Source organism: Castellaniella ginsengisoli (assembly GCF_040955415.1).
GTDB classification, from domain to species: Bacteria; Pseudomonadota; Gammaproteobacteria; order Burkholderiales; family Burkholderiaceae_B; genus Castellaniella; species Castellaniella ginsengisoli.
This window is the reverse complement of sequence record NZ_CP158257.1, coordinates 1,959,863-2,015,482: the sequence shown is the minus strand read 5'-3', so window position 1 is coordinate 2,015,482 and position 55,620 is coordinate 1,959,863. Positions and strand designations below refer to the sequence as shown.

The 55,620-nt window shown below is 67.1% G+C and carries 53 protein-coding genes, 2 tRNA genes and 1 pseudogene (2 of these 56 only partly in view); 30 read left to right on the top strand and 26 right to left on the bottom strand.

Annotated features, from left to right (window positions below; all coding sequences use genetic code 11):
- Positions 1–766: the end of a type VI secretion system protein TssA gene (gene tssA, locus ABRZ00_RS09615; protein WP_368642173.1), read on the top strand. It extends 872 nt beyond the left edge of the window; only the last 766 of its 1,638 coding nucleotides appear in the window; the start codon falls outside the window, past its left edge; the stop codon is at positions 764–766.
- A 101-nt stretch (positions 767–867) separates the two neighbouring features.
- Here tssA and ABRZ00_RS09610 read toward each other — a convergent pair whose 3' ends face one another.
- The 7 genes from ABRZ00_RS09610 to ABRZ00_RS09580 form a co-directional block, all read right to left on the bottom strand.
- Positions 868–2,163 (bottom strand): citrate synthase, encoded by a 1,296-nt coding sequence (locus tag ABRZ00_RS09610; protein ID WP_343838737.1) that lies wholly within the window; start codon positions 2,161–2,163, stop codon positions 868–870.
- Positions 2,164–2,182: 19 nt separating this feature from the next.
- A complete protein-coding gene (locus tag ABRZ00_RS09605) occupies positions 2,183–2,446 on the bottom strand; it encodes a succinate dehydrogenase assembly factor 2 (protein WP_343838735.1) in 264 nt (87 codons plus the stop codon).
- A gap of 9 nt (positions 2,447–2,455) precedes the next feature.
- On the bottom strand, positions 2,456–3,172 hold the full coding sequence (locus ABRZ00_RS09600; RefSeq protein ID WP_368642174.1) for a succinate dehydrogenase iron-sulfur subunit: 717 nt from the start codon (positions 3,170–3,172) through the stop codon (positions 2,456–2,458).
- Between the two features lie 13 nt (positions 3,173–3,185).
- Positions 3,186–4,958 carry a succinate dehydrogenase flavoprotein subunit gene (gene sdhA, locus ABRZ00_RS09595; protein WP_343838731.1) on the bottom strand — a complete coding sequence of 591 codons (1,773 nt, stop codon included), beginning with the start codon at positions 4,956–4,958 and terminating at the stop codon, positions 3,186–3,188.
- A gap of 1 nt (position 4,959) precedes the next feature.
- Positions 4,960–5,337: a succinate dehydrogenase, hydrophobic membrane anchor protein gene (gene sdhD, locus ABRZ00_RS09590; RefSeq protein WP_368642175.1), complete on the bottom strand. Its 378-nt coding sequence runs from the start codon at positions 5,335–5,337 to the stop codon at positions 4,960–4,962.
- Positions 5,337–5,750, bottom strand: a complete 414-nt coding sequence (gene sdhC / locus ABRZ00_RS09585) for a succinate dehydrogenase, cytochrome b556 subunit (RefSeq protein ID WP_343838726.1) — start codon at positions 5,748–5,750, stop codon at positions 5,337–5,339. The genes sdhD and sdhC overlap by 1 nt, the downstream gene beginning before the upstream one ends.
- 66 nt (positions 5,751–5,816) lie before the next feature.
- On the bottom strand, positions 5,817–6,587 hold the full coding sequence (locus ABRZ00_RS09580) for a GntR family transcriptional regulator (protein ID WP_368642176.1): 771 nt from the start codon (positions 6,585–6,587) through the stop codon (positions 5,817–5,819).
- 359 nt (positions 6,588–6,946) lie between these two features.
- Here ABRZ00_RS09580 and ABRZ00_RS09575 point away from each other — a divergent pair, with 359 nt between their 5' ends.
- The 10 genes from ABRZ00_RS09575 to efp all read left to right on the top strand — a co-directional run bounded on the left by ABRZ00_RS09575 (position 6,947) and on the right by efp (position 18,671).
- Complete coding sequence (locus ABRZ00_RS09575) at positions 6,947–7,936, top strand: malate dehydrogenase (protein WP_343838722.1); 990 nt, start codon at positions 6,947–6,949, stop codon at positions 7,934–7,936.
- 190 nt (positions 7,937–8,126) lie between these two features.
- Positions 8,127–9,026 carry a methylisocitrate lyase gene (gene prpB / locus ABRZ00_RS09570; RefSeq protein ID WP_368642177.1) on the top strand — a complete coding sequence of 300 codons (900 nt, stop codon included), beginning with the start codon at positions 8,127–8,129 and terminating at the stop codon, positions 9,024–9,026.
- A gap of 48 nt (positions 9,027–9,074) precedes the next feature.
- Positions 9,075–10,310 (top strand): 2-methylcitrate synthase, encoded by a 1,236-nt coding sequence (prpC, locus tag ABRZ00_RS09565; RefSeq protein WP_368642178.1) that lies wholly within the window; start codon positions 9,075–9,077, stop codon positions 10,308–10,310.
- Between the two features lie 25 nt (positions 10,311–10,335).
- Complete coding sequence (locus ABRZ00_RS09560) at positions 10,336–11,787, top strand: bifunctional 2-methylcitrate dehydratase/aconitate hydratase (RefSeq protein ID WP_368642179.1); 1,452 nt, start codon at positions 10,336–10,338, stop codon at positions 11,785–11,787.
- On the top strand, positions 11,777–12,070 hold the full coding sequence (locus ABRZ00_RS09555) for a GNAT family N-acetyltransferase (RefSeq protein ID WP_343838713.1): 294 nt from the start codon (positions 11,777–11,779) through the stop codon (positions 12,068–12,070). The genes ABRZ00_RS09560 and ABRZ00_RS09555 overlap by 11 nt, the downstream gene beginning before the upstream one ends.
- Positions 12,071–12,161: 91 nt before the next feature.
- Positions 12,162–12,794, top strand: a complete 633-nt coding sequence (locus ABRZ00_RS09550; protein ID WP_368642180.1) for an OmpW family protein — start codon at positions 12,162–12,164, stop codon at positions 12,792–12,794.
- A 167-nt stretch (positions 12,795–12,961) separates the two neighbouring features.
- Positions 12,962–15,547, top strand: a complete 2,586-nt coding sequence (gene acnB, locus ABRZ00_RS09545) for a bifunctional aconitate hydratase 2/2-methylisocitrate dehydratase (RefSeq protein ID WP_368642181.1) — start codon at positions 12,962–12,964, stop codon at positions 15,545–15,547.
- Positions 15,548–15,686: 139 nt separating this feature from the next.
- Entirely contained in the window at positions 15,687–16,889 is a 1,203-nt protein-coding gene (locus ABRZ00_RS09540; protein ID WP_343838707.1) for a DUF2863 family protein, read from the top strand.
- A gap of 63 nt (positions 16,890–16,952) precedes the next feature.
- Entirely contained in the window at positions 16,953–18,038 is a 1,086-nt protein-coding gene (earP, locus tag ABRZ00_RS09535) for an elongation factor P maturation arginine rhamnosyltransferase EarP (RefSeq protein ID WP_368642758.1), read from the top strand.
- A 75-nt stretch (positions 18,039–18,113) separates the two neighbouring features.
- Entirely contained in the window at positions 18,114–18,671 is a 558-nt protein-coding gene (efp, locus tag ABRZ00_RS09530; protein ID WP_343838705.1) for an elongation factor P, read from the top strand.
- A 75-nt stretch (positions 18,672–18,746) separates the two neighbouring features.
- Here the strand turns inward: efp and mdtI are convergent, their stop codons facing one another.
- Positions 18,747–19,076, bottom strand: a complete 330-nt coding sequence (gene mdtI, locus ABRZ00_RS09525) for a multidrug/spermidine efflux SMR transporter subunit MdtI (protein WP_368642182.1) — start codon at positions 19,074–19,076, stop codon at positions 18,747–18,749.
- A gap of 4 nt (positions 19,077–19,080) precedes the next feature.
- Entirely contained in the window at positions 19,081–19,422 is a 342-nt protein-coding gene (locus tag ABRZ00_RS09520) for a multidrug efflux SMR transporter (protein ID WP_368642183.1), read from the bottom strand.
- A gap of 116 nt (positions 19,423–19,538) precedes the next feature.
- Here ABRZ00_RS09520 and ABRZ00_RS09515 point away from each other — a divergent pair, with 116 nt between their 5' ends.
- Positions 19,539–20,414 (top strand): LysR family transcriptional regulator, encoded by an 876-nt coding sequence (locus ABRZ00_RS09515; protein ID WP_368642184.1) that lies wholly within the window; start codon positions 19,539–19,541, stop codon positions 20,412–20,414.
- Between the two features lie 15 nt (positions 20,415–20,429).
- Here ABRZ00_RS09515 and ABRZ00_RS09510 read toward each other — a convergent pair whose 3' ends face one another.
- Genes ABRZ00_RS09510 through ABRZ00_RS09500 form a run of 3 tightly spaced genes read right to left on the bottom strand, consistent with a single transcriptional unit; the run spans position 20,430 to position 23,194 of the window.
- The gene (locus ABRZ00_RS09510) at positions 20,430–20,927 is read right to left on the bottom strand and encodes a DUF1178 family protein (RefSeq protein WP_343838699.1); all 498 of its coding nucleotides are present in this window, start codon (positions 20,925–20,927) and stop codon (positions 20,430–20,432) included.
- Positions 20,928–20,929: 2 nt separating this feature from the next.
- Positions 20,930–21,535 carry a thermonuclease family protein gene (locus ABRZ00_RS09505; protein ID WP_368642185.1) on the bottom strand — a complete coding sequence of 202 codons (606 nt, stop codon included), beginning with the start codon at positions 21,533–21,535 and terminating at the stop codon, positions 20,930–20,932.
- A gap of 15 nt (positions 21,536–21,550) precedes the next feature.
- The gene (locus tag ABRZ00_RS09500) at positions 21,551–23,194 is read right to left on the bottom strand and encodes an acyl-CoA dehydrogenase family protein (RefSeq protein ID WP_368642186.1); all 1,644 of its coding nucleotides are present in this window, start codon (positions 23,192–23,194) and stop codon (positions 21,551–21,553) included.
- Between the two features lie 124 nt (positions 23,195–23,318).
- On the opposite strand from ABRZ00_RS09500, the gene ABRZ00_RS09495 reads away from it, so the two are divergent.
- From ABRZ00_RS09495 to ABRZ00_RS09445, 11 genes are all read left to right on the top strand, one after another.
- Entirely contained in the window at positions 23,319–23,699 is a 381-nt protein-coding gene (locus ABRZ00_RS09495; protein ID WP_368642187.1) for a DUF423 domain-containing protein, read from the top strand.
- A gap of 187 nt (positions 23,700–23,886) precedes the next feature.
- Positions 23,887–24,927, top strand: coding sequence for an adenosine deaminase (locus ABRZ00_RS09490; RefSeq protein WP_368642188.1), 1,041 nt, complete (start codon positions 23,887–23,889; stop codon positions 24,925–24,927).
- Positions 24,928–24,933: 6 nt separating this feature from the next.
- Positions 24,934–25,584, top strand: coding sequence for a DNA-3-methyladenine glycosylase (locus ABRZ00_RS09485; protein ID WP_343838691.1), 651 nt, complete (start codon positions 24,934–24,936; stop codon positions 25,582–25,584).
- Between the two features lie 187 nt (positions 25,585–25,771).
- Positions 25,772–28,084 carry a 4Fe-4S binding protein gene (locus ABRZ00_RS09480; protein ID WP_343838688.1) on the top strand — a complete coding sequence of 771 codons (2,313 nt, stop codon included), beginning with the start codon at positions 25,772–25,774 and terminating at the stop codon, positions 28,082–28,084.
- A 56-nt stretch (positions 28,085–28,140) separates the two neighbouring features.
- On the top strand, positions 28,141–30,045 hold the full coding sequence (nosZ, locus tag ABRZ00_RS09475; protein ID WP_343838686.1) for a TAT-dependent nitrous-oxide reductase: 1,905 nt from the start codon (positions 28,141–28,143) through the stop codon (positions 30,043–30,045).
- A gap of 4 nt (positions 30,046–30,049) precedes the next feature.
- Complete coding sequence (locus tag ABRZ00_RS09470) at positions 30,050–31,330, top strand: nitrous oxide reductase family maturation protein NosD (protein ID WP_368639379.1); 1,281 nt, start codon at positions 30,050–30,052, stop codon at positions 31,328–31,330.
- The gene (locus ABRZ00_RS09465; RefSeq protein ID WP_343838680.1) at positions 31,327–32,232 is read left to right on the top strand and encodes an ABC transporter ATP-binding protein; all 906 of its coding nucleotides are present in this window, start codon (positions 31,327–31,329) and stop codon (positions 32,230–32,232) included. Before ABRZ00_RS09470 ends, ABRZ00_RS09465 begins: the two co-directional genes overlap by 4 nt.
- Positions 32,229–33,059, top strand: coding sequence for an ABC transporter permease (locus ABRZ00_RS09460; protein ID WP_343838678.1), 831 nt, complete (start codon positions 32,229–32,231; stop codon positions 33,057–33,059). The genes ABRZ00_RS09465 and ABRZ00_RS09460 overlap by 4 nt, the downstream gene beginning before the upstream one ends.
- Complete coding sequence (locus ABRZ00_RS09455; RefSeq protein WP_343838675.1) at positions 33,056–33,637, top strand: nitrous oxide reductase accessory protein NosL; 582 nt, start codon at positions 33,056–33,058, stop codon at positions 33,635–33,637. The genes ABRZ00_RS09460 and ABRZ00_RS09455 overlap by 4 nt, the downstream gene beginning before the upstream one ends.
- Complete coding sequence (locus ABRZ00_RS09450; RefSeq protein ID WP_368647682.1) at positions 33,634–34,638, top strand: FAD:protein FMN transferase; 1,005 nt, start codon at positions 33,634–33,636, stop codon at positions 34,636–34,638. Before ABRZ00_RS09455 ends, ABRZ00_RS09450 begins: the two co-directional genes overlap by 4 nt.
- Positions 34,639–34,716: 78 nt before the next feature.
- Positions 34,717–34,793: transfer RNA gene (locus ABRZ00_RS09445), tRNA-Arg, on the top strand.
- Between the two features lie 91 nt (positions 34,794–34,884).
- On the opposite strand, the gene ABRZ00_RS09440 is transcribed toward ABRZ00_RS09445, so the two are convergent.
- The 6 genes from ABRZ00_RS09440 to ABRZ00_RS09415 all read right to left on the bottom strand — a co-directional run bounded on the left by ABRZ00_RS09440 (position 34,885) and on the right by ABRZ00_RS09415 (position 41,006).
- The gene (locus ABRZ00_RS09440) at positions 34,885–35,007 is read right to left on the bottom strand and encodes a DUF2474 family protein (protein WP_368643207.1); all 123 of its coding nucleotides are present in this window, start codon (positions 35,005–35,007) and stop codon (positions 34,885–34,887) included.
- Positions 35,004–36,008, bottom strand: a complete 1,005-nt coding sequence (locus ABRZ00_RS09435; protein ID WP_368647681.1) for a cytochrome d ubiquinol oxidase subunit II — start codon at positions 36,006–36,008, stop codon at positions 35,004–35,006. The genes ABRZ00_RS09440 and ABRZ00_RS09435 overlap by 4 nt, the downstream gene beginning before the upstream one ends.
- Complete coding sequence (locus ABRZ00_RS09430; protein ID WP_368647680.1) at positions 35,998–37,401, bottom strand: cytochrome ubiquinol oxidase subunit I; 1,404 nt, start codon at positions 37,399–37,401, stop codon at positions 35,998–36,000. Before ABRZ00_RS09430 ends, ABRZ00_RS09435 begins: the two co-directional genes overlap by 11 nt.
- Before the next feature lie 178 nt (positions 37,402–37,579).
- Positions 37,580–38,260, bottom strand: coding sequence for a dethiobiotin synthase (gene bioD / locus ABRZ00_RS09425; RefSeq protein ID WP_368647679.1), 681 nt, complete (start codon positions 38,258–38,260; stop codon positions 37,580–37,582).
- The gene (locus ABRZ00_RS09420) at positions 38,257–39,825 is read right to left on the bottom strand and encodes an alpha/beta fold hydrolase (protein WP_368647678.1); all 1,569 of its coding nucleotides are present in this window, start codon (positions 39,823–39,825) and stop codon (positions 38,257–38,259) included. Before ABRZ00_RS09420 ends, bioD begins: the two co-directional genes overlap by 4 nt.
- Entirely contained in the window at positions 39,822–41,006 is a 1,185-nt protein-coding gene (locus tag ABRZ00_RS09415; protein ID WP_343838669.1) for an 8-amino-7-oxononanoate synthase, read from the bottom strand. Before ABRZ00_RS09415 ends, ABRZ00_RS09420 begins: the two co-directional genes overlap by 4 nt.
- Before the next feature lie 199 nt (positions 41,007–41,205).
- On the opposite strand from ABRZ00_RS09415, the gene ABRZ00_RS09410 reads away from it, so the two are divergent.
- Entirely contained in the window at positions 41,206–42,492 is a 1,287-nt protein-coding gene (locus ABRZ00_RS09410) for an adenosylmethionine--8-amino-7-oxononanoate transaminase (RefSeq protein WP_368647677.1), read from the top strand.
- A 37-nt stretch (positions 42,493–42,529) separates the two neighbouring features.
- Here ABRZ00_RS09410 and ABRZ00_RS09405 read toward each other — a convergent pair whose 3' ends face one another.
- From ABRZ00_RS09405 to ABRZ00_RS09390, 4 genes are all read right to left on the bottom strand, one after another.
- Positions 42,530–43,000, bottom strand: a complete 471-nt coding sequence (locus ABRZ00_RS09405; RefSeq protein ID WP_368646873.1) for a hypothetical protein — start codon at positions 42,998–43,000, stop codon at positions 42,530–42,532.
- Positions 43,001–43,128: 128 nt separating this feature from the next.
- Positions 43,129–44,889 (bottom strand): biotin carboxylase N-terminal domain-containing protein, encoded by a 1,761-nt coding sequence (locus ABRZ00_RS09400; RefSeq protein WP_368647898.1) that lies wholly within the window; start codon positions 44,887–44,889, stop codon positions 43,129–43,131.
- Positions 44,889–46,553 carry a 5-oxoprolinase/urea amidolyase family protein gene (locus ABRZ00_RS09395; RefSeq protein WP_368647676.1) on the bottom strand — a complete coding sequence of 555 codons (1,665 nt, stop codon included), beginning with the start codon at positions 46,551–46,553 and terminating at the stop codon, positions 44,889–44,891. The genes ABRZ00_RS09400 and ABRZ00_RS09395 overlap by 1 nt, the downstream gene beginning before the upstream one ends.
- The gene (locus tag ABRZ00_RS09390; RefSeq protein WP_343838665.1) at positions 46,550–47,314 is read right to left on the bottom strand and encodes a 5-oxoprolinase subunit PxpA; all 765 of its coding nucleotides are present in this window, start codon (positions 47,312–47,314) and stop codon (positions 46,550–46,552) included. Before ABRZ00_RS09390 ends, ABRZ00_RS09395 begins: the two co-directional genes overlap by 4 nt.
- A gap of 71 nt (positions 47,315–47,385) precedes the next feature.
- Between ABRZ00_RS09390 and ABRZ00_RS09385 the strand changes: the two genes are divergently transcribed.
- The 6 genes and pseudogenes from ABRZ00_RS09385 to ABRZ00_RS09360 all read left to right on the top strand — a co-directional run.
- A complete protein-coding gene (locus ABRZ00_RS09385) occupies positions 47,386–48,057 on the top strand; it encodes a GntR family transcriptional regulator (protein ID WP_343838664.1) in 672 nt (223 codons plus the stop codon).
- A gap of 276 nt (positions 48,058–48,333) precedes the next feature.
- Positions 48,334–49,368: a TRAP transporter substrate-binding protein gene (locus ABRZ00_RS09380; protein WP_368647675.1), complete on the top strand. Its 1,035-nt coding sequence runs from the start codon at positions 48,334–48,336 to the stop codon at positions 49,366–49,368.
- Between the two features lie 16 nt (positions 49,369–49,384).
- A complete protein-coding gene (locus ABRZ00_RS09375) occupies positions 49,385–49,894 on the top strand; it encodes a TRAP transporter small permease (RefSeq protein WP_368647674.1) in 510 nt (169 codons plus the stop codon).
- Positions 49,887–51,185 carry a TRAP transporter large permease gene (locus tag ABRZ00_RS09370; protein ID WP_368647673.1) on the top strand — a complete coding sequence of 433 codons (1,299 nt, stop codon included), beginning with the start codon at positions 49,887–49,889 and terminating at the stop codon, positions 51,183–51,185. Before ABRZ00_RS09375 ends, ABRZ00_RS09370 begins: the two co-directional genes overlap by 8 nt.
- A gap of 120 nt (positions 51,186–51,305) precedes the next feature.
- A complete protein-coding gene (locus ABRZ00_RS09365) occupies positions 51,306–52,178 on the top strand; it encodes a pirin family protein (protein ID WP_343838660.1) in 873 nt (290 codons plus the stop codon).
- Position 52,179: 1 nt separating this feature from the next.
- Positions 52,180–52,290: pseudogene (locus ABRZ00_RS09360) on the top strand (hypothetical protein); the annotation flags it as partial.
- Positions 52,291–52,301: 11 nt separating this feature from the next.
- On the opposite strand, the gene ABRZ00_RS09355 reads toward ABRZ00_RS09360, so the two are convergent.
- The 4 genes from ABRZ00_RS09355 to tpiA all read right to left on the bottom strand — a co-directional run.
- Complete coding sequence (locus ABRZ00_RS09355) at positions 52,302–54,605, bottom strand: putative bifunctional diguanylate cyclase/phosphodiesterase (RefSeq protein ID WP_368647672.1); 2,304 nt, start codon at positions 54,603–54,605, stop codon at positions 52,302–52,304.
- A 185-nt stretch (positions 54,606–54,790) separates the two neighbouring features.
- Positions 54,791–54,875: transfer RNA gene (locus ABRZ00_RS09350), tRNA-Leu, on the bottom strand.
- A 91-nt stretch (positions 54,876–54,966) separates the two neighbouring features.
- Entirely contained in the window at positions 54,967–55,443 is a 477-nt protein-coding gene (gene secG / locus ABRZ00_RS09345; RefSeq protein WP_368642212.1) for a preprotein translocase subunit SecG, read from the bottom strand.
- Between the two features lie 36 nt (positions 55,444–55,479).
- On the bottom strand, positions 55,480–55,620 hold the end of the coding sequence (gene tpiA / locus ABRZ00_RS09340; protein ID WP_343838583.1) for a triose-phosphate isomerase. The gene runs 618 nt beyond the window's last position; only the last 141 of its 759 coding nucleotides appear in the window; its start codon lies beyond the right edge, outside the window — the gene reads right to left on this strand; it ends in the stop codon at positions 55,480–55,482.

Here is a 55,620-nt window from a genome sequence, read left to right as displayed (position 1 = left end):
CCCGTCCCGGCAAGGGATCACGGCCCTTGCCGCACCGCCGGTGGCCATCCAGGACGCCTTCGCCACCATCATGCAGAACGGGAATGCCGAAGGACTGGTCGAGTTCTGCGAATCCCGACTGGCCACCTTTCCCTACTGGCTGGATCTGGATCGTGAATCGGCCCGCGGCTTCAGCCTGATGGGCGGCGCCGGCGCCCCGCTGCGGCAAACCGTCATCGACCATGCCCTGTTCTTCACCCAACGGGCGCCGGAAATCGAACACCTGGCGTTCTCAGACGGCACCCCCTTTGCCGACGAGGCCACCCGGCAATGGCTGGCCGATTGCCGGGCCGCCCGACAGTCCTCAGGCGAGGAACCTGCCGACCGGACCAGCCTGGCCCTGACACAGGCGCGCACCGCGCTGGCGGACGGCCAGATCGAACAAGCGCTGCAGAGCTATCAGACGCTGATCGAAACCACCTGGGCCGGACGCGACCAGTTCCTGGCTCGCCTGGCCATGCTGGAAGCGTTGCCGCAACTGGCGCCTCAGGCCTCGCCTCAGGCGCTGGCCCGGCAGTTGGCCGAGGAGTGCCTGAAGCACGATCTGGGCTCCTGGGAGCCGGACCTGGCCCGCCGGAGCTGGCAAACCATTCTGCGCGCCCTGAACCGTGTGCATCCTCGGCCGGATCCCGCGGAAGACGCGGGCCAGGCCGCCGCCGGGCAGGCGCTGATCGAACAGGCCCGCCAAGCCCTGGCGCGATTGGACCCGGGCACGCTGCTGAAATGATCCCCTGATCTCGAAACGCAAGAGCGGGCCCTCAGGCCCGCTCTTGCATTGCGAGATACCGTCACGGCCGCCGGGAAATTCTGACGGCGGCAATGCGGTGTTTACTTCACGTCGCGCACGGCGGCGCCGGTGTACAACTGGCGCGGACGGCCGATCTTGTAGTTGGGATCGGACAGCATCTCGTTCCACTGGGCGATCCAGCCCACCGTGCGGGCCAGCGCGAAGATCGCGGTGAACAGCGAGGTGGGAATGCCGATGGCGCGCTGCACGATGCCCGAGTAGAAGTCCACGTTCGGGTAGAGCTTGCGCTCGACGAAGTACGGGTCTTCCAGGGCGATGCGCTCGACTTCCATGGCCAGCTTGAACAGCGGATCGTTGTGCAGGCCCAGGGAATCCAGGACTTCGCGGCAGGTTTCCTGCATCAGCTTGGCGCGCGGGTCGTAGTTCTTGTAGACCCGGTGGCCGAAGCCCATGAGGCGCACGCCCGAGTTCTTGTCCTTGACCTGCTCCATGAATTCGCCGACCTTGGCCACGCCGCCCTGGGCCTGGATGTGTTCGAGCATGTTGAGGCAGGCTTCGTTGGCGCCGCCGTGCGCCGGACCCCACAGGCAGGCCACGCCGGCCGCAATGGCGGCGAACGGATTGGTGCCCGAGGAACCGCACAGGCGCACGGTGGAGGTGGAGGCGTTCTGCTCGTGGTCGGCGTGCAGGATGAAGATGCGGTCCAGCGCGCGTTCGACCACGTCGTTGACCTTGTAGTCGTCGCAAGGCGTGGCGAACATCATGCGCAGGAAGTTGCCCGTGTACGACAGGTCGTTCTGCGGATAGATGATGGGCTGGCCCAGGGAATGCTTGTAGGCCATGGCGACCAGGGTCGGCATCTTGGCGATCAGCCGGATCGCGGAAACCTCGCGGTGGTGCGGGTTGGTGATGTCCGTGGAGTCGTGGTAGAACGCCGACAGCGCGCCCACCAGCCCCGTCAGCACCGCCATCGGGTGCGCGTCGCGGCGGAAGCCCTGCAGGAAGGTGTGCATCTGCTCATGCACCAGCGTGTGATGCGTGACGACGTTGTCGAATTCCTTTTTCTGGTCGGCCGACGGCAGCTCGCCGTTCATGATCAGGTAGGCCACCGACAGGAAATCGCAGTTCGTCGCCAGTTGGTCGATCGGGTAGCCGCGATACAGCAGTTGCCCCTTGTCGCCATCGATGTAGGTGATGGCGGATTCGCAAGAAGCCGTCGCCATGAAGCCGGGGTCGTAGGTGAACATCCCGGTCTGGCCGTAGAGCTTGCGGATATCGATCACATCCGGGCCCACCGTGCCTTGGTAGACAGGGAATTCGACTGAAGGGCTGCCGTCGGAGAACGATAGCGTGGCTTTTTTATCGGATAGCTGCATGTGAATCTTCCTTTAAGTATTACAGCGCTTTCATCTGCTCGACGAGCCGGCGGATGTCGGGGTCGTCGTAGGGACCGGTCAGATCCACGCGCCCCAGCAGGACATCGAGCAATTCGTTGTCGCCCATTTCGAAAAGCTGCGTCAGGGCCCGCACGTCGGTTTCGGTCAGTTGCGCTTCATGGGCATCCAGGAAGCGCGTGATGATGAGATCGTTTTCGAGCAGGCCGCGCCGCGCCCGCCAGCGCAGGCGGGCACGATCCAGAACGGACAGGTCGCCGGACATGGCCAGGCCTCAGACCGTGCGGCGCACGAGCATTTCCTTGATCTTGCCGATCGCGGCCGACGGATTCAGCCCCTTGGGACAGACGTCCGTGCAGTTCATGATCGTGTGGCAGCGGAACAGGCGGTAGGGGTCTTCCAGGTCGTCCAGGCGCTCGCCCGTCGCTTCGTCGCGCGAATCGGCGATGAAACGGTAGGCCTGGAGCAGCCCGGCGGGACCGACGAACTTGTCCGGATTCCACCAGAAGGACGGACAGGCGGTCGAGCAGCAGCCGCACAGGATGCACTCGTACAAGCCGTTCAGTTCCTCGCGCTCCTCGGGGGTCTGGAGGCGCTCTTTTTCGGGAGGCGGCGTGTCGTTGATCAGGTAGGGCTTGATCGAATGGTACTGGTCGAAGAAGAAGGTCATGTCCACGATCAGGTCGCGCACCACGGGCAGGCCCGGCAGCGGCTTGAGGACGATGGGCTCCTTCAGCGTGAGCAGGTTGGTCGTGCATGCCAGGCCGTTCTTGCCATTGATGTTCATGGCGTCGGAACCGCACACGCCCTCGCGGCAGGACCGGCGCAGGGCCAGGCTGTCGTCGAGTTCGTCCTTGATGCGCAGGATCGCGTCCAGCAGCATCTTGTCGGTCGGCCGCAGCTCGACTTCGAACTTCTGCATGTAGGGCCGCTCGTCCTTGTCCGGATCGTAGCGGTAGATCTCGAATTTCACGATACGTTTTTGACTCATGACGATGTCCAGATTAGAAGGTGCGCGGCTTGGGCGGGATGCTTTCGGCGGTCAGGGGCTGCATGCGCACCGGCTTGTATTCGAGCCGGTTGTCCGCGAACCACAGCGTATGCTTGAGCCAGTTTTCATCGTCGCGCTCGGGGTATTCATCCAGCGCGTGCGCCCCCCGGGATTCGAGCCGGTTGACGGCGGACTTGACCGTCGCGCGCGCGACTTCGATCATGTTGGCGGCTTCCAGGGCTTCGATGCGCGCGGTGTTGAAGACCTTGGACTTGTCCGCATAGTAGATGTTGTCGAACTGCGGCACCAGATCGGCGACCATGCGCTCGCCTTCTTGCAGGATGTCCATCTTGCGGAACACGCCGCAATGGCTTTGCATGGTGTCGCGCATGCGGTTGATCACATCGTGGGTCTTTTCGCCGCTGGTGCGGCTCTCGAGCCGGTTGACGCGATCCAGGGAAGCCTCGATATCGGTATCGGGCAGTTCCTGGTGCGCATGCTCGCGCTCGGGATGCTGGGACACGATGAAGTTGCCCGCCGAACGGCCGAACACGATCAGATCCAGCAGCGAGTTGGTGCCCAGGCGATTGGCGCCATGCACCGAGGTGGCGGCGCATTCGCCGATTGCGTACAGGCCGTTGACGATCTTTTCCACGCCGTTCACCTGGGTGACGACCTGGCCGTGGTAGTTGGCCGGAATGCCGCCCATCTGGTAGTGCAGCGTCGGCACGACCGGAATCGGATCCTTGATGGGATCGATGTTGGCGAACTTGATGGCGATCTCGCGGATGGAAGGCAGGCGCTTCATGATGGTCTCGGCGCCCAGATGATCGAGCTTGAGCTGGACGTAGCTGCCATCGCCGCAGCCGCGGCCTTCCTTGATTTCCTGGTCCATCGAGCGCGACACGAAATCGCGCGGCGCCAGATCCTTGAGCTGGGGGGCGTAGCGCTCCATGAAGCGCTCGCCATCCTTGTTCAGCAGATAGCCGCCCTCGCCACGCACCCCTTCGGTGATCAGCACGCCCGCGCCGGCCACGCCGGTGGGATGGAACTGCCAGAACTCCATGTCCTGCAGCGGGATGCCGGCGCGCGCCGCCATGCCCAGGCCATCGCCGGTGTTGATGAAGGCATTGGTGGTGGCCGCGAAAATACGGCCGGCCCCGCCCGTGGCCAGCACGGTGTGCTTGGCTTCCAGGACGAAGATTTCGCCGGTTTCCATTTCCATCGCGGTCACGCCCAGGACGTCGCCGGCATTGTTGCGCAGCAGATCGAGCGCCATCCATTCGACGAAGAACTGGGTGCGGGCGGCGACATTGCGCTGATAGAGCGTGTGCAGCATCGCGTGCCCGGTGCGGTCGGCGGCGGCACAGGCGCGCTGGACGGGTTTTTCACCGAAATGGGACGTGTGGCCGCCAAACGGGCGCTGGTAGATGGTGCCGTCCGGATTGCGGTCGAAGGGCATGCCGAAGTGCTCGAGCTCGTACACGGCATTGGGGGCTTCGCGGACCATGAACTCGATCGCGTCCTGGTCGCCGAGCCAGTCGGAGCCCTTGACGGTATCGTACATATGCCATTGCCAGTGGTCTTCGCTCATGTTGCCCAGCGAGGCGCTGACGCCGCCCTGGGCGGCCACGGTATGCGAACGCGTGGGAAAGACCTTGGACAGCACGGCCACGGACAAGCCGGCCTGGGCCAGTTGCAGCGAACAACGCAGACCGGCTCCGCCGGCGCCGACGACCACCACATCGAACTGGCGGCGCGGAAGGGATTTCTTGACAGCAGCCACGTTAGAGACTCCAGAGAATTTGACCGAAGAAGACCACTGCGGCCACCAGCCACAGGATGGTCAGGACCTGCAGGAACAGGCGCAGGCCGTCGGAATGGGCGTAATCCATCCAGATGTCGCGCACGCCGATCCAGGCGTGCCAGGCAAGCGACAGGAAGGCCAGCGTGGCCAGCAACTGCCCGACCGGCAAGGTGCCGACGGTGAAGACGAAGAAAGCGCGCCAGGATTCGAAATCCATGGGGACCAGGACGGCGTACAGGACCAAGGCCAGGGTGTAGACCGCCATGATGACGGCGGTGGCGCGCTGGACGATGAAGTCGCGGGTGCCGTAGTGCGCGCCCACGACCAGGCGCTTGCGACCGATGCGTTCTTGAGCCATTACCATGCTCCAAAGAGTTTCAGACCGAAGACGACGGTCAGGGCCAAGGCCACGCCGGTCACCAGGGCGCCGGAGCGCTGCGAGGGTTCGCGCGCATTGCCGACATGCAGGTCCAGCGTCAGGTAGCGGATGCCGGCGCAGAAGTGATGGAAGTAGCCCCACATCAGGACCAGCAGCACGATCTTACAGGCCGGGGAGGAGGCCCATTCCTTCATGGCGGCAAAGGTTTCGGGCGACTGGACGCTTTGCGCGAACAGCGGCACGAGCACCAGCGGCAGCGCCAGGAACAACAGGGCGCCGCTGACCCGATGCAGGATGGATGCTTTGGCCGCCGGAGGCAGCCGGTAACTCATGAGGTCGGTCAACCCCAGGTTACGGAACTGCGGGCGCGGCTTTGTGGCTGATTCAGACATGATGGCCTCGTAGTTGGAAGATGGAAGGAATTCTGGACTCAATCGGCATTTTCACCTATCCGGGAGTCAATTCAAACTGTTGCGGTAGTGATGGCGTTCGGTGACGTAGTGGCCGCGACGCAATTCCATGGGGCGGTCGCCGTAGGTATAGGCGATGCGCTCGACCTGCAGCAGCGGGCCGCCGGGTGCGATCCGCAGCAATTCGGCCTGGATCCCGGTGGCGGCCACGGCGCGGATTTTTTCTTCGGCACGCACCATGCTGACCCCGAATTCGGTTTCGAACAATGCATAGACCGGGCCCCGATAGCGCAGCAGCGATTCCAGGGTCAGGCCCTTGAAGACGCTGCCCGGCAGCCAGATGTCGTCCAGGATGGTGGGCACGTCGTCGAACGACAGCACGCGGCGCATGTTCACGACGGCATCCCCCGCGCGCAGATCCAGGGCGGCGGCGACCTCGGCCGAGGCCTTGGCGCGCCGGCAGTCCAGGATCTGGCTGCTGGAGACTGCGGGCCGGGTTTCGTCGGGCGTCAACCTCAGGAAACGATAGCGAACCCGGGCTTCGTTGTGGGTGGCCACGAACGTGCCCTTGCCTTGGCGCCGGATCAATAGGTTGTCGGCGGCCAGCTCGTCGATGGCCTTGCGCACGGTGCCCTGGCTGACCTGGAACCGGGCGGCCAGTTCGAGCTCGCTGGGGATCGCTTCGCCGGGCTTCCATTCGCCTCGGTCCAGCCCCTGCAGGATCAGCCCCTTGATCTGCTGGTACAGAGGGCTGAACGCGGCGCTGTGGGGCGCGCGGCTCGGCGTCTGCGGGCGATCGATGGGGGGGGAATCGGACATGTCGGTCGGAGGTGCTGCAATGCGGCCATGCTACAAGATGAGACGCCGCATTTTCGCACTTCCGGCGCCGGATGTCTAATACTCTTCTGTCTTATATAAGATATAAGACCCTTGACGCTGGCCGATGAAATAAACTACTCTTTTCGGCGATTTCGTACACCCAGGGAACCTCTGAATAAGTCGAGCGGAAAGCGGGCGCTGCGGATCGGGATGGGATGCAAGGCGCGAACCGCAGCCATAGCCGGCGCTATGGCGAGGATGCGCAACGCTGCAGACCGTCCGGGTCCGCAGAGGCGCGCGACGCGAGGACTTGTTCAGAGGCTCCCGAAAATATCCTCTCACCCTATCGGAGAATCACCATGTCCAAACCCGCCATGCGCGTCGCGGTCACCGGCGCGGCCGGCCAGATCGGCTATGCCCTGCTGTTTCGCATCGCCTCGGGCGAAATGCTCGGCAAGGATCAGCCCGTCATCCTGCAACTGCTTGAGATCCCCGACGAAAAGGCCCAGAAAGCCTTGCAGGGCGTGATGATGGAACTGGACGACTGCGCATTCCCGCTGCTGGCCGGCATGAGCGCCCACAGCGACCCGCGCACCGCCTTCAAGGACGCCGACGTCGCCCTGCTGGTGGGCGCCCGCCCGCGCAGCAAGGGCATGGAGCGCAAGGATCTTCTGCAGGTCAACGCCCAGATCTTCACCGCCCAGGGCAAGGCCCTGAACGAAGTCGCCAGCCGCGACGTCAAGGTGCTGGTGGTGGGCAACCCGGCCAACACCAATGCCTACATCGCCATGAAGTCCGCGCCGGACCTGCCGGCCAAGAACTTCACCGCCATGCTGCGCCTGGACCACAACCGCGCCCTGTCGCAGATCGCCGCCAAGACGGGCAAAGCGGTGGCCGACATCGAGAAGCTGGTCGTGTGGGGCAACCACTCGCCCACCATGTATCCGGACACGCGCTTCGCCACCATCGGCGGCCAGTCCGTCCAGTCGCTGATCAATGATCAGGCCTGGATCGCCGACACCTTCATCCCCACCGTGGGCAAGCGCGGCGCCGCCATCATCGAGGCCCGCGGCCTGTCCTCGGCCGCCTCGGCCGCCAACGCCGCCATCGACCACATCCATGACTGGGTGCTGGGCTCCAACGGCAAGTGGGTCACCATGGGCGTCCCGTCCGACGGCTCCTACGGCATTCCCGAAGGCATCGTCTACGGCGTGCCGGTCACCACGGCCAACGGCGAATACACTCGCGTCACCGGCCTGGAAATCGACGCTTTCTCGCGCGAACGCATGGACTTCACCCTGAAGGAACTGCTCGAAGAGCGCGACGGCATCGCCGATCTGCTGAAATAAGTCCCGAAAACGGCGGGCGCGCGCTCACGAGGCGGCTGCGCCCGCCGCCGAATGTCCGGCCGATGACAGACAGCACGGCCCTGCGCGGCCAGAATGCCCCAACCGTCGACTGGAACCACGCCCCCATCCGGGGCGAAGCTGCCGAGACTCCGGGAATGCCTGGCGCCGGCGGCACACCGGAGCGTCCATCATGACCCGTCCCGCCTCCCCCGGCGCCCTGCTGCGCCAGGCGCTGATCGAAGAATCCCCGCTGCAGATCATCGGGGCCATCAATGCCAATCACGCCCTGCTGGCCCAACGCGCCGGCTACCGGGCCATCTATCTGTCGGGCGGCGGCGTGGCCGCCGGTTCGCTCGGCCTGCCCGATCTGGGCATCAACACGCTCGACGACGTCCTGACCGACGTGCGCCGCATCACCGACGTCTGCGGTCTGCCCCTGCTGGTGGACATCGACACCGGCTTCGGTCCCTCGGCCTTCAACATCGCCCGCACCGTCAAGTCCCTGATCAAGTTCGGCGCCGCCGGCTGCCACATCGAGGACCAGGTCGGCGCCAAGCGCTGCGGCCACCGCCCCGGCAAGGAAATCGTCGGCACCGAAGAAATGGCCGACCGCGTGAAAGCCGCCGTCGACGCCCGCACCGACAGCGATTTCTACATCATCGCGCGCACCGACGCGATCGCCGTCAGCGGCGTGGATGCCGCCCTGGAGCGCGCGCACGCCTGCGTCGAGGCCGGCGCCGATGCGATCTTCGCCGAAGCCTCCTACGACCTCGACACCTACCAGAAATTCACACGCAGCCTGGGCGTGCCCGTGCTGGCCAACATCACCGAGTTCGGCAAGACGCCGCTGTTCACCGTCGAAGAACTCGCGAGCGTCGGCGTGGGCATCGTGCTCTATCCCCTGTCGGCCTTCCGCGCCATGAACAAGGCGGCCGAGGCCGTCTACGAGGCGATCCGCCGCGACGGCCACCAGCATCAGGTGCTCGATCTGATGCAGACGCGCGAAGAACTCTATGACCGGATCGGCTACCACCGCTACGAAGAACAACTCGACGCTCTGTTTCAGCAGGGCAAGCACAAGACGTCCTGACGCCGGGTCGCGCCCGCGAACCGCACACTTCATCCAAGGAGACCGTTGATGGCGACCAAGAACACTTCCACTGCCAAGAAGCCCCCCGCCCGCAAAGCCGCCGCGCCCAAGGCGCCCGCCGTTCAGACTGCACCCGCCGCCGCGCCGGCGGGCCCCAAGCCCAAAAAATCCGTCGCCCTGTCGGGGATCGTGGCCGGCAATACCGCGCTCTGCACGGTCGGCCGCAGCGGCAACGACCTGCACTACCGCGGCTACGACATCCTGGACATCGCCGACACCTGCGAATTCGAGGAAGTCGCGCACCTGCTGATCCACGGCAAACTGCCGACTCCCGCCGAACTGCGAGCCTACAAGGAAAAGCTGCGCCGTCTGCGCGGCCTGCCCGCTCAGGTCCAGATGGCCCTCGAAGCCCTGCCGGCCGCCAGCCACCCCATGGACGTGATGCGCACGGCCGCCTCCGTGCTGGGCTGCGTGCTGCCCGAGAAAGACGATCACAACCTACCTGACGCGCGCGACATCGCCGACCGCCTGATGGCCAGCCTGGGCTCGGCGCTGCTGTACTGGTACCACTACAGCCACAACGGCCGCGTGATCAGCGTAGAAACCGACGACGACAGCATCGGCGGCCATTTCCTGCACCTGCTGCACGGAGAAACTCCGTCCGACGAATGGGTCCGCGCGATGCACACCTCGCTGATCCTGTACGCCGAGCATGAATTCAACGCCTCGACCTTCACCGGCCGCGTGATCGCCGGCACGGGTTCGGACATGTACTCGGCCATCACCGGCGCCATCGGCGCGCTGCGCGGCCCCAAGCACGGCGGCGCCAACGAAGTCGCCTTCGAGATCCAGAAGCGCTACGACAGCCCCGACGAAGCCGAGGCCGACATCCGCCGCCGCGTCGAGGCCAAGGAAGTCGTGATCGGCTTCGGCCACCCGGTCTACACCGTGTCCGACCCGCGCAACCAAGTCATCAAGGCCGTGGCCCGCCGCCTGTCGAAAGCCTCGGGCTCGACCAAGATGTACGACATCGCCGAGCGCCTGGAGTCCGTCATGTGGGACGCCAAGAAGATGTTCCCCAACCTGGACTGGTTCTCGGCCGTGTCCTACCACATGATGGGCGTGCCCACCGCCATGTTCACCCCCCTGTTCGTGATCGCGCGCACGGCCGGCTGGGCGGCGCACATCATTGAGCAGCGCATCGACAACAAGATCATCCGCCCGACGGCAAACTATGTCGGTCCGGAAGACCGCAAGTTCGTCCCCCTGGCCAAGCGCAAGTAAGCCGCACTTCTCTTCAGGAATCTCCATGTCCGCGACCATTTCCAACGTCCGTCCCCAGCCCGACCAGGTCCTGGTGGACATCGTCGATTACGTCTTCGACTACAAGATCGACAGCGCGCTGGCGCTCGAGACCGCCCGCAACTGCCTGATCGACACCCTGGGCTGCGGCCTCGAAGGCCTCGAATACCCGGCCTGCCGCAAGCTCATGGGCCCCATCGTCCCGGGCACGGTGGTGCCCAATGGCGCAAAAGTCCCCGGCACGCAGTTCCAGTTGGACCCCGTGCAGGCCGCCTTCAATATCGGCTGCATGATCCGCTGGCTGGATTTCAACGACACCTGGCTGGCCGCCGAATGGGGCCATCCGTCCGACAACCTGGGCGGCATCCTCGCCGTGGCCGACTGGCTGTCGCGCAATGCCGTGGCCGCCGGCAAGGCGCCGCTGACCATGCGCGCCGTTCTCGAAGGCATGATCAAGGCGCACGAGATCCAGGGCTGCATCGCGCTGGAAAACTCCTTCAACAAGGTCGGCCTGGACCACGTGGTGCTGGTGAAAGTCGCCTCCACCGCCGTCGTGTCCCAGATGCTGGGCCTGTCGCGCGATGAAGCCATCAACGCCGTATCCCTGGCCTGGGTGGACGGCCAGAGCCTGCGCACCTACCGCCATGCGCCGAACACCGGCAGCCGCAAATCCTGGGCGGCGGGCGACGCCACCAGCCGCGCCGTGCGGCTGGCCCTGATGGCCCGCACCGGCGAAATGGGCTACCCCTCGGTGCTGACCGCGCCGGTCTGGGGCTTCTACGACGTGCTGTTCAAGGGCCAGCCCTTCAAGTTCCAGCGCCCCTACGGCAGCTATGTGATGGAAAACGTGCTGTTCAAGATCTCCTTCCCGGCCGAATTCCACTCGCAGACCGCCGTGGAATGCGCCATGCAGATCCATGAAAAGCTGAATGCCCTGGGCAAGACGGCCGCCGACATCAAGAAGATCACGATCCGCACGCACGAGGCCTGCATCCGCATCATCGACAAGAAGGGTCCGCTGAACAACCCCGCCGACCGCGACCACTGCATCCAGTACATGGTGGCCGTTCCCATCCTGTTCGGCCGCCTGACCGCCGCCGACTACGAGGACAGCGTGGCCGCCGACCCGCGCATCGACGCGCTGCGCGACAAGATGGTCTGCGTGGAAGACCCGGCCTTCACCGCCGACTACCACGACCCGGACAAGCGCTCCATCGCCAACGCGCTGACGGTCGAATTCACGGATGGCACCCAGCTCGACGAGATCGTCTGCGAATACCCGATCGGCCACAAGCGCCGCCGCAAGGACGGGATCCCGCTGCTGGAAGCCAAGTTCCGCACCAACCTGGCGCGCCAGTTCCCGACCCGCCAGCAGGAACGCATCCTGGACGTCTCGCTGGATCAGGCCAGGCTGGAAGCCATGCCGGTGCACGAATACGTGGATCTGTATGTCATCTGAGGCCTCCTCTTCCAGAGCCATCCGCCACGAAGAGGCCGCCCGCCGCTTCACCTGGACGGAGGACGGCCAGCTTTGCGTGCTGGACTACACGCTGGAAGGCGCCGTCGCCTCGTTCACGCACACGGGGGTGCCCGCCCCCGTGGGCGGGCGCGGCATCGCCGCCGACCTCGTGCGCGCTGGGCTGGACACGGCCCGCGCGCGCGGCTGGCGGGTGCGGCCGCTGTGCTCGTACGTGGCGGCCTACGTGAAACGCCATCCGGAATATCAAGATCTGGTGGAATGACGTGTTGATTGATCGAGATTAAATCCTTCGATCAGGGTTTTCCCGAAAATGAGGGTTCCTATAACCCCATCATTAATAGGGAGATCTCCTCATGGCATTCCGCCTACGCCACACCCTTATCGCATGCGCCCTGGCGGCCGGGTCCATCGCCGGCGCGCCGGCGATGGCCCACGAAGCGGGCGACATCCTGCTGAAGGCCGGCGTCACGCACGTCGAGCCCAAGTCCAACAATGGCACGGTGGCCAACGGCACCGTCAAGCTGGACATCGACGGCAACACCCGGCCCAGCTTCAGCCTGACCTACATGGCCACGCGCCACATCGGCATCGAACTGCTGGGCGCCTTCCCGTTCAAGCACTCGATCAACGCCCGGGGCATGGGCGAGATCGGCTCGACCAAGCACCTGCCGCCCACCCTCAGCCTGCAGTGGCACTTCCTGCCGGACGCCACCCTCCAACCCTACGTGGGCGTGGGGCTGAACTACACGACCTTCTTCAGCACCAAAAGCAAGGGCGCGCTGGCCGGCAGCGACCTCAGCCTGAGCGATTCCTGGGGTGTCGCCGCCCAGATCGGCGCCGACTTCAAACTCAGCGACCGCTGGTTCCTGAATGCCGATCTGCGCTACATCGGCATCTCGTCCACCGTTCGCCTGAACGGCCAGGACATCGGCAAGACCCACATTGACCCCTGGGTCGCCACCATCGGCGTCGGCTACCGCTTCTAAGAACGCGCCAGACACGCCGCTCCGGCAGGGCGGCGCCACGCGCCCCAGGAAAAGGAGCGCGCCTTGTGGCATTTGGTCTTATATCTTATATAAGACCATTGCCTGATCGCCAGGCTTACCGGTAAAATAGGCGCGTTCACCAACCCTCTTTCCTGGGGCATCACTCCATGCTGGAATCCTACCGCACCGAAGCCGCCGCCCGCGAGGCGATCGGCATCCCGCCGCTTCCCCTGACGGCCAAGCAAACGGCCGACCTGATCGAACTGCTGAAGAACCCGCCCGCCGGCGAAGCTGAATTCCTGCTGGATCTGTTCACGCACCGCGTCCCCGCCGGCGTCGACGACGCCGCCCAGGTCAAGGCCTCCTACCTGGCCGCCGTCGCGCTGGGCAAAGAAATCTGCCCCCTGATCGACGCCCGCCGCGCCACCGAACTGCTGGGCACCATGCTGGGCGGCTTCAACATCAGCGCCCTGATCGAGCTGCTGGACCACGCCGACCTGGCGCCGGTCGCCGCCGAAGGCCTGAAGAAGACCCTGCTGGTCTTCGACGCCTTCCACGACATCGAAGAAAAAGCCAAGGCGGGCAATGCTCATGCCCAGGCCGTCCTGCAAAGCTGGGCGGACGCGGAATGGTTCACCAGCCGCCCCGAAGTGCCCCAAAGCCTGACGCTGACCGTATTCAAGGTCACCGGCGAAACCAACACCGACGATCTATCCCCCGCCCCCGACGCCTGGAGCCGCCCGGACATCCCGCTGCACGCGCTGGCGATGCTGAAGAACCCGCGCGACGGCATCACGCCCGACGCCCCCGGCCAGGTCGGCCCGATCAAGCTGCTCGACGAGCTCAAGGCCAAGGGCCATCTGGTCGCCTACGTGGGCGACGTGGTCGGCACCGGCTCTTCGCGCAAATCGGCCACCAACTCCGTCATCTGGCACACCGGCGAAGACATCCCCTTCGTGCCCAACAAGCGCTTCGGCGGCGTCTGTCTGGGGGGCAAGATCGCCCCGATCTTCTACAACACCATGGAGGATTCCGGCGCCCTGCCCATCGAGCTCGACGTGTCCGCCATGAACATGGGCGACGTCATCGAACTGCGCCCCTACGAAGGCAAGGCGCTGAAGAACGGCCAGGTCATCTCCGAATTCCAGCTCAAGTCCGATGTGCTGCTGGATGAAGTCCGCGCCGGCGGCCGCATTCCGCTGATCATCGGCCGCGGCCTGACCGCCAAGGCCCGCGCGTCCCTGGGCCTGCCGCCCACCACGCTGTTCCGCCTGCCCGAATCGCCCGTCGACACGGGCAGGGGCTATTCGCTGGCGCAAAAACTGGTCGGCCGCGCCTGCGGCCTGCCGGAAGGCCAGGGCGTGCGTCCCGGCACCTACTGCGAGCCGCGCATGACCTCGGTCGGCAGCCAGGACACCACCGGCCCCATGACCCGCGACGAACTCAAGGATCTGGCCTGCGTGGGCTTTTCGGCCGACCTGGTGATGCAGTCCTTCTGCCACACCGCCGCCTATCCCAAGCCCGTGGACGTCAAGACCCACCACGAACTGCCCGCCTTCATCAGCACGCGCGGCGGCGTGGCGCTGCGCCCGGGCGACGGTATCATCCACTCGTGGCTGAACCGCATGCTGCTGCCCGATACGGTCGGCACCGGCGGCGACTCGCATACCCGCTTCCCGATCGGCATCAGCTTCCCGGCCGGCTCCGGACTGGTCGCCTTCGCCGCCGCCACCGGCGTCATGCCGCTGGACATGCCCGAATCCGTGCTGGTGCGCTTCAAGGGCGAAATGCAGCCCGGCGTCACGCTGCGCGACCTGGTCAACGCGATCCCGCTGTACGCGATCAAGCAGGGCCTGCTGACGGTCGAAAAGAAAGGCAAGAAGAACATCTTCTCCGGCCGCATCCTCGAAATCGAAGGACTGCCGAACCTGAAGATCGAGCAGGCCTTCGAGCTGTCGGACGCCTCCGCCGAACGCTCCGCCGCCGCCTGCACGGTGCGCCTGAACAAGGAACCGATCATCGAATACCTGAACAGCAACATCACGCTGCTCAAGTGGATGATCGCCAATGGCTACCAGGATGCCCGCACTCTGGCCCGCCGCATCAAGAACATGGAAGCCTGGCTGGCGGACCCCCAACTGGTCGAGCCCGATGCCGACGCCGAATACGCGGCGGTGATCGACATCGACCTGGCGGACATCCATGAACCCATCGTGGCCTGCCCGAACGACCCGGACGACGTCAAGACACTGTCCGACGTGGCCGGCACGGCCATCGACGAGGTCTTCATCGGCAGTTGCATGACCAACATCGGCCACTTCCGCGCGGCCGCCACGCTGCTCAAGGGCAAGCGCGACCTGCCCTCCAAGCTCTGGGTCGCGCCGCCCACCAAGATGGACGCCAGCGAACTGACCAAGGAAGGCCACTACGGCACGTTCGGCACGGCCGGCGCGCGCATGGAAATGCCGGGCTGCTCGCTGTGTATGGGCAACCAGGCCCAGGTGCGCGAAGGCGCCACGGTGTTCTCGACCAGCACGCGGAACTTCCCCAACCGCCTGGGCAAGAACTCCAACGTGTTCCTGGGCTCGGCCGAAATGGCGGCGATCTGCTCGGGCCTGGGCCGCATCCCCACGCGCGAGGAATACCTCGAAGCCATGGGCCTGCTGGCCAAGGACAGCCAGGATATCTACCGCTACATGAACTTCGACCAGATCGAAGACTTCACGGCGGTCGCCAACACGGTCAACGCCTGATCCCGCCCCGATGCCGCAGCACCGGCCCCGGCCCCGACAGGCCGCGCCCGGTGGCCGGCACACTCAAGGCGCCCCACGGGGCGCCTTTTTCGATGGCCAGTACGGGTACACTAAGGTCTGCCCCGTTTTTCGATCCACCATGCCTCCTCGTTCCCGCACCTCCTCCTTGTCGCGCACCTCGCAGACCCTGATTTCCCTGGCCGAAGCCCTGTCGCGCTCGGGCAGCCACCTGGAAGACCGCTACTGGGAAGGCCGCCTCGGCGAAGCCCTGGACAAAGCCCTGGGCGCCCGCCACGGGCGCGCCGTGGAATCCGCCCTGGACGTCCTGCTGGAACAGCGCTCGCCCGCCTACGAGATCCTGGTGGAGCTAGCCGAGGCGCGCTCCGAATCCCTGATCCCGGGGCCGGACGGCCAGAACGTCGACACGCTGCTGATCTCGGCGCCGATCCTGGCCTGGACCCGCTACCGGCTGCCGGCCGGCCAGTTGAGCGCGGCCCAACTGCAGGCCCTTGAGGCCTTGTTGGCCGAAACCACATTGGGCGCCCACGCGCAAGTCGCCCTGCTGCCTTCGCTGGTCCGCTTCGACCGCCTGCCGCAATCCTTCCAGGAAACCCGCGCATGGACCCAGACGCTGGCGCAACGCGCCCTCGGGCAGCGCCGGGACGGCCCCGCCCTGCGCGACGCCGAAGCCCCCGAAGACCTGCTGGCCGACGTATTCTTCCTGGTCGGCGCAGTGGTGGTGCCGCACGGCGAAGCCCTCTTCCAATGGCAATCCCCCCAACCCGCCGAGGCGCCCACCCAGGAGGCGGTCACGCAGCGCTGGGCCGAGGGCTGCGCGCGCATCCTGGAACCCGCCTTCACCGGCTGCCAGCTTGAATACCTGCGCCCCGAGGCGTATTACACCAGCACCCGCCAGGCCGATCAGGGCATCCGCCCCCTGACGCTCAAGGCGGCCGCCACCTGGCTGCAGACCGCCGCCAAGATCCCGGGCGCCGATCTGCGCGCCGCGCTGGTCGCCTGCGGCGAACAGGCGATCGAGGAATACCGCATCGGCTTCTGCACCCGCGAAAGCAACGACGTGATCTACGGCTGCGTCTGGCCCGCGCTCAGCCGCGAGGAATCCCAGCCCGACGCCGATGCCGAAGGCCAGGTCGACACCTGGGACGCGATCGCGGCCCTGCTGCGCGAATGCGGTGTGCAGGACATCCGCCGCCTGCCCGGCCTGCAGCCCATGGAATTCTGCGAAGACTGCGGCACGCCGTACTTTCCCAACATGCTGGGCGACATGCAGCACCCCGAACTGCCCGAGGAAATCGACCCCGAGCCGGTCCAGTTCCACTAGCGCCGCGCCCCGGAATCGGCGCGCGCCCGGTCAGCGCCCACCCGCCGGTCTTCAATGAGCACCCTGTCATTCGATCTGTTCTGCCGCGTCGTCGATAATTTCGGCGATGCCGGCGTATGCTGGCGGCTCGCCCGGCGGCTGGCCGCCCTGGGGCAATCCGTGCGCCTGTGGATCGACCGCCCGGACGTCCTGGCGCGGCTGCTGCCGGCGCTGGATGCCCGGGCCTGCGGGCAGGACCTGGAGGGCGTGCGGATCGAACCCTGGAGCGCGGCGGCGCATGCCGCCCCCCCCCGGGGCGGCGTCGTCATCGAAGCCTTCGCCTGCGCCTTGCCCCCGGCTTACGAAGCCGCCATGGCCGGGCGGGACTGCCTGTGGATCAACCTGGAATATCTCAGCGCCGAGCCGTGGGTGGAGAGCTGCCACGGCCTGCCCTCGCCGCAGGTGAATGGCGTGCCGAAATTCTTTTTCTTTCCCGGCTTCACACCGGCCACCGGCGGGCTGCTGCACGAGCCCGGCCTTCGCGCGCGCCGCGACGCCGCCCAATCGCTGGAGCGCGGCCGGCGACTGCAGGATCTGACCGGGCTGGCATCCACTCCGCCTGCCGACGCATTGTGCGTGCTGCTGTTCTGCTACCCCGATGCGCCGCTGGCCGGCTTGCAAGCGGCGCTGGCGGGCCAGGACCTGCCCGTCTGGCTGCTGGCGCCCGGCGGCCGCCCGCACGCCGCCTTGCATGATCAAGGCAGGCTGCGGGTCATGCCCATCCCTTTCGTGCCCCAGGCCCGTTTCGACGAACTGCTGTGGTGCTGCGACTTGAATTTCGTGCGCGGCGAGGATTCCATGGTCCGGGCGCTCTGGGCGGGCGCCCCCCTGGTCTGGCAGGTCTACCGCCAGGACGCGGACGCCCACCTCGACAAGCTGGAAGCCTGGCTGGGCCGGGCCGGATGGCCCGCCCCCGCCGCCGAACTGACCCGCGCCTGGAACCGCCGGGACGATGCCGCCGTCGCCCGGCTGCTGCCGGTCGCGCTGCGGGAACCGGCCTGGTCCGCCTGGGGCGCACGCACCCGCGCCTGGCGCGACGAACGAGCCGCCCAAGCCGATCTGGGTCAAGATTTACTGGATTTTTGCCTGAGGCGGCGCCAAACGCGCTAGAATGGACAGTTAATTTTTTCAGTATTGCCTCGAAATGCGTTTTGGCTCGGGGCAGACATCCCCGGAGTTTTCCCCATGAAAATCGCACAGGAACTGCGCGTTGGCAACGTCGTGATGGTCGGCAGCGACCCCCTCGTCGTCCAGAAGGCCGAATACAACAAGTCCGGCCGCAATGCCGCCGTCGTCAAGCTCAAGTTCAAGAACCTCCTGACCGGCAGCGCCAGCGAATCCGTCTACAAGGCCGACGAAAAATTCGAGCAGGTCGTGCTTGAAAACAAGGAATGCACCTATTCCTACTTCGCCGACCCGATGTACGTCTTCATGGACGAGGAATACAACCAGCACGAAGTCGAGGCCGACAGCATGGGCGACGCGCTCAACTACCTCGAAGAAGGCATGACGGTCGAGGTCGTGTTCTACGACGGCCGCGCGATCTCGGTGGAACTGCCCACCATCATCGTGCGCGAGATCAGCTACACCGAGCCCGCCGTCAAGGGCGACACGTCCGGCAAGGTCCTCAAGCCCGCCAAGATCAACACCGGCTACGAACTGTCCGTGCCGCTATTCTGCAACATCGGCGACAAGATCGAGATCGATACCCGCACCAACGAATACCGCAGCCGGGTGATGTGATTCCCCCGCGAAACGCGCATGAAAAGGCCGGGCCCCGACGCCCGGCTTTTTCATGCGCGCGCACCGCCCGCGTCATCACGATAATTCAAGCAGCAGCACGCCCCCCACGATCGCGGCAATGCCCAGCCAGCCGATCCGGCCAAGCCGCTGCCCAAACAAGGCCATGCCGGCCAGCGCCGTCAGCAGGATGCCGACGCCGCCCCACAGCGCATAGGCCACGGCAAGATCGATGCCCTTGACCGCCTGCGACAGCGCCGTGAATGACGCCAGGATGCAGGCGATCCCCAAGGCGCCGGCCGCGCGGCGGCGGAAACCGTCCGAATACTTCACGAAGATATTGGCGGCGACCTCCAGCACGATGGCGGCGGCCATGAAGGCATAGTGCATGAATGCGGCGTTTTGCATGGCGTCACGCCTCCTGAGCCCGGGGCGCGCCGAGGTTCACGAGGACGACGCCGGCCAGCAGCACCGCCAGACCGAGCACCCTGGCCGGGCTCAAGCTCTCGCCGAAATAGCGCAGACCGATGAACGTGACGCAGACGAGGCCAAGCGTTTCCCAGGCGGCATAGGCCAGGGCCATGGGCAAGCGCTTGACGGCCAGCGCCAGGAAATAGAACGACAACCCGATCATGGCATACATGAACAGAAGCGGCATCCAGGCGCCGGATCCGGACGCGCGCTTCATGAGGGTTACGCCAAGCACTTCGACCGCAACGGCGGCCAGCAGGAACAACCAGGGGCGCAATGGCATGGGAATCTCTTCAAGGTCAGGGGATTCGGAATCGAATCGAGGGATCGCCCTATTTTCCACACATATCTTCGATTCAAAAAGTTTGAATCCATCAATTAATTTGATAGCATGGCGAAATGCAATGGAATCTCGATCAGCTCCGCCAATTTGTCGCCACCGTGGAAGCCGGCTCCATCAGCGCCGCTGCCCGCCGCTTGGGCAAGGCGCAATCCGCCGTCAGTACGGCCATTGGCCTGCTGGAAGCCGATTTGGGGGTGGCGCTTTTCGACCGCACCAAACATCGGGCCACCCTGTCGGACGCGGGACGGGTAATGCTGCTGGAAGCCCGCGAGCTTTTGCGACAGGCCCGGGCGCTGGATCAGCGCGCCCGGTCGCTGTCCACGGGCGACGAGGCCCGGCTGGCGCTCGCCCTGGATGAAGCCCTGCCCTATACGGCCATTCGCGCCCTGCTGCGCGAGCTCTCCGACCACTTCCCCGACCTGGAACTGACGCTGCTCAACGGCACGGCCACCGAAGTGGCGGATTACGTCGACCAGGCGCGCGCCGATGCGGCGTTCCATTTCGACCGCGGCCCCTTGCGCGACAGCTTCGATCAAGGCCGCATCGGCACGCTCGCTCAAGGAATCTTCGTGGCCAGCGGCCACCCTCTGGCGGACAAGCCGCAGGTTCGCCGCGAAGACCTGGCCTATTACCGCCAGATCGTCATGCGCGCCGAGGATGTTGAGGAAGCCATTTACAGCCCGAAGGTCTGGCGTTCGGACAGTTTCTACACCATTGCGGACATGGTCGCCGACGATCTCGGCTGGGCGACCCTGCCGGTCAATATCGCCACGTACGACGGATACCCCAAGCCCTTGTGCCAGGTGTCCTGCCCTTCGCTGGCCCTGCCCCTGCTTTCGATCCGCATGATCTGGCCGCAAGGGCGGGAACTGGGCACGGCGGCTCGCTGGGCCGAACAGCGTTTCGCAGAACTGATGCAGGCCTGGGCCTGACGCGGGCAGCGCGGGCTACTGCAGCCGGTCGTCGTCCAGAATGTCGGGAATCGGCATGATGGAAATGCCTTCGTCGACCAGATCCCGGCACTCCTGGAGAGAGGCCTGGCCGCGAATGGGGCGCTCTTCGATCTCGCCGTTGTGCATGCGGCGCGCCTCGTCGGCGAAGCGCGAACCGACATCGTCGGTCTGGCGCACGATGCGGCGGATCTGGCGCAGGACTTCGGCCTGCAGGCGGGCCAACTGGTCGCCCGACGGCGCCGCGACCGCAGCGCGGCCTTGAGGCACGGATTCGCTCCGGGCAGCCGGCTCCGCACGCGGGGCAGACCCGGCGCGCAAGTGGCTGACGTTCAGGTGGGGCGCGGATACCCGGCGCGTGATCTGGTCGCTGTGGCAAACGGGACAGCGCACCAGCCCCTGAGCCAGTTGATCCTGGAAACTGTCGCGGGACGAGAACCAGCCCTCGAAGACATGGTCATGCTCGCACGAGAGATCGAATACTTTGAGTGCCATAGTCAGCAAATGGGGGCCGGCCGGCCGTTTTCAAGCGCATCCCAGCACTGCCAGCGCCAATCCCAGGGCGCCACGGCATCCGGCTGGCGCCACAGGCCCAGGCGCCGGCCGCGGGCCTGGCGCTCCAGCCCGGGCAGGGTCTCGTCCCGCAGATACTTGCCAGCGCCTTGCCGGTTGGCCCAGGCCATTCCGGTTTCGACCATGACGCGGTTGGCCGTGCCGCCGCCGGGCAGCGGCACATCGCAGATATCGCGCCCATAGCGGTCCTGCTCGTAGCACTTCAGGGTCAGGGTCCGGCCAGCCACCAGATCGGCCAGGGCCTTGCGGGCCGCCTGGCCGTAAGGCTGGCCGGGCCGCAGACGGCCGCTTCCGGTCTCCGGCGCATCGATGCTGGCCAGCCGCACCCGATGGCGGTCGCGCCCCGCCAGCAAAGTCAGGGTGTCGCCATCGGCCACCCGCACGACCTTGCCCTTGAGCGCATAGGCGGCATCCTGCGCCAGGACCAGGTTGAAGAAACCGTCCGCAGAAAAGCCCGCCAGGAGCATGCCGCCCAGCAAAACGGGCGTCGCCGCGACATGCCGCGCGCGTGAGAACAATTCGAAAATCATGCGCCATTGTAGTGGTCAATCCGGCCAGGCCCGCCGCAGCAGCGCATCGGCGGGCAGCGCCGACGGCCGCGCCCCGAAGACGTCGCCCCCCGCCGCGCCCAGGCGGCTGTCCACGAACGCCCGCGCCAGTTCCTGTGGGGCGTGGCGCAGCAGGAGATCCGCTTGCACCAACAGCACCAGGTCCCGGGCGACCATTCGGGCCAAGACCTGCTGCGCTTCGGCATCGAGCGCCAGGACGGCCCGCAGGCGGTCGGCGGCGGCCCGCAACGCCGGTTCTCCCGGATGGGGCCGGACCACCCCGTCGGCCACCTGAGCCAAGGATTGCGGTTCCTGGCGCACGGCGCGCAGCACGTCCAGGCACATGACGTTGCCCGAACCTTCCCAGATGGAATTGACAGGCGCTTCGCGGTACAGGCGCGCCATGGGGCCGTCCTCGACGTAGCCATTGCCGCCCCAGACTTCCATGCACTCGGCCGTGACGTCGACCGCCCGCTTGCAGATCCAGAATTTCGCCGCCGGCGTCAGCAGGCGGCGCAGCGCCTGCCCGGCGGGCTGATCGAGCCGGTCGAAGGCCCCGGCCAGACGCAACGCCAGCGCGGTGGCCGCCTCGCTCTCGAGGGCCAGATCCGCCAGCACCTGCCGCATCAGGGGTTGCTCGATCAACCTGCGGCCAAAGGCGCGCCGGTGGCGGGCGTGGTGAATGCCCTGGACCAGAGCCTGGCGCATCAGCGCCGCGCTGCCCAGCACGCAATCCAGGCGGGTGTAGGATGCCATCTCGACCAGCGTGGCGATGCCCCGACCGGGTTCGCCGATCCGGCGCCCCAGCGCGCCGTCGAACTCGACCTCGGCGCTGGCGTTGGAGCGGTTCCCCAGCTTGTCTTTGAGCCGCAGAATGCGCACCGGATTGCGCCGGCCGTCATCCAGCCAGCGGGGCATGTAGAAGCAGGAATGGCCATCGCCGTCGCGCGCCAGCACCAGATGGGCGTCCGACATGGGCGAGGAAAAGAACCATTTATGGCCCGTCAGGCGGAACCAACCTTCGCCCTGCGGCTCGGCCCGGCTCAAATTGGCGCGCAGATCGGAGCCGCCTTGCCGTTCGGTCATGCCCATGCCGATCATCATGCCGCGCTTGCCGGCCAGGGGCAGGTCGCGCCCGTCGTATTCGCGGCCGGACAGCAGCGGCCGGATCTCGGAGAACCAGGATTCGCGCGCGAGCAGCGGAATGGCCGCGCTGGTCATGGTCACGGGGCACAGGGAGCCGGCTTCGACCTGGCCATGCATCAGATAGTGGGCCGCGCGGGCAACCTGGGCGCCCGCGCCCGGATCGGTCCAGGCGCCGCCGTGCATGCCCTGGGCGAAAGCCAGCGACAGGAACTCGGACCAGCCGGAATGAAACTCCACCACATCGATGCGCAGCCCCCGGCGATCAAACGCCCGCAGCACCGGTCCTTGCCGGTTGACCTCGGCGGCCAGGCGGGACAACCCGGCCCGGCCCAGCCGGGCGCCCCAGGTCTCCAGCTCGGCCTCGCGGCTGCCGGCGCCTTCGCGACGCACACCCTGGACCAAGGCCTCATCGGCCAGGTACAGATTGCAATCGGGCAGATCCGGCACCTGATTATCGGCCTCGGGCACCTCGGAGGCCCTGTGTTCGAGATGCATGCGCGCTATCCTTACGCCGTGATCATGGGTCCAGTCTACCCGCGATTCCCGGCGGCGGACAGGGCCGGGCGCATACCGCCCGCGCGGATACAATCGACCCATCCTTCAAAGTGGGAGAGCCGATGTGAGCCCTCGTTTCCTGATTCTGTGCGGCGCCCTGATCCTGGCCTCGGGCGTGGCGGCCGGCGCCTTCGGCGCGCACGGGCTCAAACACCTGGTCACCCCCGATCTGCTGGAGGTCTGGCGCACGGCCGCCCACTACCAGTTGATCCACGGCGCCGGGCTGCTGCTGACGGCCGCCCTCTGGGCGCGCCTGGCGCCGGCGCCCGCCGCCTGGGCGGGCGGCCTCATGCTGGCCGGCCTGCTCGTCTTCAGCGGCAGCCTGTATGCCCTGGTGCTGACGGGCGCGCGCGTCCTGGGGGCCGTCACGCCCATCGGCGGCTTGCTGATGATCCTGTCCTGGCTAACGCTGGCCTGGGCGGCCTGGATGAGACGGGACATATGACAGTCCATTGAGGACTGTCATATGCCAGGCGAATCCGAGCGCCCTGCAAGGCGCGAGGTGGGGGGCTGAGACAATTTGAGAAAAGTCCATTGAGGACTGTCATATGCCAGGCGAATCCGAGCGCCCTGCAAGGCGCGAGGTGGGCCCCGCCTATAATGAAGGCCCGCCTCGTCCGACAGGAACCCCGATGGCCGCCTCTCCCGATCATGAATGGCGCGAATGGCTGCGCGCCCTGCCCAAGGCAGAACTGCACCTGCACATCGAAGGCACGCTCGAACCGGAGCTGATGTTCGAGCTGGCCCGGCGCAACGGCATCGACCTGCCGTACGCCGACGTCCAGGCTGTCCGCGACGCCTATCGGTTCACCGATCTGCAATCATTCCTGGATCTGTACTACGCCGGGGCCAGCGTCCTGGTCACCGAGCAGGATTTCTACGATCTGGCCATGGCTTACCTGAGCCGCGCCCACGCCGACGGCGTCGTCCACGCCGAGCTCATGTTCGATCCGCAGACCCATACGCGACGCGGCATCGCCCTCGAGACCGTGTTCGCCGGGTTGGCGCGCGCGCTGCGCGAAGCCCGCGATACGCTGGACATCAGCAGCTACCTGCTGCTCAGCTTCCTGCGGCATTTGCCGGAGGACGAAGCCTTCGCCACGCTGGAGGCCGCCCTGCCGCTGCGCGAGGCCTACGCCGATCTATGGATCGGCATCGGCCTGGATTCGTCCGAGCGCGGCAATCCGCCGGAAAAATTCGCCCGGGTCTACGCCCGCTGCGCCGAGCTGGGTTTCCGCCTGGTCGCGCACGCAGGAGAAGAAGGCCCGCCCGAATACGTGCGCGGCGCCCTGGACACGCTCAAGGTCGCCCGCATCGACCACGGCGTGCGCAGCAGCGAGGACCCCGCCCTGTTGCAGGACCTGATCCTGCGCCGCGTGCCCTTGACGGTCTGCCCTTTGTCGAACCTCAAGCTGGGCGTGGTCCACGATCTGCGGGAGCACAATCTGGCCAGACTGCTGCGGGCGGGCGCCGTCGTGACCCTGAATTCCGACGATCCCGCCTATTTCGGCGGCTATGTGCTGGACAACTACCTCGCCAGCGCCGAAGCCCTGGACCTGTCCCGCGACGAACTCGTCACCCTGGCCGCCAACAGCCTGAAGGCCTCGTTCCTGCCCCCGGCCGGCCAAAAACGGCTGCTCGACCGGCTGTCGGCCGCCGCCGGCCGGAGCTGAACCCCGATGTCCGGCTCTTCTCCGCTGTCCAGGCTGATCACTCCGGCCGACCCGATCCAGGGCGTCTGCCAGCGGCTCGACCGTGCGTTCTACGACCGCCCCGCCGAAATCGTCGCCCGCGATCTTCTCGGACGGCTGCTGGTCCACGCGCTGCCGGATGGCCTGCGCGCCGGCCGCATCGTCGAAGTCGAGGCCTATCTCGGCCCGGGCGACCTGGCGGCCCACACCTCGCGCGGGCGCACGGCGCGCACCAAGGCCATGTTCGGACCGCCGGGCCATGCCTACATCTACCTCATCTACGGCATGCACCACTGCATGAACGTGGTCACCGGCCCCGAGGGCAGCGGCACGGCCGTGCTGCTCAGAGCCCTGGCGCCCGTCCAGGGACTGGACGCCTCCACCAGCGGCCCCGGCCGGCTGTGCCGCGCCATGGGCGTCACCCGCGACCACTACGGCATCGACCTGTGCGGCGACACGCTGTGGCTCGCCCGCGACGAGGCCCCCGCGCCCGCCGAGATCGCCGCCAGCCCGCGCATCGGGGTGGACTACGCAGGTGAATGGGCGGCCAAGCCGCTGCGCTTTTTCGTGCCGGGCCACCCGGCCGTCAGCCGCCCCCCCGGGAAATCCGCCCGGAAACTTGCTGAACGGCAATCTTGAGCGAAATAGTCGACATTTCCGGCGAAACACCCCTCTTTCAGGAGCTTTTAAGCTTTTCTTGATCCGGCGCAAGACTGCGGCCAACCCCCGCGGCTAGGATGGTGTCATCTTCCAAGAGACCCCTCCATTCTCCTCCATGCGCCGCTTCGCCACACTCCGACAGCCACGACCTGCCAGCCTGCTCTGGATGGCCTCCCTGCTTCTGCTGTGGGCCTGTCTGATCATGCCGGCGACGAGGGCGCTCGCCGCCCCGGCGGGCGGGGCGCAGCAGGCATTCAAATTCGGCCAGAGCGGCACCTCGGTCGGCTCCGGCCCCCGGCTGGGCGCCTTCCTGGACCGGTTCCCACCCGCCGACATCGTCCCCGGCGCGGACCGCATCGGCCCGCCGGAAGGCCAGCCCGCGGTCGCCCGCGCCTACGCGGGCGACACGCTCGCAGGCTACGTCTACCTGACCACCGACATCGTCAACACCCGGGGGTATTCCAGCAAGCCCATCGACGTGCTGGTGGGCTTGTCCCCGGACGGGGAAATCCTGAGCGCCCGCCTGGTCGAACACCACGAACCCATCGTGCTGATCGGAATCCCGGAAGCCAAGGTGCAGGCCTTCATCGAGGGTTATGTCGGCAAGAACTACGTCAAGGAGCCGCCGCGCCCCGGCGCGCCGCCGCCGGTGGACATCATCAGCGGAGCCACCGTCACCCTGATGGTCATCGGCGACAGCCTGACGCGGTCCGTGATGGCCGTCGCCCGCCACCACGGCATCGGCCGCGACGGCCGTCAGGCTGCCCAGGCCGCCCCGGCGCAAAAACGCATCCTCGACCTGGAGAAGGCGGACGTCCAATCGTGGGATGCCCTGCTGGCCGCGGGCGCGGTCGCCCATCTGCACGTCAGCGTGGCCGACGTCAACCGCGCCTTCGAGGAAAACGGCCGGGCGGGCGCCGCCGACCGCCCCGAACCCGGCGAACCGGATGACACCTTCATCGACCTGTACGCGGCCCTGGTCAGCGCGCCCGGCATCGGCCGCAGCCTGCTGGGCGAGGCCGAATACAACTACCTGCGCGGCCGGCTCAAGCCCGGCCAGCAGGCGATCCTGATCGCCGGCAACGGCGCCTATTCCTTCAAAGGCTCGGGCTACGTGCGCGGCGGGGTCTTCGATCGTATCGAAGTCATCCAGGAAGAGCACGGCATCCATTTCACCGACCTGGACCACCAGCGCCTCGCCGACCTGATGGCCGACGGCGCTCCCCGGTTCCGTGAAATCGCGCTGTTCACCGTGCCGACGGATGCCGTCTTCGACGCCGTCGAGCCCTGGCGCCTGCAGTTGATGGTGCAACGCATCATCAGCGTGAAGGAAAAAGCCTTCACCGCTTTCAACCTGAACTACGCCCTGCCGCAAGCCTACACCAAGGCCGATCCGGCGGCCGCACCGGCCGGAGCCGGCCAGGCCGCTGCCCCGGCCGATGCCGCGCAGGCCGCCGTCTTCGAAGAAACCGAAGAGGCCCCGGCGCTGTGGAAACAGATCTGGGCCTCCAAGATTCCGCAGATCGTGATCATTTCGATCGCCCTGCTGACGCTGATCGCGGTGTTCTTCTTCCAGAACCAGATCGTCAAGCACGAGGTCTTCTACCGGCGCTTTCGCACGGGGTTCCTGCTGTTCACGCTGTTCTGGATCGGCTGGTACGCCCAGGCGCAGCTCTCGGTCGTGAACGTGCTCACCTTCACCACGTCGCTGCGCACGGACTTCAGTTGGGAATACTTCCTGATGGATCCGATCGTCTTCATCCTGTGGATCGCCACGGCCATGTCGCTGATCTTCTGGAACCGGGGGGCGTTCTGCGGCTGGCTGTGCCCCTTCGGCGCCCTGCAGGAACTGACCAACCAGGTCGCCAAGAAGCTGCGCGTTCCCCAGATCAAGGTGCCGCACGGCCTGAACACCCGCCTGGCCGGCCTGAAATACATCCTCTTCCTGATCCTGTTCGGCATCTCGCTGTACCAGCTTGGCCTGGCGGAGCAGTTCGCCGAGGTCGAGCCCTTCAAGACCGCGATCATCCTGAAATTCGTCCGCGACTGGCCTTTCGTGATCTTCGCCATCGTGCTGCTGCTGGCGGGATTGTTCATCGAGCGCTTCTACTGCCGCTACTTGTGCCCGCTGGGCGCTGCCCTGGCCATCCCCGCGCGGCTGCGGATCTTCGATTGGCTGCGCCGCTACAAGACCTGCGGCAACCCCTGCCAGTTGTGCGCCGTGGAGTGCCCCGTGCAGGCCATCAATCCGGAAGGCGACATCAATCCCAACGAATGCATCCAGTGCCTGAACTGCCAGCAGCTCTACCACAACGAGAAGCGCTGCCCGCACCTGCTCCAGAAGAACGCCAAACTCAAGCGCCACAAGGCGCCCCCGCCGGACGCCGGCATCCCGGGCGAAGTCGTCGCCAGCCGCAAACCGACCGTGCGCCCGCGCGATCCGTCGTCCGAACCGCAACCCGTTTCGTCGAACCCATAACGCTCTACCCGGCCATCGAGCCACGGCGTTATGCCTACAACCCTTGGGAGTACACCATGTCCGACCACACCAGCGACAAATCCGGCCTGAGCCGGCGGGGATTCCTCGGCACCGCAGCCCTGACCGGGGCTGCCGCCGTGGGCGCCGCACACCTGCCCGCCAACGCCAAGGACGCCAAAGGCAAAGGCCACCAGAGCGTCGAGGTCGCCCCCGGCGAACTGGACGAATACTATGCCTTCAACTCCAGCGGGCAGAGCGGCGAAGTCCGCGTCCTGGGCCTGCCGTCCATGCGCGAACTGCTGCGCATCCCGGTGTTCAACATGTGCAGCGCCACGGGCTGGGGCCGCACCAATGAGAGCCTCAAGATCCTGAACGAAGGCCTGACGCCGGCGACCAGGGCCTACGTGGAATCCATCGGCGGCACCTTCCCCAACGGCGATGCGCACCATCCGCACATGTCCTTCACGGACAACACCTACGACGGCCGCTACATCTTCATCAACGACAAGGCCAACACCCGCGTGGCCCGCATCCGCTGCGACGTGATGAAGACCGACAAGATCATCGAGATCCCCAACGCCGACGGCATCCACGGTCTGCGCCCGCAGCGCTACCCGAAGACCGGCTACGTGTTCTGCAACGGCGAACACATCGTGCCGCTGCCCAACGACGGCTCCGTGATGGACGATCCGAAGAAGAACTTCTGGGCCATCTACACCGCCGTGGACGGCGACACCATGAAGGTCGCCTGGCAGGTGCTGGTCGACGGCAACCTGGACAACGGCGATGCCGACTACCAGGGCAAGTACTCCTTCGCCACGTGCTACAACTCCGAGAAGGGCCTGAGCGTCACCGAGATGTCCGCCAATGAGCAGGACTGGGCGGTGGTGTTCAACATCAAGCTCATCGAGGAAGCCGTCAAGAACGGCGACTACAAGGAAATGAACGGCGTGCCCGTGATCGACGGCCGCAAGGGCTCGAAGTACACGCGCTACATCCCGGTGCCCAATTCGCCGCACGGCTGCAACGCCGCGCCCGACGGCATCCACGTGGTGTTCAACGGCAAGCTCTCGCCCACCGTCACGGTGATCGACGTGCGCAAGCTCGATGACCTGTTCGCCGGCAAGATCAAGGAGCGCGACGTGGTCGTGGCCGAGCCGCAACTGGGCCTGGGCCCCCTGCACACGGCCTTCGACGGCCGGGGCAACGCCTACACCACGCTGTTCATCGACAGCCAGATGTGCAAATGGAACATCGAGAAGGCCAAGCAAGCCTACCAGGGCAAGGACGTCGATCCCATCATCCAGAAGATCGACGTGCACTACCAGCCCGGCCACAATCACACCACGATGGGCGAGACCAAAGAGGCCGATGGCAAGTGGCTGGTGTCGCTGAACAAATTCTCCAAGGACCGCTTCCTGAACGTCGGCCCCCTGAAGCCGGAAAACGACCAGTTGATCGACATCTCCGGCGACGAGATGAAGCTGGTGCATGACGGCCCCAGCTTCGCCGAACCGCACGACATGCTGCTGGTGCACCGCTCCAAGGTCCGCCCGCTGCACATCTGGGACCGCAACGACCCGATGTGGGAAGACGCCCGCCAGATGGCCGCAAAGGACGGCGTCACCCTGGAATCCGCCGCGAACGTCATCCGCGACGGCAACAAGGTGCGCGTCTACATGGTGGCCATCGCGCCGGTGTTCAGCCTGCCCAAGTTCGAAGTCAACGAAGGCGACGAAGTCACGGTCGTGGTCACCAACATGGAGCGCATCGAGGACCTGACCCACGGCTTCACGCTGACCGGCTACGGCATCGCCATGGAAATCGGGCCCCAGGCGACCTCCTCGGTCACCTTCACGGCCTCGCGTCCCGGCGTGCACTGGTACTACTGCCAGTGGTTCTGCCATGCGCTGCACATGGAAATGTCCGGCCAGATGTACGTCAAGCCGAAGAAGGCCTGATGGCATGCGGCCAGCCACCGTCCTGACGGGCTTTTGCCTGGGACTGGCGATCCTGATCGCCCGCCCCGGGGCGGTACGCGCCGCCGTGATCGACGTGCCCGCAGGTTCCGACCTGCGGGCCGCCGTCGCGACGGCGGCGCCGGGCGACATCCTGCGCCTGGCACCGGGCGACTATCCCGGCAACCTGGTGATCGACAAGCCGCTGACGCTGCAGGGGCCCGATGACCGCAGCGCCCGCATCCTGGGCGAACGCACCGGCCGCACGGTCTGGATCCAGGCCGAGGACGTCGTCCTGCGGCACCTGACGATCCGCCATTCCGGCCTGAGCCTGTCCGATATGGACGCCGGCGTCTTTCTGGACAAGACCGCCGCCCGCGCCCACGTCGCGGACAACGACATCATCGACAACTCCGTCGGGGTCTACCTCTGGGGCGCGCGCGACGCCCTGGTGGAACGCAACCGCATCGTCGGCAACACCGGCTTGCGCGTCAATGAGCGCGGCAACGGCGTGACCGTCTGGAACGCCCCCGGCTCGAAAGTCCTGGACAACGACATCTCCGAGGGCCGCGACGGCATCTTCTCGAACAACAGCCGCGAGAACGTCTTCAGCCGCAACGTCTTCCACGACCTGCGCTACGCGGTGCACTACATGTACACCAACGACAGCGAGGTCAGCCACAACCTGTCGCGCGGCAACGAGATCGGCTATGCCATCATGTTCTCGCGCCGCCTGACCGTGCGCGACAACATCGCCCTGGACAGCAAGCACCAGGGCCTGATGCTCAACGCCACCGACGAATCCGTCATCGACGGCAATGTCGTCGTGCGCGCGGACAAATGCGTATTCGTCTATAACGCCAACCTGAACGAACTGGCCGGCAACCACTTCCAGGATTGCGGCATCGGCGTCCACTACACGGGCTCCGAGGGCAACCGCATCCATGGCAACGCCTTCGTCCGCAACCAGAATCAGGTGAAATACGTCGGCACCCGCTTTCTGGAATGGTCTCTGGACGGGCGCGGCAACTACTGGTCCGACCTGTCGGCCTTCGACCTGGACGGCAACGGCATCGCCGATACCGCCTACCGCCCCAACGGCCTGATCGATCAGGTCATCTGGCGCGCGCCCAATGCACGGCTGCTGCTCAACAGCCCGGCCGTTTCCATCGTTCGCTGGGCTCAATCCCAATTTCCCGCGATCCTGCCCGGCGGCGTGATCGACAGCGCTCCCCTGATGGGGATTCCGGCCACGCCGACCCTGAAAAAACTCGAGGCCCTGCCATGACCGTCACAGCGCCCCCGATCGAATTGAGATCCGTCACCAAACGCTACGCCGCGCTGCGGGCCGTGGACAACGTCAGCCTGTTCATCGAACCGGGCGAATGCGTGATCCTGGCCGGCCACAACGGCGCCGGCAAAAGCACCCTCATCAAACTGATCCTCGGGTTGATCCGCCCGGAAACCGGCTCGGTGCGCGTCCTGGGCGAAATCGCCGGCACGCCGGCGGCCGCCCGCGCCCGCCGCCACATCGGCTACCTGCCTGAAACCGTGGCCCTGCATCCGTCGCTGACGGGCGCGGAGACCCTGGCCTTCTACGCCCGCCTGAAGGGTTTGCCCACGGACGGCAACGCCGCCCTGCTGGCGCGCGTCGGCATCGCCGAAGCCGCCCGGCGACGCGTGGGCGGCTATTCCAAGGGCATGCGCCAGCGCCTGGCCCTGGCCCAGGCGCTGCTCGGCGCGCCGCGCGTCCTGCTGCTGGACGAACCCACCACCGGCCTGGATCCGGCCTCCCGCCTGCTGTTCTACGAGATCGTGCGCGAACTGTGCGATGCCGGGGCCGCCATCCTGCTATCCACCCACGCCCTGGCCGAACTGGAGGGCCAGGCCGACCGCGTCGTCGTCATGCGCAAGGGCCAGAAGATCGCCGACGGCACCCTGGGCGATCTGCGCCGCGAGGCCGACCTGCCGGTGCGCATCCGTCTGACGCTGGACGCCGAACCGATCCGGATCCCGGAAGGCTGGCGGCGCATCGGCGCGCACCGCATCGAGCTGACCTGCGCCGAGGCCGACAAGCTGCGCCGGCTGCGCGATGCCCAGGCCATCCCCGACATCCGCGACATCGAGCTGGAACATCCCGGCCTCGACGAAATGTATGCGCAGTTCCTGCGCCGTGAGGACACCGCATGAGCCCGACCCTGATCCTGATGCGCAAGGAAATCCGCGACGGTCTGCGCAACCGCTGGGTGCTGGCCGTCACCGTGCTGCTGGCCATGCTGGCCCTGTCGCTGGGCTTTCTGGGCAGCGCGCCGACCGGCTCCGTCAAGGTCGACCCCCTGACGGTCACGGTCGTGAGCCTGTCGAGCCTGTCGATCTTTCTCATCCCGCTGATCGCCATGCTGTTGTCCTACGATGCCATCGTCGGCGAGGTGGACCGCGGCACCATGGCCCTGTTGCTCAGCTATCCGATCAGCCGCGGCCAGGTGATGGCGGGCAAGTTTCTCGGCCACCTGGCCATCCTGGCACTGGCCACGGTGGCGGGCTACGGCATCGCCGGGCTGGCGCTCCAGCTCGCGCACGGCGGCCTGGACCTGGCGGCCTGGACGCCCTTCGCCCTGCTGATCGCGGCCAGCATCCTGCTGGGCGCGAGCTTCCTGGCGCTGGGCTACCTGATCAGCGCCCTGGTCCAGGAGCGCGCCACGGCCGCCGGCATCGCCATCGGCATCTGGCTGTTCCTGGTGGTGATCTACGACATGGCGCTGCTGGGCGTGCTGGTCGCGGACCAGGGCCGGATCATCACGGCGCCGCTGCTCAACGCCATCCTGCTGTTCAACCCCACCGACGTCTACCGCCTGCTGAACCTCACCGGCCACGAAAACATCGCCATGTTCGCCGGCATGGCCGGCTTGAGCGACCAGGCCACGCTGCCCACCGGCATCCTGCTGCTGGCGCAGCTTCTGTGGATCGCCCTGCCCCTCGGTCTGGCGAGCCTGGCCTTCAAACGGAGGGCGCTATGAACCGCCTGTCTCCCCCCCGTGTCAATAACGCGCCGATCCGCCTGATCGGCGCCGCCCTGTTCTCCCTGATGCTGGCCGGCTGCGGCGGCCATCAGGACGCATCCTCCCCTCCACCCCCACCCGTGGCGATGACCGATGAGGCCGTCGGCCACTATTGCGGCATGAACCTGTACGAACACATCGGCCCCAAGGGCCAGATCCTTCTGCGCGACCGGGACATCCCGGTGTGGTTTTCCACGATCCGCGAAGTCTTCGCCTATACCATCCTGCCCGAAGAGCCCAAGACCATCGTCGCCATCTACGTGCAGGACATGGGCCGCGCGGATGCCGACGGCAACCCGCCCGCGGACGCCTGGATCGATGCGAAGACCGCCCATTACCTGATCGAAAGCGGCGCGGTCGGCGGCATGGGCGCGCCCGATGCGCTGCCGTTCGCCCGCCTGGAAGACGCCCGCGCCTACGCCGAACGCCACGGCGGACGGATCGTCGGATTCAGGGACATGCCCGAAGACTACGTCCTGCGCGCCCCCGAGCTCACGTTCGGCACGGACCGCGAACCCGCCGGAGCCCTCTCATGAAGACACCCCGCGTTCCCCGCCGGCGTTTCCTCGGCATCCTCGCCGCCAGCGCCGCCCTGATGGGGCCCGGCCCCCTGCGCGCGGCCCTGCGCGACTCCGGCGCCCTGCCCGAGCCGGTCGTCTGGCGCGGCGTGGCGCTGGGCGCCGACGCGCAACTGCAATTGCTGCATCCCGACCGCGCCCATGCCGAGCGGCTGGTGCGCATGGCCGTCGCCGAAGTCCACCGCCTGGAGCAGGTCTTCAGCCTGTATCGCGAGGACAGCGCCCTGGTACGCCTGAACCGCGCGGGCCGTCTGGACATGCCGCCCCTGGACCTGAGCCGCCTGCTGTCCCAGGCAGTCGCCTTCGGCGAGCGGACCGGGGGGCGCTTCGATCCCAGCGTACAGGCACTGTGGGATCTGTACGCCGCCCGCCTGCGGGCCGGCAAGCCGCTGCCGCCGGAACCCGGTGCGCTGCGCGCCGCGCTGGCCAAAGTGGACTACCGCGCCATCCGCATCGAAGCAGAGGCCATCGTGCTGGACCGCCCAGGCATGGCGCTGACCCTCAATGGCATCGCCCAAGGCTACATCACGGACCGGGTGACCGAGCTGCTGCGGGCCAACGGGCTGGAGCACGCCATGATCGATCTGGGCGAGGCGCGCGGCCTGGGCGCGCGCGGCGCCGGCCGCCCCTGGCGCGCCGGCATCGCCGATCCGGACGAGTCCGGCCGGATTCTGGAGACCATCGACTTGAGCAATCAGGCGCTGGCCACCTCGGGCGGCTACGGCACGCCGCTGGACGCCGAGGGGCGTTTTACGCACCTGTTCGATCCGCGCACGGGCCAGGCGACGCCGCGCTGGCGCAGCGTCACGGTACGCGCAGCCGATGCGACGACCGCCGATGCCCTGTCCACGGCTTTCTCGCACATGCCAGCCGAAGCGATCCGTGGTATGATTTCGCGCTTTCCAGTCCAGGCTTGGCTGATGCCGCCGGATGACGGCGGCCTGATCCGCCTGGGGTGACTCAGAAACCGCTTGAACAAGCACTGGAAAAAGCGATATGACAAGCCTGAAAAAGCACGTTATAATTTCGCTTCTTTAGCGGCTGTAGCTCAGTTGGATAGAGTACTTGGCTACGAACCAAGGGGTCGTGGGTTCGAATCCTGCCAGCCGCGCCATACAAATCAAGGGCTTACGATGAAATCATCGTAAGCCCTTGTCCTTTTTGGGTTCCGCTCGAAACATCCCTTCGGGCACGCCCGCAACGGCCTACATCACTGCGCGCACCGCCATGCGCAGCAGCCATGCCACTGCGGCAACGGCGATGACACCGCCACCCCAGAGCGCCAGCAGCCATGCCGCACGGCGCAGCCAGCGTCTATGCGTGCTCAATGGTATCCCTCCCCGGCTCGCACCTTGCCTCGGAACACCCAATACGACCAGCCGGTATAGGCCAGGATCATGGGAATGACGAGCAGCGCTCCAACCAACGTGAAACCCAGGCTTTGCGGCGGGCCGGCGGCCTCCCAGATCGTCAGATCAGGCGGCGCCACGAAGGGCCAGAGGCTGATGCCCAGGCCGCTGTAACCCAAAAAGACCAGCAGCAGGGTCCACAAGAACGGCGCGGCGCCGAAGCCGCGCCCAAGCGAAGCCTGCAAGCGCCAAAGAGCAACGCCCACCAGCAGCGGCACAGGCGCGAACCAGAGCAGGTTGGGATAGCTGAACCAGCGCTCCGCGATCCGGGGATGGGCAAGCGGCGTCCAGACGCTGACGACGGCAAGAACCCCCAGAAACGCCCATGCGAGCGGTCCGGCGATGTCGATGCATTTCGTCTGCAAACGGCCGCCAGTCTTCATGACCAGCCACGTCACGCCGAGCAGACCGTAGCCGACGAGCAGACCCAGCCCGGTGAACACCGGGAACGGCGACAGCCACGGTGCGCCGGCCCCGGTGTCTGGTCCGGATACGGTAAAACCGTTGAGAAACGTCCCCAGGACGACACCCTGGAAGAAAGTCGCGACGGCCGATCCGCCCCAGAACGCAAGATCCCAGCGCTCCCGGGCCGCCGGCGGCGCCTTGAACCGGAACTCGAAGGCCACGCCACGGAATACCAGGCCGATCAGCATGAGCACGATCGGCACGCTCAAGGCCTGCAGCACGAGGGCATACGCCGTCGGGAACGCGGCCAGCAGGCCGGCGCCGCCCAGAACGAGCCAGGTTTCGTTGCCGTCCCACACCGGCGCCACCGTATTCACCATGACATCGCGGTCGCCGCGTTCCCGGATGAATGGGAACAACAGGCCGATGCCCAGGTCAAAGCCGTCCATCACGACATACATCATCACCGCAAACAGGATGATGACGGCCCAGGCGAGAGGAAGATCAATGCCCATGGCCGCCCCGCTCCTGTGCGGCGGACAACGGCCGCATCGCCTGGCTGGCGCGGCCCGCCCCGCCCTCGGGATCGGGGGCCGAATCCGCCGGATCTTCCGCCAGCAGATGCAGCCCGTACGCCGTGCCGGCGCCGAACACCGCAAAATAGACCACGACGAACAGGCCCAGCGTGAATGCGACCTGGCCGGCGGGATGCGGCGATGCCGCTTCGCTGGTCCGCAGCAGCCCTTGCACGGTCCAGGGCTGGCGGCCGATCTCGGTGGTGGCCCACCCGGCCAGGATGGCCGCGAGGCCTGCGGGCGACATCGCGACGGCGCACTTCAGGAAACACCGGTTTTCGTACAGCCGGCCGCCCGGGCGCAGGCACGCGCCCCAGCAGGCCAGCGCAATCATCAACAGGGCCAGGCCGACCATGAGGCGGAAGGTCCAGAACACGATCGTCGCGTTGGGACGGTCGGCCGCCGGAAAGTCTTTCAACGCGGGGATCTGCCCATCCCAGCTATGCGTCAGGATCAGGCTGCCGAGCCTGGGGATCTCGACCGCATGGCGCGTCTCTTCCGCCTCCATGTCGGGCCAGCCGAACAAAATGAGGGGCACGCCTTCCCCCGGCAGGCCCGCCTCCCAATGCCCCTCCATCGCCGCCAGCTTCGCAGGCTGATGCGCGAGTGTATTGAGACCGTGCAGATCGCCGATCACGGCCTGCGCCGGCGCCGCGCCCAGCAGCATCCACATCGCCATCGACATCATCGTCCGCGCCGGCGCGCTGTCGCGGCGCTTGAGCAGGTGCCAGGCGCCCGTGCCCCCGACGATCAGCGCCGTAGCCACGAAAGCGGCAACCACCATATGGCTCAGGCGATACGGGAAGGACGGGTTGAAAACAACCCGCAGCCAGTCGACCGGCACCACGGCACCGTCCACGATCTCATGGCCTTGCGGCGTGTGCATCCAGCTATTGGAGGCGAGTATCCACGTGGCGGAGATCAGGGTGCCGAGCGCAACCACACCGGTCGAGAGAAAGTGCAATCCCGGCCCCACCCGCTTGAGCCCGAACAGCATGACGCCCAGGAACCCCGCCTCCAGGAAGAATGCGGTCAGCACCTCGTAGGTCAGCAGAGGGCCCGTAATCGCGCCCGCGAAACGCGAAAACCCGCTCCAATGGGTGCCGAACTGATAGGCCATGACGATGCCGGACACCACGCCCATGGCAAACGCGACGGCAAACGGCCGCAGCCAGAAGAGGTACAGCGTCATGTAGACAGACCGGCCCGTGGCCAGCCACAGCGCTTCCAGCACAGCGAGATAGCTGGCGAGCCCGATCGTGATCGCCGGAAATATGATGTGAAACGAAATCGTGAATCCGAACTGGATGCGCGCAAGCAGGACCGCGTCCATGAATACCCCCACTTCCGATCGAGCGGCGGCATGCTGCAGCAAGTTCCATTCCGGGCCTCCATGCGCAGGAAAGAATGGCCTATGGCAGTCGCCCGACCGCCACGCCGGAGACGGAGGCATCCCTTGCCGCCCCCCGCCGGAACCGCCGCCCGCCAGACCCTGCGGGCGGTGCCCGCCCTCAACCCGCCGACCGCACGGCCCGCGCCAGCACGGCCAACGCCGGAATGCGGGCGGCGGCAACGGCGACCGAGGCCGCATCGACCCGTTCCAGCCTCGGAATCTCCGCAATCACGGGCACCTGCCCGAAACGCTCCAGCGCCTCGCGGTTGCCCGGCGACGGCGGGCCGTTCATCACCACGCCCATCACCGGCAGGGCCTGCGCCCGCAAGGCCCGCAAGCTCAGCAGCGTGTGGTTGATCGTCCCCAGCGTGCTGCGCGCCACCAGCACCACCGGCAAGGCCAGCCGGGCGGCCAGGTCGATCATCATGTGGTCATCGTCCACCGGCACATACAGGCCGCCCGCGCCCTCCACCACAAGAGGCGCGGCCGTCCGGGGCGGCCGCAGGCCGGCCATTTCGAGCGTCACGCCTTCGGCCCTGGCCGCCGCCCACGGCGCCAGCGGCGCCTGCAGCACGCAGGCGGGCGCATGCAATACATGCCCGCCCTCCGGACCCAGCAGCGCCGCGACGGTTTCGGTATCGCCCGGCAAGGAGGCGACCCCGGTCTGATAAGGTTTCCAGTAGTCGGCCCCCCAGGCCTTGGCCAGGATCGCCGACACCAGGGTCTTGCCCACATCCGTATCGGTGCCTGTGACGAACACGCCAGGGCAGGCTTCCATGCCGGTGGCCGGTACGTTCATGAGACAGTGTCCTGGTGTGCGGGACCGCCGGGCCTGCGCCACAGGCCATAGGCGATCCGATAGGAGCAGTGCCCGCCCGCCCGATCGAATTCGGCGCAGACACGGCGCAGGGCCGCCAGGGACAAGGGCAGGGAATCCTCCCGCGACGTCGTCGCGCCCACGCCTTTGAGCCCACGCAGAAAAGCCAGCGCGCCGCCGCACTCATCGACCAGATGTTCCACTTCGATCCGCATCGGCCTGCCTTCGCAGGCCATCCGCAAGCATTCGGGGCGCGGGAAAGGGATGAGGCGCGGGCACAGCCCCATCGCCTCGTGCGCTTGGCGCCATTCGGCGAATGTGCCGTCCACCGGCAGGGCGACGGCCAGATGCCCGGCCGGCGCCAGCAGCGCCGTCAGCCGTGCCAGACCCCGGGCGGGATCCTCGAACCACTGCAAGGCCATGCTGGAACAGATCAGGTCGAAACGCCCGGATCCGCCTTCCAGGCGGGGGGCTTCTCCGTCCATGACCTGGTAGCGGCTGACGCCGCCCAGGCGCAGGTGGCGGCGCGCCTGCGCCAGCATGGCGGGAGAGACGTCCGTGATCGTCCAGTCCGCCTCGGAAAAAAGCGCCCCCAGCATGCGGGTGAGCAAGCCCGTGCCGCAACCGATTTCCAGAATGCGGGGCCGGGCCGGCAAGTCGAGCCGGGCGATCCGCGCCGCCAGCCGGGAGGCGACTTCGCGCTGCACACCGGCATGGCGGTCATAACCGTGCGCCGCCGCGCCGAAACGCATGCCAATGCCGCTGGATCGGGGCTTGGGCGAACGGCGAACGGTTTCTCCGGCCGCAAAGGTCGGGCGGGATGCCCGGCTTCCCGCCTGCGCGGCAGGCGCCAACCCATGGCGGGAGAGGAATCCGGCGATGCGCGCAGCACACCATTCCGGGGCTTCCAGAGGCAGCAGATGCCCGCCGCCGCGCAGCCAGTCGATATCGCAGGCAGGCAAAGCCTTCGCCGCCATGCGGACCGGCACGATGGGATCCGCCGAGCCCGCCAGCGCCAGCATGGGCGCGCTGCGCCTGCGGACGCTGTCGCGCAGATCCAGGGCCTGCATCGCCTGCAGATCGCGCGCCAGCATTGACAGGCAGGGCGCAGCCTGCGCGGGGGCCGCGCCACAGCGGCGCCGGAACTCGTCGACCACCTCGGCCGGCGCAACCGCCAGCCGGGACCGCATGCGCCGCATGAGGCGCGGATCCACGCCGTGCGGAAAATCATCGCCCGCGCTGAAGCGGGCGAAGCCGTTGATGGAGATCCAGGCGCAAGGCTGCGGACGCCGCCGCGCCAGTTGCGCCAACAGGGACAAATAACCGAAGGAATGGCCGATCGCCACCAGCGGCCCCTCGGGCAAAGCCTCGTCGGGCATGGGGCGCGAAGCAAAATAACCCCGCTCCAGCGTCCGCTGCGGCCAGGCTTGCAAGCGGGTGCGCACCGCATCCCAGAATCCGGCGTCGAACCCCCAGCCGTGCACGAACACGAGCGTGGGCGCTCCGCCAGCCGGCGCGGCTGCGGCCGGCGGCCAGGCGGGGTTCATGCGACGGCCTCCAGCGCCTGCGACAAAGCCTCGAGCAATTGGCCGATATCCGCCGGCGTGTGCGCCGCGCTGAGCGCGATGCGCAGGCGGCTGGTTCCGCGCGGCACGGTCGGCGGGCGGATGGCGGCCGCCAGCACGCCGCGCGCTTCCAGTGCCCGGCTCAAGGCCAGCGCCCGGCGCTCATCGCCGATCAGGATGGGCACGATCTGCGTGCTCGACGCGCCGGTCTCCAGGCCCAGCGCATGCAGCGCGCCGCGCAGGGCATCGGCTCCAGCCGCCAGCGCCTCGCGCTCGGCCTGCATCCCGGGGACGAGATCCAGCGCCGCGTCGATGGCGCCCAGCACGGCGGGCGGCAAGGCCGTCGTATGGATGAATCCGGAACAGGTGTTGACCAGGTAATCGCATAACGCCCGCGAACCGGTGACGTAGGCGCCGAAGCCGCCCAATGCTTTGCTGAACGTGCCCATCGCCAGATCGACCCGTCCGCCGGCCAGGCCGGACAAGCCCATGCCGCCCGGCCCCAGCACGCCCGTGGCGTGGGCCTCGTCCAGGTACAGGAACGCTTCATAGCGTTCCGCCAGGCCGGCGAGCGCCGCCACATCGCACCGGTCGCCGTCCATGCTGAATACGCTTTCCGTCACGATGATGCGGCGACCCGGACGCCCGGCCCGCGCGCGCAGCAAGGCTTCGAGATGATCCAGATCATTGTGGTGAAAACGGACCTCCCGGACCCCCGCCGCCCGGCAACCCTGATGCAGGCTGGCATGGACGAGCCGGTCGACGTACACCTGGGTCGATGGGCCGAAGGCCCGCAACAGCGCCGGCATGACCGCCGCATTGGCCTGCCACCCGGAGGCAAACAGCAGCGCGGCCTGCGCGCCCTTGGCGCGGGCGAGCCGAGCCTCGATTGCGGCGCAGGCCGGGTCGGTGCCGCAGACCAGGCGCGAGGCGGTCGCGCCCGTCCCATACTGCCGGATGCGCTCGCAGGCCAGCGAGGCGAGCGCCGGATGCCGGGACAGCCCGAGGTAGTCGTTGCTGCAGAAGTTCAGCAACTCGCGCCCATCGAGCAGGTTGCGCCCCGGCGCAGCCCGCTCGAACACCCGGATCGAACGGCGCAGGTGAAGCCGCTGCGCTTCGCGCAAGCCGTGCTCGAAAAGCGTGTCGAATGGGTTTGCCGCCACGCCGGATATCTCCTGGTTGAAAATCAATAGCGAGGCGATAATATCAAAATGATCAAAATAAACCGATTTTAAATACATTTAGAAAGACGATCGCAACATAACGGAGTTAAGCGATTTTCCTTGCAACTGCCGCCAAGCGTGCGGCATCCAGCCGTCATTCCTGTTGCCTCCGGCGGCTGCCTTCCAATTGAAACAAAACATGAGCACCTCTTCCCCCGACTGGCTGACGCACGGCCACCCCCATATCTGGCTGCCTTATACCCAGATGAAGACCGCGGATCTGCCCGCGCCCGTGGCCCGCACCCAAGGCTGCCGGATCGAACTGGCCGATGGCCGCGTCCTGATCGACGGCATCGCTTCATGGTGGACGGCCTGCCACGGCTACAACCATCCGCATATCGTCCATGCCGTCCAGGCCCAGTTGGAGCGCATGCCTCACGTCATGTTCGGCGGGCTCGTGCACGAACCGGCGCTGACGCTGGCCCGGCGTCTGTGCGCCCTGCTCGGGCCGGGCCTGGACCGCGTGTTCTTCACCGAGTCGGGCTCCGTCTCGGTCGAAGTGGCCATGAAGATGGCCATGCAGTACTGGTCCAACCTGGGCGAGCCGCAGCGGCGCCGCATCCTCGCATTTCGCGGCGGCTATCATGGAGACACCTTCGGAACCATGGCGGTCTGCGACCCCGGCATCGGCATGCATACCGCCTTCGACGGCGCCGTCGCGCGCCAGGATCTGTGCGAACTCCCCACGGACGAGGCGCGCGCCGACATGCTGGAAGCCTGGCTGGCGGCGCGCGCGGACCAGGTCGCCGCCATCCTGGTCGAGCCGCTGGTGCAGGGGGCGGGCGGCATGCGGATGCATGCGCCCGCCGTACTCGCGCGCTTGCGCGAGATGGCCGACCGCCACGGCATCCTGCTGATCTTCGACGAAATCTTCACCGGCTTCGGGCGCACCGGATCGCTGTTCGCTTTCGAGCAGGCCGGGGTGCGGCCGGACATCGTCACCTTGTCCAAGGCGCTCACGGGCGGCACTCTGCCCCTGGCTGCGACCGTGGCCAGCCAGCGCGTCTTCGAGGGTTTCTGGTCCGACGATCCCACGCACGCGCTGATGCACGGGCCGACCTACATGGGTCATGCGCTGGGCTGCGCCGCCGCGCTGGCTTCGCTGGATCTGTTCGAGACGGAGCCCCGGCTGGCCCAGGTCCGGGTGATCGAAGGCCTGCTGCGCGAAGGCCTGGCTCCCTGCAACGCCCTTCCCGGCGTCCGCGAAGTCCGCGTCATGGGGGCCATCGGCGCAATCGAACTGGCAGCGCGGCCGGATCCCGCCGCGCTGCGCCGGGCATTCCTGGAGGCGGGCGCATGGATCCGGCCCTTTGGCCGCATCGTCTACCTGACGCCCGCTTTCGTGATGCCGCCGGAAGACCTGCGACGGTTGACCGGCGTGATATGCGAGGTGCTCGGCGCATCGGCGGCGGCGCACCCCGCCTGATCGAAGGGCGGCCGGAGGGCCGCCGGGCGGCGCCTGGCTACAGCGCCAATTGAGCGGCGGACATCTGCTGCGCCTGATCCAGTCGCATGTCCCGCATCAGGCTGGCCAGCTTCTGAGTCGCCGACATCAACGCGCCATTCAATGCGCTCATCTGCGCCCTGAGCTGCAACAGGCGGGTGCGCCTGGTTTCCGGATCCAGGCTTTCGTCGGCCTGGACCGCCTGCAGGTCCCGCACCAGTTCCGCGAGCCGTTCGCGCAGATCGCGAATCATCCGCAACAGGTGCTTGACGGTCTCGGGCAGATCGCTGTCGTCGATATCCCGATAACGGCCCGGGGCGCCGGCGGAAACCGGGGACGCCCTGGACAGCGTGCGCCCCAGGTCGGAGATCGAGGCCCGCGACGAGGCCGGCGCATCCAGAAAGGCGGCCCCAGAGAACCCCTGGCCGCGGGCACGTTCGGGGCCGGCTGCGGATGGCACGGAAAAGGTCAGGGCATCGAGTGGGTTCATGGCGTCATCCCGGTCACGGAGCCCGGCGGGCAAAGCAATACCGACGACCCCGTACCGGCATCTACGGCGGGACGGCTCCGGTCTTTACCCCCCGGCTCCGGAGGGAGACCTCCCGCCCGCAGCCGGGCCTACTCCTCGATCCGCCCCAGCAAGGCGTCGGCCTCGACGAAAGCGCCCGCCGCCGCCTCCTGGCGCAGCACGCCCGCCGCAGGCGCCAGCACCTGGGTTTCCATCTTCATCGCTTCCATCACGGCCAGCACCTGGCCTTCCTCGACCGTTGCCCCCGTCTGGATCTGCCAGGACAGCAGCGTGCCCGTGATCGGCGCGGTCACCGCGCCGCGACCGGCCTGGGGCGCGGCATCCGGGGGGGGATCGCCGGCATCGGAAGCCCCGCCGTCCGTCGCGAAGCCGGCGGCCAATGCCGCACCGGCGCCCAGCATGTCCGCCGGCAATCCCAGGGATACGCGGCGCCCGTCGATCTCGACGAAGGTGCGCCGCACCGGCGCCGCATCCTGCGGCAGGGGCCTGGGCGAATCGGCCAGATCGACGGAGAATTCCGTTTCGATCCAGCGCGTATGCACGCCGAAGCCTTGCTGGCCGATGAAACCGGCCTGGTCGACCACGGCGCGGTGGAAAGGCAGCACGGACGCGACGCCTTCGATCTCGAATTCCCGCAGGGCGCGGCGCGCGCGGGCCAGGGCCTGTTCCCGCGTCGAACCGCTGACGATCAGCTTGGCGAGCAGGGAATCGAACATGCCCGGCACCCGCGAGCCGGACGCCACACCGCTGTCGATCCGCACGCCCGGCCCCGAGGGCGGCGCGAAGCGCGCGACAAGGCCTGGCGTCGGCAGATAGCCGCGCCCCGGATCCTCGGCATTGATGCGGAACTCCAGGCTGTGTCCGCGCGGGGCGGGCGTGGATTCGATCGACAGGGGCAGGCCGTCTGCGATGCGCAATTGCTCCACCACCAGATCCAGGCCGGAGGTTTCTTCGGTCACGGGATGCTCGACCTGCAGGCGGGTATTGACCTCCAGAAAGGAAATGCGGCCGTCGCGCGCCAGCAGAAATTCCACGGTCCCCGCGCTGACGTAGCCTGCGCGGGCGCAGATATCGCGGGCCGCCTGGTGGATGCGGACACGCTGCTCGTCGGACAGGAAGGGCGCGGGGGCTTCCTCAACCAGTTTCTGGTTGCGCCGCTGCAGCGAGCAATCGCGGTCGCCCAGCACCACCACCCGCCCATGGGAATCGGCGATCACCTGCGCCTCGATGTGGCGCGGCCGATCGAGGAACTGCTCGATGAAACACTCCCCCCGGCCGAAGGCGGCCGTCGCCTCGCGCACGGCGGATTCATACAGCTCGGCCACTTCATCCAGCCGCCAGGCCACTTTCAGGCCGCGCCCGCCGCCGCCGAAAGCCGCCTTGATCGCAATGGGCAGACCGTGCGTCTCGGCAAAGGCCAGTGCCTCGGCGCCGCTGGCGACCGGCCCTTCCGTGCCCGCCACCAACGGTGCGCCCACGGCCTGGGCGATCCGCCGCGCGGCCACTTTGTCGCCAAGCGCCTCGATGGCTTCGGGCGGCGGGCCGACCCAGGCCAGGCCGGCCTCGATGACGGCGCGCGCAAATTCCGCGCGTTCGGAAAGAAAACCGTAGCCCGGATGAACGGCATCGGCTCCGGAACGCTTGGCGACAGCCAGCAGCTTGTCGATGTCCAGATAGGTTTCGGCGGGCCGGCGGCCCTCCAGCGCCCAGGCCTCGTCGGCCAGGCGCACATGCAGCGCGTCGGCATCGTCGTCGGCGTACACGGCAATCGAACGCACGCCATAATCGGCGCAGGCGCGTGCGATGCGCACGGCGATCTCGCCCCGGTTGGCGATCAGGACTTTACGGATCATGGCAGGATTTCCTTGAAGGGCCCGATGGGCCGGAAACGCAGGCGGGCGCCCACGGGAATCTGGGCGGCGCGGTCCAGGTCGCGGCCGATGACCGCGCCGATCACCGGATAGCCGCCGGTCAGCGGATGGTCGGCCAGGAATAGAACCGGCTGGCCACCGGCCGGCACCTGGATGGCACCGGCCACAGTACCCTCGCTGGGCAGTTCTCCCTGGCGGGTGCGCGTCAGCGGCTCGGCGCCGGCCAGGCGCATGCCGACCCGGTCCGACTGGGGCGTGACGGTCCACTCCTGTTCGGCGAGCAGGTCCAGCGCCTCCGGGGAAAACCAGTCCGTGCGCGGCCCCAGGACGATCTCCAGGGTGACGAGTTCGCCGCGCCGGGGCAAAGCCGGCGGCGGTGCCGCGTCGGCCTGGACGGCACCGGGGCGCACGCCGCCCGGCACCGCGCCCACCGCCAGCCGGTCGCCCGCACGCAGCGGCGCCGGGCCGATGCCCGCCAGGGTGTCGGTGGCGCAACTGCCCAGCACGGGTGCCGCGTTCCAGCCTCCCCGCACGGCCACGTAGCAGCGCACGCCGGCGTCCGGCGCGCCGATCCGCAGTTCATCGCCGTCATCGAGCGCCAGCGGCTGATTCAAGGCGGCGGGCAGGCGGATGCCCGCCGCCGTCGTCAGGCGGATCTCCGCCCGGGCGCCGGTGATGGCGACCACGGCCCGGCCCCGGCACACCAGGCGCAGTCCGCCCAGGGCATTTTCCAACGCGGGCGCATCCGCCGGATTGCCGACGATCCGGTTGGCGGCGCGCAGCGCGCCCCGGTCCAGCGCCCCGGACAGCGACACGCCCATGCCGGTCAGGCCGGGGCGGCCCAGATCCTGCACCAGGGTTTGAGGCCCCGCGGACAGCACCTCGAAGCAGGCCGGCGGCGCGGCTGGGGCGGCCGCGCCGCCCGGGGCCGCGGGCGCGGCGGCCGGCAAGCGTGCGTTTTCGCCAGGCAGGCTATAGGCGACGCCCGCCGCGTCCAGGTTGCGGAAGCGCACGCGAAAACCGGGCCGCACCAGCGCCGGCTCGGCCCTGTCCATGTCCCACATGCGCCAGGGCGTCACGCCCAGCAATTGCCAGCCGCCGGGGCTGTCGGAGGGATACACGGCGCTGAAATCCCCCGCCACGGCCACCGACCCCGCCGGGACGCGCACGCGCGGCGCGGCCCGCCGGGGAATGCCATGGAAACAGGGATCGCCGCCCGCCAGATAGACGAAACCCGGCGCAAAACCCGCGAAGGCCGCCAGGTAATCGCTGCCCGTGTGGCGCTCGATCAGTTCGGCGCGCGTGAGGCCGATCAGGTCGGCAACCGCTTCCAGATCCTCGCCCGCATAGCGCACGGGAATCTCCACCCGCCGCACATCGGATGCGGCGGACGGCACGCCTTGCGCGCCTCCCGGGGCGTCGGCCAACGCCGCGGCGGCCCGCCGCAGCCAAGCGGCCACCTCCCGCGCCGTCAGCGCGGACGGGCGAAACAGCACCAGCAGCGTGCGCGCGGCGGGCACAACATCCTCGACGCCGGCCGGCCGTTGCCCGAGCGCCTGGAACAAGGCCAGCGTCTCATCCAGAGAACGAAGTTCCGCCAGCACGGCGCCATCGCCGGCGGGCAGGCAGCGCGGCACGATCATGAAACCGGCATCCCGGCAAACGGCGCCAGGGAGACGCCCGACGACTCCAGCCGTTGCCGCACCGCGCGCGCCATGGCCACGGCCCCCGGGCTGTCGCCGTGCACACAGATGGAATCGGCCTGCAGGCGCACGCGACTGCCATCGATGGCGGTGATTTCACCTGTGCGCACCAGATCGAGCATGCGCTCCGCGACCAGATCGGGATCATGCAGCACGGCGCCGGCCTCGCGGCGCGACACCAGCGCGCCGTCCGGCGTATAGGCCCGGTCGGCAAAGGCTTCGGCCACCACGCGCAGGCCGCCGGCCCGCGCCCAATCCAGCAGGGGCGAACCGGCAAGCCCCATCAGGACCAGACCGGGGTCGAGCGCCCGCAGCGCGGCGATGACGTCCGCCGCCTGGCGCTCATCGCGGGCGATGGTGTTGTACAGGGCGCCGTGCGGCTTGACGTACGTCACGCGGGTGCCCGCCGCCGCGGCCAAGCCCTGCAGGGCGCCGATCTGATAGATGACGTCGGCCACCAGTTCGCGGCTGGACGGATCCATGTTGCGCCGCCCGAAGCCGGCCAGATCGGGATAGGCGACGTGCGCCCCGATCGCCACGCCGCGCGCGGCCGCCGCGCGCAGCGTGTCCAGAATGCCGGCCGGATCGCCGGCATGAAAGCCGCACGCCACGTTGGCGCTGGTGACGATATCCAGCATGGCGGCGTCGTCGCCCATGCGCCAGGCGCCGAAACTTTCACCCAGGTCGCTGTTCAAGTCCATGTGCGTTCCTTATCATTGCAAAACGTGCCGCAGATCGTTGAACGATCCTGGCTGAATTTTCGAGACCTCTCATGCATACCCGCCATTACCCCAATCCCGGCGCCGCGCCGAGCCTGACCGACACGGTGGCCGAAACCATCCGCCAGCAGTTGATCCACGGCCAGTTGCGGGCGGGGCAGCGCCTGTCCGAGGCCGGGCTGAGCGAGCAACTGGAAGTCTCGCGCAACACCTTGCGCGAGGCCTTCCGGATCCTCTCCAAGGAAGGGTTGCTGCGCCACGAACCCAATCGCGGCGTCTCGGTGGTGGTGCCGTCGATCGCCGACATCATCGACATCTACCGGGTGCGCCGCCTGATCGAATGCCAGGCGCTGGCCCAGGCCTGGCCGCGCCACCCCGCCCACAAGCGCATGGAACAGGCCATGGCACAGGCCCGCCGCATGCGCGACGCCGGCGACTGGCTCGAAGTCGGGTCGGCCAACATGATGTTCCATGCCGCCATCGTGGCGCTGGCCGACAGCGTGCGCCTGTCGGCCATGTTCGCCGACATCTCCGCCGAACTGCGGCTGGCCTTCGGCCTGCTGGACGATCCCGAATACCTGCATGCGCCCTTCGTCGACCTGAACGGCCGCCTGCTGGATTTGTTCGACCAGGGCGACACGGCCACGGCGGCCCGCAACCTGGAAAGCTACCTGATTCAATCCGAACGCATGGTGCTGTCCGTGTATTCCGCCCACGTCGACTGACGGCCCATCGCCCCGCGCCATCGCGCACCGCCCCTGCGGGCGGGCGTCTTGGCATGCCGGTCGAGTATTCTTCATTATCGTTCAACAATTTCTGATGTGGAATGAACGATTAAAGGCTACATCAACTACAAAAACAACATTATTGTTGAAAACCCTGATCGACTCCTGATCACGGATGCTCTATCTTTGTCGCACGCCATTGCCCATGGCCGGTCCCAGGCCGCGCGCCGCTTGCCGGCGGGGCAATGTTCCACGATCGTTTTCCAGGAGTCCTCGATGAAGCGTCGCACTCTCTTTGCCACCGCCCTGATCGCCGGTCTCGGCCTCTCTTTTCAGGCGCAGGCCGCCACGCAGTGGGATCTCGCCTCTGCCTACCCGACCTTCAATTTCCATTCGCAAAACCTCGCCCAATTCTCCAAGGATGTCGAGCAGGCCACCCAGGGGGATCTGAAGATCACCGTCCACTCGGGCGCATCCCTGTTCAAGATGCCCGAAATCAAGCGCGCCGTGCAGGGCAACCAGGCCCAGGCGGGCGAATTCTTCATGGTCAGCTTCCAGAACGAATGGCCGCTGTTCGGTCTGGACGGCCTGCCCTTCCTGGTCAGCAACTACGACGAAGCCTGGAAGCTGTATCAGGCGCAGCGCCCGCTGCTGGAAAAGAAACTGGATCAGCAAGGCATGGTGCTGCTGTATGCCGTGGCCTGGCCGCCGCAAGGCATCTACACCAACAAGCCGATCCAGTCGGCCGCCGATCTCAAAGGCCTGAAATGGCGCGTGTACAGCCCGACCACGGCCCGCATCGGCGAGCTGATCGGCGCGCAGCCGGTCACGGTCCAGGAAGCTGAGCTGTCCCAGGCGCTGGCCACGGGCGTGGTCGATGGCCTGATCACCTCCAGCGCCACCGGGGCGGACAACAAGCTCTACGAAAACCTGAAGTACTACACCAACGTCCAGGCCTGGATTCCCAAGAATGCCGTGGTCGCCAACAAGCGCGCCTTCGAGTCGCTGAGCCCGGCCACCCAGGAAGCCGTCCGTCAGGCGGCCGCCGCCGCGGAAAAGCGCGGCTGGGAAGAATCCCGCAAGGTCGACGCGGCCTCCATCGCCAAGCTCAAGGCCAACGGCATGCAGGTCGACGAGCCCACGCCCCAGCTCAAGTCCGACCTGGTCGAAATCGGCCAGACGGTCATCCTCGAATGGCTGGAGACCGCCGGCGCCGAGGGCAAGGAAGTCCTGGAAGCCTCGGGCCGGATGCGCGCCCTCGGCCAAGGAGCCAACGCCCGCATGATCCAGCGCGCCACGACCGCCAACTGATCCCCTGGAGCCCGCCATGCGCAAATTTCTCGATGGCCTGTACGCCGGCAGCGGCTGGCTCGCCGGCCTGGGCATGATCGGCGTGCTGCTGATGGTCAGCTACTCCATCGCAGGTCGCCTGGCGGGCTTTCCCGTGGGCGGCATCGACGCCTACGCCGGCTATCTGATGGCCGGCGCGGGCTTCATGGCCCTGGCCAGCACGTTGAAGAAAGGCGAGCACATCCGCGTCACCCTGGTCCTGGGCATGCTCAAGGGCGCAAAACGGCGGGGGTTGGAGCTCATCGCCTTGGCGATCGCCACGCTGCTCTCCGGTTTCCTGGCTCTGTATTCAGCCCGCCTGGTCTGGCAATCCTGGGATTACCAGGATATTTCCACCGGCATCGACGCCACGCCCCTGTGGATTCCCCAGATTTCCATGGCGCTTGGCACCCTGCTTTTCTTCATCGCCTTCCTCGACGAGTTCTGGCTGGAACTCCTCGGCAAGCGCGCCCCGGACCAAGCCGCGGAGGAACCCCATCATGAGTGAAATCACCGTCGGCATCATCCTGATCGTCGTGCTGCTGACCCTGCTGGGCGGCGGCGTCTGGGTCGGTCTGACCCTCGCGGGCGTGGCCTGGTTCGGCATGGAGCTGTTCTCCAGCCGGCCGGCGGGCGACGCCATGGCCATGACCATCTGGAGCAGTTCCAGCAGTTGGACCCTGACCGCCCTGCCCCTGTTCATCTGGATGGGCGAAATCCTCTATCGCACCAATCTGTCGGAAAACCTGTTCCGAGGGCTGGCGCCCTGGGTCAACCGCCTGCCCGGACGTCTGCTGCACACCAACGTGCTGGGCTGCACGATCTTCGCTTCGGTCTGTGGATCCTCGGCCGCCACCTGCGTCACCGTGGGCCGCATGAATCTGCCGGAAATGCGTCGCCGCGGCTACCCCGACGCGCAGATCATCGGCTCGCTCGGCGGCCCCGCCACCCTGGGTCTGCTGATCCCGCCGTCAATCATCCTGATCGTCTATGGCGTGGCGGCGGAAACCTCGATCGCCAAGCTCTTCATCGCCGGGGTCGTGCCCGGTGCGCTGCTGGCGCTGCTGTTCAGCGGTTGGCTCGCGGGCTGGGCGCTGCTGCATCCCGACCGCGTGCCGGAGTCCGCGGAGGGCCACCTGCCCCTGCGGGAAAAATTGCGCGAATCGCGCCAGTTGATCCCTGTCGTCCTGCTGATCCTGGGCGTGATCGCCAGCATCTACACCGGCGTCGCCACCGCCACCGAATCCGCCGCCATCGGCGTGATCGGCGCCTTCCTGCTGTCGGCCTGGCAAAAGTCCCTGAACTGGCAATCGTTCCGCGACTCCCTGCTGGGGGCGACACGCCTGTACTGCATGATCGCCCTGATCCTGTCGGGCGCGGCCTTCATGACCTTGTCGATGGGCTACATCGGCCTGCCCCGCCAACTGGCGGAGTTCGTCGGCAGCCTGAACTTGTCGCCCGGCGTGCTGATCATCGTCCTCAGCCTGTTCTACATCGTGCTGGGCTGCTTCCTGGACGGAATTTCCACCATCGTCCTGACCATGGGCGTGGTGCTGCCCATCATTCAGGCGGCCGGCATCGACCCGATCTGGTTCGGCATCTTCCTGGTCATCACCGTGGAAACCGCCCAGATCACGCCGCCGGTGGGCTTCAACCTGTTCGTGCTGCAAAGCATGACCGGCAAAGAGATTACCTACCTGGCCCGGGTCTGCGCCCCCTATTTCGGCCTGATGACGCTCATGCTTTTCCTGCTCTGGTACTTCCCGCAACTGGCCACCTGGCTGCCCGGCCACATGTAGCGCGGCCGTCCCCGTCCCGTCTCGCGGGCCCCCTGCCGGGGGCCCGCTTGTTTTCCGGCCGCATTCCCGACTATCGTTGATCGCAAAGGCCGCCTTCACCGGCCCGCGCAAGGAATCCCCATGACCGCCACTTTGCTGATCGACCGCCGCATGCACGACCTGGGCGGCGGCTTTTCCGTCGGCCGCGTGCTGCCTTTTCGCAAGCGCCGCATGGTGGGCCCCTTCATCTTCTTCGACCATATGGGTCCGCTCGACGTGGCGCGCGGCGCACCGCGCACGCTGGACGTCAAGCCGCATCCGCACATCGGCCTGTCCACCGTCACCTACCTGTACAGCGGCGCCATCACGCATCGCGACAGCCTCGGCTCTCATCAGGAAATCCGCCCCGGCGAAGTCAATTGGATGACCGCAGGCAGCGGCATCACCCACAGCGAACGGCTGGAGTACGCGCGCGCCCATGGCGCCATCGTGCACGGGATCCAGGCCTGGGTCGCCCTGCCGCGCGAGCACGAGGAAACGGCGCCGGCCTTCCATCACCACCAGGGCTCCGAAGACCTGCCGGAATTCCACGAGGATGGCGTCCGCGGCCGCCTGATCGCCGGCACCATCGACGGCGCCGCCGCCCGCGTCCAGACGCACTCGCCCCTGTTCTATCTGCACTGGGACATGGCCGACGGCGCGCGCCGCGCCCTGGGCGCCGACTACACTGAACGCGCCGTCTACGTGGCCCGGGGCGCCGTCGAGACCGACGGCCACCCGCTGTCCGAAGGCCAGATGCTCGTCCTGGAACCGGGGCGCGCCGCGCACATCCAGGCCCGGGGCCCCGCCACGGTCATGCTGCTGGGCGGCGAGCCGGTCGGCGAACGATTCATCTACTGGAACTTCGTGTCCTCGTCCCAGGAACGGCTCGAACAGGCCCGAGAGGACTGGCGCGCCCAGCGCATGACCCTGCCGGCCGGCGACGACCGGGAATTCATCCCGCTGCCCGCGTGACCTGACCCGGCAACTGGCGCGCCACGGCATTCTTGTGGCACGCCGGACCGTCACGAAATACCGGGGCCAATTGAAGATCCCCGCCGTGGAATTGCGCAGGGTCCATGACTGACGCCGGCACACTCAGCCGGCGGCCCGATCCGCCCTGGCCAGTTGCTCGTAGGCTTCTTGCTCCATCGGACGCCCGAACAAGTATCCCTGAAAAGCCGGACAGCCGTGGCCCAGCAGGAACTGACGGTGCGCCTCGGTTTCCACGCCTTCAGCCAGCACGCCCAGCCCCAGGCTGTCGCCCAGTGCGATGATGGACCGCGCGATGGCCGCGTCGCTGGGATCCCGCAGCACGCCGCTCACGAAGCTTTGGTCGATCTTGATCTGGGAAAGCGGCAGGCGCTTGAGATAGTTCAGCGAGGAATAGCCCGTGCCGAAATCGTCAAGCGAGAAGCCCAGGCCATGCGCACGGAGTTCGCACATGATCTCGATGGCGCTGTCCACGCTGTGCAGCAGCAGGCTCTCGGTCAGTTCGAGCTTGATCCGCGCGGGGTCGGCGCCGCTGTCGCGCAACAGCGCCAGCACCTTCTCCACGAAGTCCTCCTGGCGGAATTCGCGCGGACTGACGTTGATGGACAAATCCAGCCGGCTCAGGATCGGATCCTTGCGCCAGCGGGCCTGCTGGCGCATGGCCGTTTCCATGATCCAGTGGCCCAGCGGCAGGATCAGCCCCGTCTCCTCGGCCATGGGGATGAACTCGGACGGCGGCACCACCCCGTGCTCGGGATGCCGCCAGCGCACCAGCGCCTCGGCGCCCGTCACGCGCCCCATGCTGTCCACCTGCGGCTGGTAGAGCAGCAGGAACTGCCCCCGGCGCAGACCCTGGCGCAACTCGGCCTCCAGCACCGCGCGCCGCGTCACGGCCTGCTGCATGTCCGGATCGAAGAACCTCAGTGTGTTGCGCCCGGCGTCCTTGGCGCGATACATCGCCATGTCCGCCTGCATGAGCGCCTCATCCACCGACACCGACGTGCAGTCGAGCAGCGCCACCCCGATGCTGGCCGAAAAATGATATTCATGCCCCGCCAGGTCGTAGGGCTCGCGCAGACGTGACAATATCGACTCGCCCAGCGCGCGCGTCCATGCGGCCGCAACCGAAGTGACGGCGCTCAAGCCGGGGGCCACCACCACGAACGAGTCTCCGCTCAAACGGGCGACGGTGTCCTGGTCACGCATACAGCCGCGCAGGCGCAACGCCACTTCGCGCAGCAGCAGATCGCCCATCCCGTGGCCCCGGGTATCATTCAAGGTCTTGAAATTATCCAGGTTGAGGAAGAACACCGCCGTGATCAGGCCCCGGCGGGCGTCCGTGTCCAAGGCGTCCTGCAGGCGGTCCACCAGCAAGCGGCGGTTGGGCAACTGGGTCAGCGCATCGTAGAACGCCAGATGGCGCACTTCTTCCTCGGCTGCCTTGCGGCCGGAAATATCGACGTCGAAACGGAATACTTCGGGCGGCTGGCCAGGCACCGCGACGAGCGCGTGGCTCGAAAATACATCCACCGAAGAACCGTCTTTGCGCCGCAGGCGCGCCTCGCCCGCGGCAACGACCTCGCCGGTGGCGAACATGCGGTCAATGTCCGCACGCATCCAGTTGCCCGAGGAAGACGGCGCGATCAGTTCAGGCAAAGGCCTGCCCATGGCTTCCTTGGCCGTGTAGCCGTAGAACCGCTCAGCCGCCCGGTTCCAATAGGTCGTGGCGCCGTCGGCCCCGTAGCCCTGGACCGCGACCGAGGGGATATTGAGCAGCACCGAGCGGAAGCGCAGTTCTGATTCACGCAGACGGGCCGCCGTCTCCGCCAGGGCGCGCTCGGTCGACAAACGGTCGTCCATGTCACGGAGCAGCAGGCCAAGCACCACCGTGGCGACCGTGAAAGTCAGCAGGTATGGCTGGGCGACTGCATGGGCGAACTGCCGCGCCGCGTCGCCGGGCAGGAGCTGGAACAAAGCCAGCACCGCCACATGCGCCAGCAGGCCAAAGCACGCCAGCGACACGGGGTCCACATCCAGCCATCCCCGCGCGCGCGACCGGCGATAGAGCAACCCCGCAATGGAGCACCACAGAATCACCAGCAGGCCGACCATCGCCCCCCCACCCCCCAGCGACAGCCGCGCCACGGCCGCCATGGCGGCCGCGACGCCCGCCACCAGCGGCCCGCCGAACAAGCCCGCCATGCTGAGCACCACCGAGCGCGCGTCGAAGATGATGCCGGGTTCCAGCACCAGGGGCGTCAGCATGCCGATCACGCAAATGCCGCCGAAAATGGCGCCCGAGAACAACTGGCCCATGAGCGGCCGGGTGCGCCACAAGCGGACGTTCACGCCGTGGAGATAGCACAACGCCAACAGCAGTGACACTCCTTTGACCAGCTCGATGAACATAGGCGATCGCGCGTCAGGGGATTGGCTTCACTATAGCGCATGAAGCGCGGATTGAATCGAACCGGAAATCGTGGAGGCTGTCTGGCTCAAGCAGTCCGGACAAGAAAAAAACCCGCAAGAACTTAATGTTCATGCGGGTTTCCGGTACTTCCAGGGTCGTTCTGAAACGCCCTGATTTTAATCTGTGGTGCCGTCGGCGAGACTCGAACTCGCACAGCTTTCGCCACTACCCCCTCAAGATAGCGTGTCTACCAATTCCACCACGACGGCGTTTTGCCTTGCGACAAAGACGAGCATTCTAGCATGAAACCGACGCCTCAACTGCAACCCGAAAGCCGGGAAACAGTTGCCGCGCCTGCCTCTACTGCTTGTCGGCGGGCGCGGGAGCCGGCGCCGGCACGGACGGCACCGCATCGCCCGTGGACGGGACTGAAGGCACGGCGGCGGCCGGCGCAGACGACCCAGCCTCTGCAGACGGCGCTGCGGGGACGGCCGGCACGGCGGCGCCGACGTCGGGCACGGCGGCGCCTGCCGGAGCGGTTTCCTTGGCCGGCGCCGTGAAGCCTTGCATGATGCCGGACTCGATGGGCGAGCCCGAAGGATGGTGGGCCACCCAGGCCAGGCCGCCGGTGGTGACGAAGAACACGATGGCCGCCCACTTGGTGGCGCGCGACAGGAAGTTGGCCGCGCCCGCCGAGCCGAACACGCTGCCGGCCGAGCCGCTGCCGAAGGCGGCGCCCATGTCGGCACCCTTGCCTTGCTGCAGCAGGACCAGCACGATGACCAGGATCGAGGAAATGACCTGCAGCGTCTGCAGGATCGAGGAAAGCCATTGCATGATGATAGGACTCCGGACCTTATGGGTGTTCTCGGATCAGGCGGCCGCAGCCGCGATGCCGAGGAATTCGTCGGCGACGAGGGACGCGCCGCCCACGAGGGCGCCGTCGATGTCGGGTTGTGCGAACAGGGACTCTGCGTTGGCGGCCTTGACGCTGCCGCCGTAGAGAATGCGGGT

What these genes read in the sequence shown, in the direction of transcription:
- ABRZ00_RS09610 (WP_343838737.1), bottom strand. Translation starts at nt 2,163, where the DNA reads ATGCAGCTATCCGATAAAAAAGCCACGCTATCGTTCTCCGACGGCAGC.
- ABRZ00_RS09605 (WP_343838735.1), bottom strand. Translation starts at nt 2,446, where the DNA reads ATGTCCGGCGACCTGTCCGTTCTGGATCGTGCCCGCCTGCGCTGGCGG.
- ABRZ00_RS09600 (WP_368642174.1), bottom strand. Translation starts at nt 3,172, where the DNA reads ATGAGTCAAAAACGTATCGTGAAATTCGAGATCTACCGCTACGATCCG.
- sdhD (WP_368642175.1), bottom strand. Translation starts at nt 5,337, where the DNA reads ATGGCTCAAGAACGCATCGGTCGCAAGCGCCTGGTCGTGGGCGCGCAC.
- sdhC (WP_343838726.1), bottom strand. Translation starts at nt 5,750, where the DNA reads ATGTCTGAATCAGCCACAAAGCCGCGCCCGCAGTTCCGTAACCTGGGG.
- ABRZ00_RS09580 (WP_368642176.1), bottom strand. Translation starts at nt 6,587, where the DNA reads ATGTCCGATTCCCCCCCCATCGATCGCCCGCAGACGCCGAGCCGCGCG.
- ABRZ00_RS09575 (WP_343838722.1), top strand. Translation starts at nt 6,947, where the DNA reads ATGTCCAAACCCGCCATGCGCGTCGCGGTCACCGGCGCGGCCGGCCAG.
- prpB (WP_368642177.1), top strand. Translation starts at nt 8,127, where the DNA reads ATGACCCGTCCCGCCTCCCCCGGCGCCCTGCTGCGCCAGGCGCTGATC.
- prpC (WP_368642178.1), top strand. Translation starts at nt 9,075, where the DNA reads ATGGCGACCAAGAACACTTCCACTGCCAAGAAGCCCCCCGCCCGCAAA.
- ABRZ00_RS09560 (WP_368642179.1), top strand. Translation starts at nt 10,336, where the DNA reads ATGTCCGCGACCATTTCCAACGTCCGTCCCCAGCCCGACCAGGTCCTG.
- ABRZ00_RS09555 (WP_343838713.1), top strand. Translation starts at nt 11,777, where the DNA reads ATGTCATCTGAGGCCTCCTCTTCCAGAGCCATCCGCCACGAAGAGGCC.
- ABRZ00_RS09550 (WP_368642180.1), top strand. Translation starts at nt 12,162, where the DNA reads ATGGCATTCCGCCTACGCCACACCCTTATCGCATGCGCCCTGGCGGCC.
- acnB (WP_368642181.1), top strand. Translation starts at nt 12,962, where the DNA reads ATGCTGGAATCCTACCGCACCGAAGCCGCCGCCCGCGAGGCGATCGGC.
- ABRZ00_RS09540 (WP_343838707.1), top strand. Translation starts at nt 15,687, where the DNA reads ATGCCTCCTCGTTCCCGCACCTCCTCCTTGTCGCGCACCTCGCAGACC.
- efp (WP_343838705.1), top strand. Translation starts at nt 18,114, where the DNA reads ATGAAAATCGCACAGGAACTGCGCGTTGGCAACGTCGTGATGGTCGGC.
- mdtI (WP_368642182.1), bottom strand. Translation starts at nt 19,076, where the DNA reads ATGCAAAACGCCGCATTCATGCACTATGCCTTCATGGCCGCCGCCATC.
- ABRZ00_RS09520 (WP_368642183.1), bottom strand. Translation starts at nt 19,422, where the DNA reads ATGCCATTGCGCCCCTGGTTGTTCCTGCTGGCCGCCGTTGCGGTCGAA.
- ABRZ00_RS09515 (WP_368642184.1), top strand. Translation starts at nt 19,539, where the DNA reads ATGCAATGGAATCTCGATCAGCTCCGCCAATTTGTCGCCACCGTGGAA.
- ABRZ00_RS09510 (WP_343838699.1), bottom strand. Translation starts at nt 20,927, where the DNA reads ATGGCACTCAAAGTATTCGATCTCTCGTGCGAGCATGACCATGTCTTC.
- ABRZ00_RS09505 (WP_368642185.1), bottom strand. Translation starts at nt 21,535, where the DNA reads ATGATTTTCGAATTGTTCTCACGCGCGCGGCATGTCGCGGCGACGCCC.
- ABRZ00_RS09500 (WP_368642186.1), bottom strand. Translation starts at nt 23,194, where the DNA reads ATGCATCTCGAACACAGGGCCTCCGAGGTGCCCGAGGCCGATAATCAG.
- ABRZ00_RS09490 (WP_368642188.1), top strand. Translation starts at nt 23,887, where the DNA reads ATGGCCGCCTCTCCCGATCATGAATGGCGCGAATGGCTGCGCGCCCTG.
- ABRZ00_RS09485 (WP_343838691.1), top strand. Translation starts at nt 24,934, where the DNA reads ATGTCCGGCTCTTCTCCGCTGTCCAGGCTGATCACTCCGGCCGACCCG.
- ABRZ00_RS09480 (WP_343838688.1), top strand. Translation starts at nt 25,772, where the DNA reads ATGGCCTCCCTGCTTCTGCTGTGGGCCTGTCTGATCATGCCGGCGACG.
- nosZ (WP_343838686.1), top strand. Translation starts at nt 28,141, where the DNA reads ATGTCCGACCACACCAGCGACAAATCCGGCCTGAGCCGGCGGGGATTC.
- ABRZ00_RS09470 (WP_368639379.1), top strand. Translation starts at nt 30,050, where the DNA reads ATGCGGCCAGCCACCGTCCTGACGGGCTTTTGCCTGGGACTGGCGATC.
- ABRZ00_RS09465 (WP_343838680.1), top strand. Translation starts at nt 31,327, where the DNA reads ATGACCGTCACAGCGCCCCCGATCGAATTGAGATCCGTCACCAAACGC.
- ABRZ00_RS09460 (WP_343838678.1), top strand. Translation starts at nt 32,229, where the DNA reads ATGAGCCCGACCCTGATCCTGATGCGCAAGGAAATCCGCGACGGTCTG.
- ABRZ00_RS09455 (WP_343838675.1), top strand. Translation starts at nt 33,056, where the DNA reads ATGAACCGCCTGTCTCCCCCCCGTGTCAATAACGCGCCGATCCGCCTG.
- ABRZ00_RS09450 (WP_368647682.1), top strand. Translation starts at nt 33,634, where the DNA reads ATGAAGACACCCCGCGTTCCCCGCCGGCGTTTCCTCGGCATCCTCGCC.
- ABRZ00_RS09435 (WP_368647681.1), bottom strand. Translation starts at nt 36,008, where the DNA reads ATGGGCATTGATCTTCCTCTCGCCTGGGCCGTCATCATCCTGTTTGCG.
- ABRZ00_RS09430 (WP_368647680.1), bottom strand. Translation starts at nt 37,401, where the DNA reads ATGGACGCGGTCCTGCTTGCGCGCATCCAGTTCGGATTCACGATTTCG.
- bioD (WP_368647679.1), bottom strand. Translation starts at nt 38,260, where the DNA reads ATGAACGTACCGGCCACCGGCATGGAAGCCTGCCCTGGCGTGTTCGTC.
- ABRZ00_RS09420 (WP_368647678.1), bottom strand. Translation starts at nt 39,825, where the DNA reads ATGAACCCCGCCTGGCCGCCGGCCGCAGCCGCGCCGGCTGGCGGAGCG.
- ABRZ00_RS09410 (WP_368647677.1), top strand. Translation starts at nt 41,206, where the DNA reads ATGAGCACCTCTTCCCCCGACTGGCTGACGCACGGCCACCCCCATATC.
- ABRZ00_RS09405 (WP_368646873.1), bottom strand. Translation starts at nt 43,000, where the DNA reads ATGAACCCACTCGATGCCCTGACCTTTTCCGTGCCATCCGCAGCCGGC.
- ABRZ00_RS09395 (WP_368647676.1), bottom strand. Translation starts at nt 46,553, where the DNA reads ATGATCGTGCCGCGCTGCCTGCCCGCCGGCGATGGCGCCGTGCTGGCG.
- ABRZ00_RS09390 (WP_343838665.1), bottom strand. Translation starts at nt 47,314, where the DNA reads ATGGACTTGAACAGCGACCTGGGTGAAAGTTTCGGCGCCTGGCGCATG.
- ABRZ00_RS09385 (WP_343838664.1), top strand. Translation starts at nt 47,386, where the DNA reads ATGCATACCCGCCATTACCCCAATCCCGGCGCCGCGCCGAGCCTGACC.
- ABRZ00_RS09380 (WP_368647675.1), top strand. Translation starts at nt 48,334, where the DNA reads ATGAAGCGTCGCACTCTCTTTGCCACCGCCCTGATCGCCGGTCTCGGC.
- ABRZ00_RS09375 (WP_368647674.1), top strand. Translation starts at nt 49,385, where the DNA reads ATGCGCAAATTTCTCGATGGCCTGTACGCCGGCAGCGGCTGGCTCGCC.
- ABRZ00_RS09370 (WP_368647673.1), top strand. Translation starts at nt 49,887, where the DNA reads ATGAGTGAAATCACCGTCGGCATCATCCTGATCGTCGTGCTGCTGACC.
- ABRZ00_RS09365 (WP_343838660.1), top strand. Translation starts at nt 51,306, where the DNA reads ATGACCGCCACTTTGCTGATCGACCGCCGCATGCACGACCTGGGCGGC.
- ABRZ00_RS09355 (WP_368647672.1), bottom strand. Translation starts at nt 54,605, where the DNA reads ATGTTCATCGAGCTGGTCAAAGGAGTGTCACTGCTGTTGGCGTTGTGC.
- secG (WP_368642212.1), bottom strand. Translation starts at nt 55,443, where the DNA reads ATGCAATGGCTTTCCTCGATCCTGCAGACGCTGCAGGTCATTTCCTCG.